This window comes from Kitasatospora humi, from assembly GCF_020907985.1.
GTDB classification, from domain to species: domain Bacteria; phylum Actinomycetota; class Actinomycetes; order Streptomycetales; family Streptomycetaceae; genus Kitasatospora; species Kitasatospora humi.
This window is the reverse complement of record NZ_JAJJPA010000007.1, coordinates 171789-228536: the sequence shown is the minus strand read 5'-3', so window position 1 is coordinate 228536 and position 56748 is coordinate 171789. Positions and strand designations below refer to the sequence as shown.

At 72.4% G+C, this 56748-nt stretch carries 54 protein-coding genes and 1 pseudogene (2 of these 55 running past the window's edge); 35 read left to right on the top strand and 20 right to left on the bottom strand.

Translation table 11 applies throughout. The features are described from left to right. From LN042_RS10480 to LN042_RS10410, 15 genes are all read left to right on the top strand, one after another. Positions 1 to 943, top strand: the 3' portion of a protein-coding gene (locus LN042_RS10480) for an FKBP-type peptidyl-prolyl cis-trans isomerase (RefSeq protein WP_230050747.1). Its footprint begins 62 nt before the window's first position; the window shows 943 of its 1005 coding nt (coding positions 63-1005); its start codon lies off the left edge, out of view; the stop codon is at positions 941 to 943. A 154-nt stretch (positions 944 to 1097) separates the two neighbouring features. Beyond that, complete coding sequence (locus tag LN042_RS10475; protein WP_230050744.1) at positions 1098 to 2423, top strand: FKBP-type peptidyl-prolyl cis-trans isomerase; 1326 nt, start codon at positions 1098 to 1100, stop codon at positions 2421 to 2423. Between the two features lie 169 nt (positions 2424 to 2592). Continuing rightward, a complete protein-coding gene (locus tag LN042_RS10470) occupies positions 2593 to 2967 on the top strand; it encodes an FKBP-type peptidyl-prolyl cis-trans isomerase (protein WP_230050743.1) in 375 nt (124 codons plus the stop codon). 161 nt (positions 2968 to 3128) lie between these two features. Beyond that, positions 3129 to 4124, top strand: coding sequence for a helix-turn-helix transcriptional regulator (locus tag LN042_RS10465; protein WP_230050742.1), 996 nt, complete (start codon positions 3129 to 3131; stop codon positions 4122 to 4124). A gap of 100 nt (positions 4125 to 4224) precedes the next feature. Continuing rightward, positions 4225 to 5178, top strand: a complete 954-nt coding sequence (locus LN042_RS10460) for a helix-turn-helix transcriptional regulator (RefSeq protein WP_230050741.1) — start codon at positions 4225 to 4227, stop codon at positions 5176 to 5178. After that, positions 5175 to 5426, top strand: coding sequence for a hypothetical protein (locus LN042_RS10455; protein WP_230050739.1), 252 nt, complete (start codon positions 5175 to 5177; stop codon positions 5424 to 5426). Before LN042_RS10460 ends, LN042_RS10455 begins: the two co-directional genes overlap by 4 nt. A gap of 6 nt (positions 5427 to 5432) precedes the next feature. Next, complete coding sequence (locus LN042_RS10450; protein ID WP_230050737.1) at positions 5433 to 5609, top strand: hypothetical protein; 177 nt, start codon at positions 5433 to 5435, stop codon at positions 5607 to 5609. A gap of 126 nt (positions 5610 to 5735) precedes the next feature. Then, positions 5736 to 5996 carry a twin-arginine translocase TatA/TatE family subunit gene (locus LN042_RS10445; RefSeq protein ID WP_230050734.1) on the top strand — a complete coding sequence of 87 codons (261 nt, stop codon included), beginning with the start codon at positions 5736 to 5738 and terminating at the stop codon, positions 5994 to 5996. Positions 5997 to 6109: 113 nt separating this feature from the next. Continuing rightward, on the top strand, positions 6110 to 7030 hold the full coding sequence (tatC, locus tag LN042_RS10440; RefSeq protein ID WP_372495707.1) for a twin-arginine translocase subunit TatC: 921 nt from the start codon (positions 6110 to 6112) through the stop codon (positions 7028 to 7030). Between the two features lie 216 nt (positions 7031 to 7246). After that, positions 7247 to 8407 (top strand): NAD(P)/FAD-dependent oxidoreductase, encoded by a 1161-nt coding sequence (locus LN042_RS10435; RefSeq protein ID WP_230050730.1) that lies wholly within the window; start codon positions 7247 to 7249, stop codon positions 8405 to 8407. A 13-nt stretch (positions 8408 to 8420) separates the two neighbouring features. Further along, positions 8421 to 8735 carry a (2Fe-2S)-binding protein gene (locus LN042_RS10430; protein ID WP_230050728.1) on the top strand — a complete coding sequence of 105 codons (315 nt, stop codon included), beginning with the start codon at positions 8421 to 8423 and terminating at the stop codon, positions 8733 to 8735. Further along, a complete protein-coding gene (locus tag LN042_RS10425; RefSeq protein WP_230050726.1) occupies positions 8716 to 10149 on the top strand; it encodes an FAD-dependent oxidoreductase in 1434 nt (477 codons plus the stop codon). Before LN042_RS10430 ends, LN042_RS10425 begins: the two co-directional genes overlap by 20 nt. A gap of 231 nt (positions 10150 to 10380) precedes the next feature. Continuing rightward, positions 10381 to 11244 (top strand): dihydrodipicolinate synthase family protein, encoded by an 864-nt coding sequence (locus LN042_RS10420; RefSeq protein WP_230050805.1) that lies wholly within the window; start codon positions 10381 to 10383, stop codon positions 11242 to 11244. Positions 11245 to 11284: 40 nt separating this feature from the next. After that, entirely contained in the window at positions 11285 to 12289 is a 1005-nt protein-coding gene (locus LN042_RS10415) for a proline racemase family protein (protein WP_230050724.1), read from the top strand. Next, complete coding sequence (locus LN042_RS10410) at positions 12286 to 13644, top strand: aldehyde dehydrogenase family protein (RefSeq protein ID WP_230050722.1); 1359 nt, start codon at positions 12286 to 12288, stop codon at positions 13642 to 13644. Before LN042_RS10415 ends, LN042_RS10410 begins: the two co-directional genes overlap by 4 nt. On the opposite strand, the gene LN042_RS10405 is transcribed toward LN042_RS10410, so the two are convergent. After that, entirely contained in the window at positions 13596 to 13871 is a 276-nt protein-coding gene (locus LN042_RS10405) for a hypothetical protein (protein WP_230050720.1), read from the bottom strand. The genes LN042_RS10410 and LN042_RS10405 overlap by 49 nt on opposite strands. Here LN042_RS10405 and LN042_RS10400 point away from each other — a divergent pair. The 3 genes from LN042_RS10400 to LN042_RS10390 all read left to right on the top strand — a co-directional run bounded on the left by LN042_RS10400 (position 13845) and on the right by LN042_RS10390 (position 16947). Beyond that, positions 13845 to 14852 (top strand): proline racemase family protein, encoded by a 1008-nt coding sequence (locus LN042_RS10400; protein ID WP_230050718.1) that lies wholly within the window; start codon positions 13845 to 13847, stop codon positions 14850 to 14852. The two genes, LN042_RS10405 and LN042_RS10400, sit on opposite strands and share 27 nt — an antisense overlap. A gap of 92 nt (positions 14853 to 14944) precedes the next feature. Next, positions 14945 to 16021 (top strand): ornithine cyclodeaminase family protein, encoded by a 1077-nt coding sequence (locus LN042_RS10395; RefSeq protein ID WP_230050716.1) that lies wholly within the window; start codon positions 14945 to 14947, stop codon positions 16019 to 16021. A gap of 203 nt (positions 16022 to 16224) precedes the next feature. Further along, a complete protein-coding gene (locus LN042_RS10390) occupies positions 16225 to 16947 on the top strand; it encodes a GntR family transcriptional regulator (protein ID WP_230050714.1) in 723 nt (240 codons plus the stop codon). An 894-nt stretch (positions 16948 to 17841) separates the two neighbouring features. Here LN042_RS10390 and LN042_RS10385 read toward each other — a convergent pair. Next, positions 17842 to 18501, bottom strand: a complete 660-nt coding sequence (locus tag LN042_RS10385; protein ID WP_230050803.1) for an ABC transporter ATP-binding protein — start codon at positions 18499 to 18501, stop codon at positions 17842 to 17844. Positions 18502 to 18670: 169 nt separating this feature from the next. Beyond that, positions 18671 to 19744: an ABC transporter permease gene (locus LN042_RS10380; RefSeq protein ID WP_230050712.1), complete on the bottom strand. Its 1074-nt coding sequence runs from the start codon at positions 19742 to 19744 to the stop codon at positions 18671 to 18673. A gap of 184 nt (positions 19745 to 19928) precedes the next feature. Here LN042_RS10380 and LN042_RS10375 point away from each other — a divergent pair, with 184 nt between their 5' ends. Both LN042_RS10375 and LN042_RS10370 read left to right on the top strand, forming a co-directional pair. After that, the gene (locus LN042_RS10375; protein ID WP_230050710.1) at positions 19929 to 21617 is read left to right on the top strand and encodes a sensor histidine kinase; all 1689 of its coding nucleotides are present in this window, start codon (positions 19929 to 19931) and stop codon (positions 21615 to 21617) included. Then, the gene (locus LN042_RS10370; protein WP_230050708.1) at positions 21614 to 22258 is read left to right on the top strand and encodes a response regulator; all 645 of its coding nucleotides are present in this window, start codon (positions 21614 to 21616) and stop codon (positions 22256 to 22258) included. The genes LN042_RS10375 and LN042_RS10370 overlap by 4 nt, the downstream gene beginning before the upstream one ends. Before the next feature lie 705 nt (positions 22259 to 22963). Here the strand turns inward: LN042_RS10370 and LN042_RS10365 are convergent. Continuing rightward, entirely contained in the window at positions 22964 to 23902 is a 939-nt protein-coding gene (locus tag LN042_RS10365) for a hypothetical protein (RefSeq protein WP_230050706.1), read from the bottom strand. Between the two features lie 270 nt (positions 23903 to 24172). After that, the gene (locus LN042_RS10360; protein ID WP_230050704.1) at positions 24173 to 24577 is read right to left on the bottom strand and encodes a hypothetical protein; all 405 of its coding nucleotides are present in this window, start codon (positions 24575 to 24577) and stop codon (positions 24173 to 24175) included. Positions 24578 to 25071: 494 nt separating this feature from the next. Between LN042_RS10360 and LN042_RS10355 the strand changes: the two genes are divergently transcribed. The 3 genes from LN042_RS10355 (at position 25072) to LN042_RS10345 (ending at position 28101) form a co-directional block, all read left to right on the top strand. Beyond that, a complete protein-coding gene (locus LN042_RS10355) occupies positions 25072 to 25716 on the top strand; it encodes a TetR/AcrR family transcriptional regulator (RefSeq protein WP_230050701.1) in 645 nt (214 codons plus the stop codon). A gap of 272 nt (positions 25717 to 25988) precedes the next feature. Next, entirely contained in the window at positions 25989 to 27014 is a 1026-nt protein-coding gene (locus LN042_RS10350) for a nitronate monooxygenase (protein ID WP_230050699.1), read from the top strand. Between the two features lie 466 nt (positions 27015 to 27480). Further along, a complete protein-coding gene (locus LN042_RS10345) occupies positions 27481 to 28101 on the top strand; it encodes a hypothetical protein (protein ID WP_230050697.1) in 621 nt (206 codons plus the stop codon). Between the two features lie 124 nt (positions 28102 to 28225). Here the strand turns inward: LN042_RS10345 and LN042_RS10340 are convergent, their stop codons facing one another. From LN042_RS10340 to LN042_RS10305, 8 genes and pseudogenes are all read right to left on the bottom strand, one after another. Next, the gene (locus LN042_RS10340) at positions 28226 to 29644 is read right to left on the bottom strand and encodes a sensor histidine kinase (protein ID WP_230050695.1); all 1419 of its coding nucleotides are present in this window, start codon (positions 29642 to 29644) and stop codon (positions 28226 to 28228) included. Next, on the bottom strand, positions 29641 to 30417 hold the full coding sequence (locus tag LN042_RS10335) for a response regulator transcription factor (RefSeq protein ID WP_230050693.1): 777 nt from the start codon (positions 30415 to 30417) through the stop codon (positions 29641 to 29643). The genes LN042_RS10340 and LN042_RS10335 overlap by 4 nt, the downstream gene beginning before the upstream one ends. A 288-nt stretch (positions 30418 to 30705) precedes the next feature. Then, on the bottom strand, positions 30706 to 31659 hold the full coding sequence (locus LN042_RS10330) for a MerR family transcriptional regulator (protein ID WP_230050691.1): 954 nt from the start codon (positions 31657 to 31659) through the stop codon (positions 30706 to 30708). A 67-nt stretch (positions 31660 to 31726) separates the two neighbouring features. Then, on the bottom strand, positions 31727 to 32518 hold the full coding sequence (gene lgt / locus LN042_RS10325; RefSeq protein WP_230050689.1) for a prolipoprotein diacylglyceryl transferase: 792 nt from the start codon (positions 32516 to 32518) through the stop codon (positions 31727 to 31729). Between the two features lie 76 nt (positions 32519 to 32594). Further along, positions 32595 to 33083 carry a glutathione peroxidase gene (locus tag LN042_RS10320; RefSeq protein ID WP_230050687.1) on the bottom strand — a complete coding sequence of 163 codons (489 nt, stop codon included), beginning with the start codon at positions 33081 to 33083 and terminating at the stop codon, positions 32595 to 32597. A 160-nt stretch (positions 33084 to 33243) separates the two neighbouring features. Then, on the bottom strand, positions 33244 to 33816 hold the full coding sequence (locus LN042_RS10315; protein WP_230050685.1) for a hypothetical protein: 573 nt from the start codon (positions 33814 to 33816) through the stop codon (positions 33244 to 33246). Positions 33817 to 33871: 55 nt separating this feature from the next. Further along, positions 33872 to 34276 carry a cytidine/deoxycytidylate deaminase family protein gene (locus LN042_RS10310; RefSeq protein WP_230050683.1) on the bottom strand — a complete coding sequence of 135 codons (405 nt, stop codon included), beginning with the start codon at positions 34274 to 34276 and terminating at the stop codon, positions 33872 to 33874. Between the two features lie 177 nt (positions 34277 to 34453). Further along, positions 34454 to 34695, bottom strand: a pseudogene (locus tag LN042_RS10305) (GNAT family N-acetyltransferase); the annotation flags it as partial. A 161-nt stretch (positions 34696 to 34856) separates the two neighbouring features. Here LN042_RS10305 and LN042_RS10300 point away from each other — a divergent pair. The 5 genes from LN042_RS10300 (at position 34857) to LN042_RS10280 (ending at position 38231) form a co-directional block, all read left to right on the top strand. Continuing rightward, a complete protein-coding gene (locus tag LN042_RS10300) occupies positions 34857 to 35840 on the top strand; it encodes a threonine/serine dehydratase (RefSeq protein ID WP_230050681.1) in 984 nt (327 codons plus the stop codon). Between the two features lie 218 nt (positions 35841 to 36058). Further along, positions 36059 to 36445 carry a hypothetical protein gene (locus LN042_RS10295; RefSeq protein ID WP_230050679.1) on the top strand — a complete coding sequence of 129 codons (387 nt, stop codon included), beginning with the start codon at positions 36059 to 36061 and terminating at the stop codon, positions 36443 to 36445. A gap of 284 nt (positions 36446 to 36729) precedes the next feature. After that, complete coding sequence (locus LN042_RS10290; protein ID WP_230050677.1) at positions 36730 to 37296, top strand: hypothetical protein; 567 nt, start codon at positions 36730 to 36732, stop codon at positions 37294 to 37296. Positions 37297 to 37375: 79 nt separating this feature from the next. Further along, positions 37376 to 37804, top strand: coding sequence for a roadblock/LC7 domain-containing protein (locus LN042_RS10285; RefSeq protein WP_308191788.1), 429 nt, complete (start codon positions 37376 to 37378; stop codon positions 37802 to 37804). Positions 37805 to 37859: 55 nt separating this feature from the next. Further along, complete coding sequence (locus tag LN042_RS10280; protein WP_230050673.1) at positions 37860 to 38231, top strand: hypothetical protein; 372 nt, start codon at positions 37860 to 37862, stop codon at positions 38229 to 38231. A 109-nt stretch (positions 38232 to 38340) separates the two neighbouring features. Here LN042_RS10280 and LN042_RS10275 read toward each other — a convergent pair whose 3' ends face one another. From LN042_RS10275 to LN042_RS10265, 3 genes are all read right to left on the bottom strand, one after another. Next, complete coding sequence (locus LN042_RS10275) at positions 38341 to 39288, bottom strand: hypothetical protein (RefSeq protein WP_230050671.1); 948 nt, start codon at positions 39286 to 39288, stop codon at positions 38341 to 38343. A gap of 178 nt (positions 39289 to 39466) precedes the next feature. Next, entirely contained in the window at positions 39467 to 40441 is a 975-nt protein-coding gene (pip, locus tag LN042_RS10270; protein WP_230050669.1) for a prolyl aminopeptidase, read from the bottom strand. A 163-nt stretch (positions 40442 to 40604) separates the two neighbouring features. Beyond that, the gene (locus tag LN042_RS10265; RefSeq protein WP_230050667.1) at positions 40605 to 42050 is read right to left on the bottom strand and encodes an aminopeptidase P family protein; all 1446 of its coding nucleotides are present in this window, start codon (positions 42048 to 42050) and stop codon (positions 40605 to 40607) included. A gap of 240 nt (positions 42051 to 42290) precedes the next feature. On the opposite strand from LN042_RS10265, the gene LN042_RS10260 reads away from it, so the two are divergent. Genes LN042_RS10260 through LN042_RS10240 form a run of 5 tightly spaced genes read left to right on the top strand, consistent with a single transcriptional unit; the run spans position 42291 to position 47928 of the window. Further along, a complete protein-coding gene (locus LN042_RS10260) occupies positions 42291 to 44036 on the top strand; it encodes an ABC transporter substrate-binding protein (RefSeq protein ID WP_230050665.1) in 1746 nt (581 codons plus the stop codon). Between the two features lie 40 nt (positions 44037 to 44076). Beyond that, a complete protein-coding gene (locus LN042_RS10255; RefSeq protein WP_230050663.1) occupies positions 44077 to 45009 on the top strand; it encodes an ABC transporter permease in 933 nt (310 codons plus the stop codon). After that, positions 45006 to 45995 carry an ABC transporter permease gene (locus tag LN042_RS10250; RefSeq protein ID WP_230050661.1) on the top strand — a complete coding sequence of 330 codons (990 nt, stop codon included), beginning with the start codon at positions 45006 to 45008 and terminating at the stop codon, positions 45993 to 45995. Before LN042_RS10255 ends, LN042_RS10250 begins: the two co-directional genes overlap by 4 nt. After that, the gene (locus tag LN042_RS10245) at positions 45992 to 46966 is read left to right on the top strand and encodes an ABC transporter ATP-binding protein (RefSeq protein ID WP_230050659.1); all 975 of its coding nucleotides are present in this window, start codon (positions 45992 to 45994) and stop codon (positions 46964 to 46966) included. Before LN042_RS10250 ends, LN042_RS10245 begins: the two co-directional genes overlap by 4 nt. Further along, positions 46963 to 47928: an ABC transporter ATP-binding protein gene (locus LN042_RS10240; protein WP_230050657.1), complete on the top strand. Its 966-nt coding sequence runs from the start codon at positions 46963 to 46965 to the stop codon at positions 47926 to 47928. Before LN042_RS10245 ends, LN042_RS10240 begins: the two co-directional genes overlap by 4 nt. Positions 47929 to 48123: 195 nt before the next feature. On the opposite strand, the gene LN042_RS10235 is transcribed toward LN042_RS10240, so the two are convergent. Beyond that, positions 48124 to 50196, bottom strand: coding sequence for a S9 family peptidase (locus tag LN042_RS10235; protein WP_230050655.1), 2073 nt, complete (start codon positions 50194 to 50196; stop codon positions 48124 to 48126). A gap of 54 nt (positions 50197 to 50250) precedes the next feature. On the opposite strand from LN042_RS10235, the gene LN042_RS10230 reads away from it, so the two are divergent. Beyond that, positions 50251 to 51399, top strand: coding sequence for an aminotransferase class V-fold PLP-dependent enzyme (locus LN042_RS10230; protein ID WP_230050653.1), 1149 nt, complete (start codon positions 50251 to 50253; stop codon positions 51397 to 51399). Between the two features lie 4 nt (positions 51400 to 51403). On the opposite strand, the gene LN042_RS10225 is transcribed toward LN042_RS10230, so the two are convergent. Continuing rightward, complete coding sequence (locus tag LN042_RS10225; RefSeq protein ID WP_230050651.1) at positions 51404 to 51778, bottom strand: hypothetical protein; 375 nt, start codon at positions 51776 to 51778, stop codon at positions 51404 to 51406. 184 nt (positions 51779 to 51962) lie between these two features. On the opposite strand from LN042_RS10225, the gene LN042_RS10220 reads away from it, so the two are divergent. Next, a complete protein-coding gene (locus LN042_RS10220) occupies positions 51963 to 54830 on the top strand; it encodes a DEAD/DEAH box helicase (protein ID WP_230050650.1) in 2868 nt (955 codons plus the stop codon). Between the two features lie 69 nt (positions 54831 to 54899). Here LN042_RS10220 and LN042_RS10215 read toward each other — a convergent pair whose 3' ends face one another. Together LN042_RS10215 and LN042_RS10210 are read right to left on the bottom strand one after the other, a co-directional pair. Further along, a complete protein-coding gene (locus LN042_RS10215) occupies positions 54900 to 55937 on the bottom strand; it encodes a sphingomyelin phosphodiesterase (protein WP_230050648.1) in 1038 nt (345 codons plus the stop codon). 218 nt (positions 55938 to 56155) lie between these two features. Continuing rightward, positions 56156 to 56748, bottom strand: partial view of a restriction endonuclease gene (locus LN042_RS10210; RefSeq protein WP_230050646.1) — the 3' end only. Its footprint extends 1498 nt past the window's final position; the window shows 593 of its 2091 coding nt (coding positions 1499-2091); the start codon falls outside the window, past its right edge; its stop codon occupies positions 56156 to 56158.

Genomic DNA, 56748 nt, shown 5'->3' with positions numbered 1-56748 from the left:
GCTGCTGGCCGCGTGCAGCAGCAGTTCGCCCGTGAAGAGCGGGCCGTCGCCGGTGCCCACGTCGTCGGCGCCCTCGGTGCCGACTCCGGTGGGGTCGGCGTCCCCGATGCCGACCGTCAGCGGGCCGGTGGGCAGCAAGGCCGCCATCACCCTGCCGTCGGGGAAGCCGACCGGCCAGTTCGTGGTGACCACCGCGGTCGAGGGGGACGGGCCGACGGTGGGCCGGGGCGACTGGGTGACGGTCGGTTACACGGCGAAGGACTGGACGACGGGCAAGGACGTCGCGGGTTCCTATGACGCGGGTGCGAAGCCGCAGCTGTACCAGGCGGGGACCGGGCAGTTGGTGCCGGCGTTCGACGAGACCGTGGTGGGCAAGAAGGTGGGCACCCGGGTGCTGGTGGTGGCGCCGCCGTCGGCGGCGTTCGGCAGCAACACCAACCAGCAGCTGGGGGTGGGCAAGGACGACACCGTGGTGTTCGCGCTGGACATCGTGCAGACGGTGCCGCAGGACTCGGTGGTGACGGGGACGATGACCCAGCCGGCCGCGAACCAGCCGCAGGTGAAGGACAACGGCAAGGCCGCGCCGACGATCACGATCCCGCCGAACACGCCCGCGCCGTCGGACCTGCAGGTCAATGTGCTGATCAAGGGTGACGGCAAGCCGGTGCAGGCCGGTCAGTCGGTGGTGCTGCAGTACACCGGGGTGCTGTGGAGCAACGGCCAGCAGTTCGACTCGTCGTGGAGCCACGGCGGGGCGCAGGTGTTGCAGATCGGCACCGGCAGCGTGATCGCCGGGTGGGACAAGGGGCTGGTGGGTCAGCCGGTGGGCAGCCGGGTGGAGCTGGTGATCCCGCCGTCCCTGGGCTACGGCGGACAGGCACAGAACGGTATCCCTGCGAACTCGACCCTGGTCTTCGTGATCGACATCCTGGAAGCTGTGTAGCCGCGGACGTCCACCGTGGTGCGCGAGCTGTCACGCGGGCGGGTACTCCTGGTGTGTCATGAACACCTGATGAGTGCCCGCCCTCATGGCAAGCTGCCATACTGCTGGCGATTCGCACGGCGTTCAGTGATCCAAATGGCGAGGATGGGGAGAAATGGCTGAGAATCCGTCGGACCCGACCGAGGCCGACAGCCCGAGCGGGCCGCTCGCCGACCCGGTGGTCTCAGGGCCCGGGGCATCGATCGCGGGGCGCGAGTCGATCGTGGTTCCGCCGGCGATTCTCGCCCAACAGGCGGGCTGGTCGGAGCCGGGAACGGACGTGCCGGGCCCGGCCGCCCCGAAGTCGGACGAGCCGCAGGTCTTCGCGTCGACGGTGCGCAAGCAGCAGACGACCTCCGAGGCCGACTACGAGAACGTGGGCAGCGGCGGGAAGCTCGGTGTGGTGCTGGGCGTGGTGCTGGCGGTGCTGCTGGTCGGCAGCGGCATCGGTCTCTACGTGGTGAACAAGGGCAGTGACTCCAAGAGCACGGCCGCGGACTCCGCGACCAGCCAGCCGAGCCAGACCCCGACCAAGGACCCGGTGCCGCCGATCAAGACGGACGCCAAGGTGCTGCCGCAGGTCTCCGGTGACTTCGGCAAGAAGGCGGACATCACGCTGCCCTCGCAGAAGTCGGACGGCTCCTTCGTGGTGAAGCCGTTGAGCCAGGGCGACGGCGCCAAGGTCAACAAGGGCGACTGGATCTCGGCCACCTACACCGCCAAGGACTGGACGACCGGCAAGGACATCCCGGGCACCTACGACCAGGACCAGGGCAAGCCGCAGCTGTTCCAGGCGGGCCTGGGCAACCTGATCCCGGCCCTGGATTCCTCGGTGATGGGCCAGAAGGCGGGCACCAGGCTGCTGGTGGTGGCCCCGCCGGCGGCCGGCTTCGGCGACCAGGGCAACCCGAAGATGGGCCTGGGGCCGAAGGACGACATGGTGATCGTGATCGACATCCAGCGGGTGAACTCGCCGGGCGCCCGGGTGAGCGGCGACGTGACGCCGCCGCCGGCCGACTTCGCGGCGGTCAAGGTGAACGGCGACGGCAAGGCCGACACCATCACCCCGCCGGCGAACGCGGCCGATCCGAGCGACCTGAAGACCGCGGTGCTGATCCAGGGCAAGGGTCCCAAGGTCGAGAACGGCGAGCTGGTGATCGTGCAGTACACCGGCGTGACCCTGAAGGACGGCAAGGAGTTCGACTCCTCGCTGGACAAGAAGACCGCGTTCGGCTTCGTGGTCGGCGGCGGCAACGTGATCCAGGGCTGGGACAAGGGCGTGGCGGGCCAGAACGTCGGCAGCCGGATCGAGCTGGAGATCCCGGCGGCCCAGGCCTACGGCGCGAACCCGCCGCAGGGCAGCAACATTCCGGCCAACGCCTCGCTGACCTTCGTGGTGGACATCCTGGACGCCGGGATCGGCCAGCCGCCCCAGGGATGACAAGATAGGGGCCGACCGGCCGGGCGACCCGCCCCATCCTTCGGAAGGGGGTACCCCAGCCGGGTCTGATCAATGTGGGCGGCGGACGGCCGTACGGTGGTTCCCGAGGGAGCCTTACCGGCGGAGGTCCGCCGTCCTGTTGTTGTAGTGACGATGAGATGAGGCAGTTGTGAGCCAGAAGACCAAGCCGGAGATCGACTTCCCCGAGGGCCCGGCCCCGAAGGAGCTGGAGATCACCGACATCGAGGTCGGCACCGGCGCCGAGGCCAAGGCCGGCGACATGGTCGAGGTGCACTACGCGGGTGTCACCTTCGAGACCGGCGAGGAGTTCGACGCCTCCTGGAACCGCGGCCAGACCTTCAAGTTCCCGCTGGGCAAGGGCCGGGTCATCAAGGGCTGGGACGAGGGCGTCCAGGGCATGAAGGTCGGCGGCCGCCGCAAGCTGGTCATCCCCGCCCACAAGGCCTACGGCAACCAGTCGCCGAGCCCGCTGATCCCGGCGGGTTCGACCCTGATCTTCGTGGTCGACCTGATCAACGTCTGACCGTTCCGGTCTGACGGTCCGACCGGATCCCGACCGGTCGCGGGGCGGCGGTGGCGGGTGCGAGCCCGGTGCCGCCGCCTCGGCTTTCGCCGCGGGTCCCGCTACCGGTACGGTCGAGGCCGCCGGGGTCACCGGTACGGGTCGACTATGAAGGGTCAGCGATGGCGATCGCCAAGGCAGAGCGGCTGATGAATCTCGCCCTGTGCCTGATGAACACCAGACGACCGCTCTCCAAGCGGGAGCTGCGGGAGTCCATCGAGGCCTACCGGGAGGCCTGGGCGCAGGGCAGCGAGGACGCCTTCAACCGCATGTTCGAGCGGGACAAGGACGATCTGCGCGAGCTCGGGCTGGTGATCGACGTCGACGAGAACACCCTGGACGGCGAGGCCGGCTACCTCGCCCGCCCGGACCGCAACCGGCTGCCGGAGATCGCGCTGGACGCCGAGGAGGCGGCCGCGCTGAGCCTGGCTGCCAAGGTCTGGCAGCAGGCCCGGCTGTCCGGCGCGGCCAGTGGCGCGCTGCAGAAGCTGCGGGCCGCCGGGGTGCCCTACACCGAGGCACCGGCGGGCACCGCGCTGGAGCCCTACATCCCGGTGCGGGAGGCCGCGTTCGAGCCGCTGCTGCTGGCGGCGCGGGACCGGCGGCCGGTGAGCTTCGACTACCGCAAGGCGGGTGCCGCGGTGGTGGAGCCGCGGTCGGTGGAGCCCTGGGCGCTGGAGTGCTGGCGCGGCCACTGGTACCTGGCCGGCTGGGACCGGGACCGCGGCGCCTCCCGGGTGTTCCGGCTGAGCCGGATCGCGGGCAAGGTGCGGTCCCGGCAGGGCGCGTTCACCGCGCCGGTGCCCGAGCACGTGGACGTGCGCGCCACGGTGGCCCGGTTCGCCGGGGAGGGGGCGACCGCCACGGCCACCGTGAAGGTGCGCGGCGGTTCCGCCTACCCGTTGCGCGCCAAGGCGCTTGCCCAGCGTCAAGTCGACTGCGAATGGGACGAGTTGGAGATTCCGTACGGGCGCGGCCTGGCCGCGGACCTGTCCGAGTACGGTGCTGACGTGGTGGTGCTGGCGCCGCAGGAACTGCGTGCCGAGCTGATCGAGCGGCTGCGCGCGGTGGCCGGACCCGCCGTGCGGGCAGGCGTTGTCGAGGGGGAGCAGGCATGAGCGGGCGAAGCACGGCGGCGGCCCCGGCCGGAGGCTGGGGAAGGATCACGAGAAGGTGCGCATTGTGCGAAGCGCCTGACGAGCGAAGCGAGGCGGCCGCATGAGCAACGCGATCGACCAGACCCGGCGGATGCTCTCGCTGGTCACCTACCTGCGCGAGCGGCCCGGCGCCGAAGTCGCCGAGGTGGCCCGGGCCTTCGGGATCAGCGAGCGGGAGCTGATCGCCGACCTCAACGTGCTGCCGATGTGCGGCACCAGCTTCCGCGGCGGCGACCTGCTGGACATCGACACCGACGGCGAGCGGATCTGGTGGCACAACGTCGACGACGTGGCCCAGCCGCTGCGGCTGGCCGCCGACGAGGCCACCGCACTGCTGGTCGCCGCCCGCGCCGTGGCCTCGCTGCCCGGGTTGCGGGACCGCGACCGGCAGGCGCTCACCCGCGCGGTCGTCAAGATCGAGAACGCGGCGGGGGAGACCGCCGAGGGCAGTGCCCGGGTCGGGGTGACCTTCGAGGCCGAGGGCCAGGTCTTCGCCGACATCGACCGGGCGCTCAGCGAGGGCCGCCGCATCTGGCTGCGCTACTACTCGCACGGGCGCGGCGGCATGACCGAGCGCGAGGTGGACCCGATCCGGCTGCTCACCGAGGGCCACACCTACCTGGACGGCTGGTGCCGCACCTCGGAGGACCGCCGGCTCTTCCGGCTGGACCGGGTGGCCGAGATCAAGGTGCTGGACGAGCCCGCGGACCCGCCCCGGCTGGAGCCGCGGGACCTCTCCCAGGGGCTGGTGAACCCGGCGGCGGACGACCCCGAGGTGGTGGTGGAGGTCGGCCCCGGCGGGCGCTGGGTGGCCGAGTACTACACCCACGACACGGCGGAGGAACTGCCCGACGGCGGGCTGCGGATCACCCTGCGCAGCTCCGACCCGTCCGGACTGCGCACCCTGGCGCTGCGCCTCGGCGCCGACGGGCGGATCGTCCGGCCCGCGCCGCTGGCCGAGCAGGCGCGCGCGGCGGCCCGGGCGGCGCTGGCGGGCTACGAGGCCGCCGAGTGACCGAGGAGGACGCGGCGGGCGAAGCGGGGACCAGGTTCAAGGTCTACTGCTCGCAGTGCCGGGAGAAGGTGGAGCTGCCGGTGGGGGCGTTCCGGCTGGCGCTGGGCGCCACCAAGGAGCGCACCTTCTACGGCTTCACCTGTCCGGAGTGCGGCGCCGCGGTGCGCAAGCCGGCCGGAGAGAAGATCGTCGAGGCGCTGACCCGCGCCGGAGTGTCAACGATGCGGCTCGTGCCGATCGAGAGGTGACGGGACATGACCTGGGTTCTGCTGGCGGTGGTCGGCCTGGCCACCGTGGGCCTGCTGGTGCTGGGCGTGCTCGCGATGCGGGTGTGGGTGAACGTGCGGGGGCTGGCCCGGCAGGTCGACGCGGCCTCACGGGCGCTGGCGAGCGCGGCCGAGGAGCTCTCGGCGTCCGCCGCCGCCCGGTGAACGGCAGCCGTCGATCCCGCGACTTCACCTGCTGGTGACCACCGGGGGTCTCCTGCCGCCGAGGCGCGCGGGTTAGGCTCTGCTGTGGCCTCGGTGCAGCTCTCGTCCGGAAGTAGGTAGTCGCCCATGGGCAGAGTCCTGGCTTTCCTCATCATCATCGCGATGGCGGCGATCTTCTTCGGCGCCAAGCGGCTGCCCGACCTCGCCCGGTCCGCGGGGCGGTCGATGCGCATCCTCAAGGCCGAGACCGCCGCGCTGCGTGAGGAGTACAACCGGGAGGCCGCCCCCGCGGCGGACGCCGGACCGGCCCGGCTCATCAAGGCCGCGCCCGGTGACAGCACCACTGCCCGGCCGGTCGCCGAGCCATCCGCCGGCCGCGAGCGCTGACCGCGCTCGACCGGATGGTCCCGTGGCCGCCGCCCGGCGGGCCGCGTCGCAACGAGTTCTGAGGATCGGGGTTGAGCAAGTCTCCCAAGCCGCCGAAGACGCCCGACGGACGGATGTCCCTGGGCGATCATCTGCGCGAACTGCGGAACCGGCTGGTCAAGGCGGTGCTTGCGGTGGTGGTCTGCACCATCGTGGCGGCGTTCTTCAAGGACCAGCTGCTGCACTTCCTGATGAACCCGCTGCCCGCCTGCCTGCCGAACGGACAACCCAAGCCCGGGGTCAAGCACTGCGCGCAGATCGCGGTGATCGGTGTCACCCAGCCGTTCAACCTGACCCTGAAGGTCTGCCTGCTGGCGGGTCTGGTGGCGGCGGTGCCGATCTGGCTCTACCAGCTGTGGGCGTTCGTGGCACCGGGTCTGCACAGTCACGAGAAGCGCTACTCGCTGACCTTCCTGACGCTCGGCACGCCGCTCTTCCTCGGCGGCGTCACCTGCGCCTACCTGCTGATGCCGACCACCCTGGAAGTGCTCGGCTCGTTCACCCCGATCGGGGCGCAGCAGATCATGCCGGTGGAGAACTACCTCAACATCGCCACCCGGATGCTGCTGGTCTTCGGCCTGGCCTTCGAGTTCCCGCTGCTGCTGGTGATGCTCAACATGGCCGGGGTGCTCTCCGGCAAGCGGATGCTCGGCTGGTGGCGCGGCATGGTGATGGCCATCACGGTCTTCGCGGCCGTCGCCACGCCCAGCGCCGACCCGGTCAGCATGCTGGCCCTGGCCTCGCCGATCTGGGTGCTGTACTTCGTGGCGGTCGGCTTCTCGCTGCTCAACGACCGGCGCCGGCGCCGCAACAACCCGGATGCCGACCTGTCCGACGAGGAGGCCTCGCACCTGGACCTGTCGGTGGACGCGCTGGCGGGTGCCGAGGTGGTCGGCGCCTCCGCGCCCGAACCGGCCTCGTCGGCCCCGGTCGCCTCGGCGGCGCCCGCGCGTCCCGCGGACGGCTGGGGGCACGTGGACGACGACGTCACCTGACGTGCCCCGGTGCCCCCACGGTGCCCCGGTCGCTGCGGCGGCCGGGGCACCGACGTTTGCGCAGAGACGTTTGTGCGGAGACGTTTGTGCAGGGATGTCTGCGCATAGATGCTTGGGAAGGCCTGCCTGCGTGCAGAAGATTGCAGAAATGCGCTTCCGCAGGGATGTTGCACGGGTCTCTTGGCAGGTCGGTTCGCCATGTGACATATTACTGATGTGCCCACAAGACCAACCCACGACGTCGTGGTGATCGGTGCCGGCGTCGTCGGCGCCGCCTGCGCGTTCTATGCCGCCCGCGCCGGGCTCTCGGTCGCCGTCATCGACCGCGGCCCGGTGGCAGGGGGGACCACCGGTGCGGGAGAGGGCAACCTGCTGCTCTCCGACAAGCAGCCCGGCCCGGAGCTGGAACTCGCCAAGGTCTCCGCGCTGCTCTGGCAGGAGCTCGCCGACGAACTCGGCGCGGTGTTCGAGTACGAGCCCAAGGGCGGCCTGGTGGTGGCCGCCGACCCGGCCGGGCAGCTGGCCCTGGCCGCCTTCGCCGCCAAGCAGCGCGCCGCCGGAGTCACCGCCCACGAGGTCACCGCCGACCGCCTGGCCGAGTACGAGCCGCACCTGGCCCCCGGGCTGGCCGGCGGCTTCCACTACCCCGAGGACGCCCAGGTGCAGCCCGCCCTGGCCGCCGCCCACCTGCTGCGCGCCGCCGTCCGGGCGGGTGCCGCCCTGCACCTGGGCGAGCGGGTCACCGCACTGCTCACCGGGCCAGGTGGCGCGGTGCGCGGGGTGCGCACCGACCGCCGCGAGCTGGCCGCCGGCGCAGTGGTCAACGCGGCCGGCACCTGGGGCGGCCAGATCGCCCGGCTGGCCGGCGTCGAGCTGCCGGTGCTGCCCCGGCGCGGCTTCGTGCTGGTCACCGAGCCGCTGCCCCGGGTGGTGCGGCACAAGGTCTACGCCGCCGACTACGTGGCCGATGTGGCGAGCGGCTCGGCCGCGCTGCAGAGCTCCGGCGTGGTCGAGGGCACTCCGTCCGGCACCGTGCTGATCGGCGCGACCCGGGAGCGGGTCGGCTTCGACCGCACGGTCTCGGCGCCGGCGCTGGGCCGGCTGGCCCGGCAGGCGGCGGCCCTCTTCCCCTTCCTGGCCGACGTCCGGGTGCTGCGCGCCTACCGGGGCTTCCGCCCCTACCTGCCCGACCACCTGCCGGCGATCGGCGCCGACCCCCGGGCACCCGGGCTGCTGCACGCCTGCGGTCACGAGGGCGCCGGCATCGGCCTGGCCCCCGTCACCGGCTTGCTCATCGCCGAGCAGCTCACCGGGCGCCGACTGTCAACCGCCGACCCGGTGGACACCGCCCCCTTCCGTCCCGACCGCTTCGCCTGATCCCGAGGACGTCATGCGCCGAACCCCCGCCAGGCTGGCCGCCGCCGAGCCCGAGCCCGCCCACACCATCGAGTTCGACGGCCGCCCGATCCCCGCCCTGCCCGGGCAGACCATCGCCGCCGCACTCTGGGCCCAGGGCATCGTGGCCTGGCGCCGCACCCGGGGCGCCGGGCGGCCGCGCGGCGCGTTCTGCGGGATCGGCGCCTGCTTCGACTGCCTGGCCACCGTCAACGGCCGTCCCAACCAGCGCACGTGCCTGCTCCCGGCGGAGCCCGGCGACACCGTCACCACCCAGGAGGGCCACGGCCATGCCGACCTCGCCGTCTGACGCGGACCCCTGCGGCCCGTACGACCTGGCCGTGATCGGCGCAGGCCCGGCCGGCCTCGCCGGTGCGGTGGCCGCCGCCGACCAGGGCCTGCGCTGCGCGCTGATCGACGCCGGGGCCCGACCCGGCGGCCAGTACTACCGGCACCCGGCCCCCGGTCTGCGGGCCGCCCGGCCCGACCGGTTGCACCACCACTGGCCGGTCTTCGCCGAGCTCGCCGACCGGCTTGCCGCCCACCGCGCGGCCGGCCGGATCTCCTACCTGCCGCACCACCACGTCCACCTGCTGGAGCGGCGCGAGCCCTGGCGCCTGCACGCCGCCACCGGCGCCGACGGCAGCGGCCGGGCCACCCTGCGGGCCGCCGCCGTGCTGCTGGCCACCGGGGCCTACGAGCGCCAGCTGCCGTTCCCCGGCTGGACGCTGCCCGGCGTGGTCACCGCGGGCGGGGCGCAGGCGATGCTCAAGGCCGGCCTGGTGCTGCCCGGGCGGCGGATCGTGGTGGCGGGCAGCGGCCCGCTGCTGCTGGCCGCCGCCGCCTCGCTCACCGCCGCCGGGGCCGAGGTGCCGGCGATCGTCGAGGCCTCGACCTACCTGGGCTACGCCCGCCGCCCCGGCGTGCTGGCCGCCACGCCCGGCAAGCTGGCGGAAGGCGTGGCGCACGGCGCCGCGCTGGCCCGTCACCGGGTGCGGCTGCACCGGGCCAGTGCCGTCGTGGAGGCGCACGGCGGCAGGGGGGTTGCCCCGGCCGGAGGCTGGGAGAGGGTCGAGGCGGTCACGGTGGCCCGGCTGGACGCCGACTGGCGGCCGGTGCCCGGAACCGAGCGCAGGATCGAGTGCGACGCGCTGGCGATCGGCCACGGCCTGGTGCCGCAGCTGGAGCTCGCCACCGAGCTGGGCGCCGCCACCCGCGTGGTGCCGGACGGCACCGTGGCGCTGCGCGTCGACGCGCGCCAGCTGACCAGCGTGCCCGGGCTCTGGGCGGCCGGCGAGACCTGCGGCGTCGGTGGTGCTGAACTCGCACTGGCTGAAGGCGAGTTGGCTGCGCTCGCGATCGCCGGTCGGGCGCCGGTGGCCGGCCTGCTCTCGCGGCGGCGCCGCTTGCGCGCCTTTGCCGAGCTGATGGCCGCCGCCCACCGGCCGGGTGCCGGCTGGTCCGACTGGCTGCGTCCGGAGACCGAGGTCTGCCGCTGCGAGGAGGTGACCGCCGGGGCCATCGGCGAGGCGGTCGAGCGGCTCGGTGCCACCGACGCCCGGACGGTCAAGCTGCTCACCCGGGCCGGCATGGGCTGGTGCCAGGGGCGGATGTGCTCCTCGGCGGTGGCCTGCCTGGCCGGCATGGCCGAGCCGGTCGCCGACTCCCGTCCGCTCTCCGGCCCGGTCCGGCTCGGCGATCTCGCTGCGCTGCCGGAGGACTGACGGGCCCATCCGGACGCCCGGGAACGGCCTGGGCGTCCGGCTGGGCGTCCGGGGTCCATCCGCAGGTCCGGGCCACAGCTGGGCGTCCGGGCTTGGTCCGAATGTCCGTGCCATGTGTTCAAGTGCCCTCTTGTGCGCATTCCGGGCAGTCTGTAAAATGTCACACCTCATCAAGGAGATGCTCTCGTGACCAACCCCACCCACGACCGCACCCGCCCCTGGCGCGGCATCATGGTCGCCACCGCACTGCCGCTGCGCGAGGACCTGTCCGTCGACTACGACGCCTATGCCGAGCACGTCCGCTGGCTGATCGACAACGGCTGCGACGGCGTCGTCCCCAACGGCTCGCTCGGCGAGTACCAGACCCTCACCGCCGAGGAGCGCGCCCGCGTCGTCACCACCGCCGTCGAGGCCGCCGGTGACGGCGCCAGGGTGATGCCCGGCGTCGCCGCCTACGGCAGCGCCGAGTCCCGCCGCTGGGCCGATCAGGCCGCCGAGGCCGGTGCCGGCTCGGTGCTGCTGCTGCCGCCCAACGCCTACCGGGCCGACGCCGCCGCGGTGCGCGCCCACTACGCCGAAGTGGCCAAGGCCGGTCTGCCGGTGGTGGCCTACAACAACCCGATCGACACCAAGGTCGACCTGGTCCCCGCGCTGCTGGCCGAACTGCACGCGGCAGGCCACATCGTCGCGGTCAAGGAGTTCAGCGGCGACGTCCGCCGGGCGTACGAGATCGCCGAACTCGCCCCCAGCCTCGACCTGCTGATCGGCGCCGACGACGTGCTGCTGGAGCTCGCGGTGGCCGGCGCGGTCGGCTGGATCGCCGGCTACCCGAACGCACTGCCGCAGGCCACCGCCGCGCTCTACCGGGCCGCCGTCGCCAAGGACCTGGACACCGCGGTGCCGCTCTACAAGTCGCTGCACTCGCTGCTGCGCTGGGACTCCAAGACGGAGTTCGTCCAGGCGATCAAGCTCTCGATGGACATCGCCGGCCGCCCCGGCGGTCCGGTCCGGCCCCCGCGTGCGCCGCTGAGCGGTGACATCGAGACGGCCGTCCGCGCGGCCACCGAGAAGGCGCTGGCCGACGGCCTGCGCTGACCGCCTGAGCCATCCGCGTTATCCGACGAAAGGGTCAGCATTGCGTACTCGCCATGTCTTCCACGCCGTTGACTCGCACACCGAGGGCATGCCCACCCGGGTGATCACCGGCGGCTTCGGGGTGATCCCCGGAGCCACCATGGCCGAGCGGCGGATCCACTTCCAGCAGAACCTGGACCAGTTCCGCACCCTGCTGATGTACGAGCCGCGCGGCCACGCCTCGATGAGCGGAGCGATCCTGCAACCGCCGACCCGGCCCGACGCGGACTACGGAGTGCTCTTCATCGAGGTCTCCGGGCTGCTGCCGATGTGCGGCCACGGCACCATCGGGGTGGCCACCGTACTGGTGGAGACCGGCATGGTGCCGGTGGTCGAACCGGTCACCACCGTGCGCCTGGACACCCCCGCCGGGCTGGTCACCGCCGAGGTGCGGGTGGAGAACGGCGCCGCCACCGCGGTCACCATCCGCAACGTGGCCGCGTACTCGGTCGAGCTGGACCGCAAGATCGATGTTCCCGGCTGGGGGAGCGTCAGCTACGACCTGGCGTTCGGCGGCAACTTCTACGCGATCCTGCCGCTGGCCGAGTTCGGGCTGCCGTTCGAGCGGGCCCGCAAGCAGGAGATCCTCCAGGCCGGTCTTGCGCTGATGGACGCGATCAACGCCTCCGAGCAGCGCCCGGTGCACCCGTTGGAACCGTCCTTCCACAGCGTGCACCACGTCTACCTGGCCGCCCCGGGCTCGGACGCGGCGCACTCGCGGCACGCGATGGCCATCCACCCCGGCTGGTTCGACCGCTCGCCGTGCGGCACCGGCACCTCGGCCCGGATGGCCCAACTGCACGCGCGCGGCGAACTCCCGCTGGAGCAGGACTTCGTGAACGAGTCCTTCATCGGTACCCGGTTCATCGGCCGGCTGGTCGAGGAGACCGAGGTGGCCGGCCGGCCCGCAGTGACCCCCACCGTGACCGGGCGGGCCTGGGTCACCGGAACCGCGCAGTACTTCCTCGACCCGACCGACCCGTTCCCCGAAGGGTTCCTGCTGTGACCGCTGGTGCGAGTGTTCTGTCGTACAACCCCGCGGACCCGACCGACCTGGTGGTCGAGGTCCAGGCCGCCGGCGCCGACGGCGTCGCGGCCGCCGTCGAGCGCGCCCGCGCCGCGCAGCCGGGCTGGCTGGCCGCCGGCGCCGCGGCGCGCTCCGCCGCGCTCGACCGGGCCGCCGACGCGGTGGCCGGGCACGCCGGCGAACTGGCCGAGCTGGTGCTCCGCGAGGTCGGCAAGCCGCTCTCCGAGGCACGCGGCGAAGTGGCGAGGACGGTCTCCATCCTGCGCTACTACGCGCAGGCCCCCTACGCCGCCACCGGTGCGGTGCACGAGACGGCGGCCGGCGCCGGGCTGCTCTTCACCAGGCGCCGGCCGCACGGCGTGGCCGGCCTGGTCACGCCGTGGAACTTCCCGCTGGCGATCCCGGTCTGGAAGCTCGCCCCGGCGCTGGCCGTGGGCAACACCGTGGTGCTCAAGCCCGCCCCGGAGGCCACCGCCTGCGCGCTGCGACTGGCCGAACTGCTGGACCTGCCGGCGGACGTCCTCACCGTGGTGCCCGGTGCCGCGGTGGAAGGCGGCGCCCTGGTCGAGGCGGCCGACGTGGTGTCGTTCACCGGCTCCACGGCGGTCGGCGGCTCGGTGGTGCGGGTCAGCGCCGAGCGCGGCGTGCCGGTGCAGGCCGAGATGGGCGGGGTCAACGCGGCCATCGTGCTGCCCGGTGCCGACATCGAGCAGGCCGCCGCGCACCTGGCGTACGCCATCGCCGGTTACGCCGGTCAGAAGTGCACCGCCACCAGCCGGGTGATCGCGGTCGGCGACGCTTACCAGCCGCTGCGCGAGGCCATCGCGAAGGCACTGCCCGCGGTGGAGAAGGGGCCGGTGATCTCCGCCGCCGCGCGGGACCGGCTGGCCGGGGCGATCGGCTCGGCGGTCGCCGGCGGGGCGGCTGTCGTGACGGGCGGCCAGGCGGCGGACGGCGCAGGCTGGTTCATCGAGCCCACACTGCTGGAGGCGGTGCCGCAGGGGCATCCGCTGCTGGGTGAGGAGTTCTTCGGGCCGCTGGCCGTGCTGCTGCCCGCCGCCGACCTGGACGAGGCCGTCGCGCTGGCCAACAGCACCCGGCACAGCCTCTCCGCCTCCGTGCACACCGCCGACCTGGACGTGGCGCTGGCCGCCGCCGACCGGCTGGCGGCCGGCATGGTGCGGATCAACGCGCCGTCCAGCGGGGTCGACTTCCACCTGCCGTTCGGCGGCTCCGGGGCGGCCTCGTACGGGGCCAAGGAGCAGGGGCAGGCGGCGCTGGAGTTCTACACCGCCAGCCGCACCGTCTCGCTGCTGCCGGCGGGGACCGTCTGATGGGCGGTGGCGGCCGGCCGGCCGGTGGTGGGGCGGCTGATGGTGGGCTGGTCGGTGGTGGGGCGGCTGGTGGTGGGCTGGTCGGTGGTGGGGCGGCTGGTGGTGGGCTGGTCGGTGGTGGGGCGGCTGGTGGTGGGCTGGTCGGTGGTGGGCTGGTCGGTGGTGGGGCGGGCCGTGCCGGTGGGGTGGTCGGCGGTGGGTTGGTTGTCGAGACCGTCGACTACCACACCGCCGGGGAGCCCTTTCGGATCGTGCCGGCCGGGCTGCCGCCGATCGCCGGGGACACCGTGGCCGAGCGGCGGGCCATCGCGATCGGCGCCGGCGGGCGACCGACCGAACCGCGGCCCAGCGCGCTGGACACGGTGCGCCGGCTGCTCACCCGGGAACCGCGCGGACACGCCGGGATGTACGGCGGTTTCCTGGTGCCGCCGGACGACGACGAGGCCCACCTCGGGGTGCTCTTCTTCCACAAGGACGGCTACTCCACCGCATGTGGGCACGGCACCATCGCACTCGGTGCCTGGGCGGTGGACAGCGGGCTGGTGGCCGCGCCGGAGGACGGGCGGGCGCTGGTCCGGATCGACGTGCCGTCCGGCCGGGTCGCCGCCGTGGTGCACCGGACCGGCGGGCGGACCACGGCGGTGACCTTCCGCAACGTGCCCACCCGGGTGCTGGAGCGGGGGGTGCGGCTGAACGGTCCGCGGGCAGGGGCGCCCGGAGCGGGCGGGGTCGGGGACGGTCCGGTGACGGTCGACCTGGCCGACGCCGGTGCGGTGTACGCCTCGATGCGGGTGCCGGAGGTGTCGCTGAGGACCCTTCCGGAGCTGACCGCGCTCGGGCGTGAGCTCCGCCGCGAACTGCTCGACCGGTACGAGCTGTACGGGGTGATCTTCCACCAGGAGCTGGATGACGGTCCGGCAGGTCCGGTGCAGCGCAATGTCACCGTCTTCGCGGACGGGCAGATCGACCGCTCGCCCTGCGGTTCGGGCACCTCGGCCCGGCTGGCGCTGCTCGCGGACGAGGGCGCGCTGCGAACCGGGCAGGAGTTGCGGCACGAGTCGGTGATCGGCAGCGTGTTCACCGGGCGGGTGATCGGCGAGCGTGACGGGGCGTACCTGACGGAGGTGACCGGCCTCGCGCACCGCACCGGCGAACACCGGTTCGTGCTCCATGAGCAGGACGAGTTGGGAACGGGGTTCCTGTTGTGACACGGTCCGACCCTGCGGCCCCGGGCGCGGCTACCGGCGGGGGAGCCGCGCCCGGGGCCGCCCCCGGGGGTCAGGCCCCGGGGGCGCTGCCCATGGTGCCGGTGCGCCTGAGTCCGGCCGACGCCGTCGCGGCCCTCACCGAGGTGCTCCAGGGCGGCCTCGATCCGGAGTCCTGCCCGGCCCGTCTCGGAGTGCCGGTGCCGAGCGGGGAACTGCTGCTGATGCCGGCCGCGACCGCCGAGTACGCCGGAGTGAAGATCGCCGGCGTGGCGCCGCGGAACCCCGAGCGGGGCCTGCCCCGGATCACCGGCAGCTACCTCCTGCTGGACGGGGCGACCCTGCTGCCGCTGGCACTGCTGGATGGCGCCGCGCTCACCGCGCTGCGCACCCCGGCCGTGACCGCGCTCGCCCTGGACCGCCTTGCCGCACCGACCGCCAGCCATCTGGTGCTGTTCGGGACGGGCCCGCAGGCCTACGGGCACCTGGACGCGCTGCGCGGGGTGCGCCCGCTGGAGCGGGTCACCGTCGTCGGTCGGCGGTCCGGGCCGGTGGCCGAGCTGGTGGCCCACGCAGAGCGGCTCGGGCTGGCGGCGGCGAGCGGTACGCCGGACGCGGTCGCCGATGCGGACCTGGTGGTCTGCTGCACGACCGCCACCGAGCCGCTCTTCGACGGTGGCCGGGTCCCCGACCACGCTGCCGTGGCTGCCGTCGGCTCGCACTCGCCGACCGGGCGCGAGGTCGACAGTGCGCTGGTACGGCGGTCCGCCTGCTACGTGGAGGCGCGTGCGGTGGCGCTGCGCGAGGCCGGGGACCTCCTGCTGGCGCTGTCGCCCGAGGGCGCCGCCCCGCTGGCGGCGGGGGAGCAGCCCGCGCGGGGGCAGGCGGCGGGGGAACCGGCGGCGCGAGAGCAGGCCGCGTGGGAGCAGGCCGCGAGGGAGGAGGCCGCGTGGGGGGAGGCCGCGAGGGAGTGGACGAACCTCGCCGAGCTGGTCACGGGTGCGGGGGCCGGTGCTGTGGGGGCCGCTGGGGCAGGGGGTTCCGGCGTGGTGTCGGTGCCGCTGGACCGGCCGCGCTTCTTCAAGAGCGTGGGGATGGCCTGGCAGGATCTGGCCGTGGCAGTGGCCGCGTACCGTGCGTGGGGCGGACGGTGGCAGGCGGCCGGAGCCTGACCATGGTGCGGTGCTCGCCTCCGGCAGGGGTTGCTTGGTGCCAGGGCTGAGGGTGGACGGGCGTGTGGAACAGGCGTTCTGCAGCGCCAGGAGCGGCCCCGGCGTTCCCTGATGGCGCGTCAAGCGGCATGATGGATCGACCGAGAGCGCTAGAAGAAACGTGACATTGTACACTGGTGCTCCGCACCATCCGGAGGACCGCAGTGACCGAGTCGAAGCCCCGCCCCCTCATCTCCGTCCAGGAACGGCTGCGCGACCAGGTCGCGCACGCCCTGCGGGCTGCGCTCATTTCGGGCGAGCTGCGCCCCGGCGTGGTCTACTCGGCGCCAGCGCTGGCCGCCGACTTCGGGGTCTCGGCCACCCCTGTGCGTGAGGCGATGCTCGACCTGGCCCGCGAAGGCCTGGTCGAAGCGGTTCGCAACAAGGGTTTCCGGGTCACCGAGATGACCGAGCGCGACCTCGACGACTACACCGAGATCCGCGCGCTGATCGAGGTCCCGACCGTCGGCAGGGTCACAAGCACCGCCAGCAGCGAGCAACTGGAGGCACTGCGCCCGGTGGCTGAGGAGATCGTGGCCGCGGCGCGCAAGCACGATCTGATCGGCTACCTGGAGGCGGACCGCCAGTTCCACCTCACCCTGCTCGGCCTGGCCGGCAACGCCCACCTGGTCGAGGTCGTCGGCGACCTGCGCAAGCGCTCCCGCCTCTACGGCCTCACCCGCCTCGACCAGCGCGGCGACCTGGTCTCTTCCGCCGAGGAGCACCTGGAGCTGCTCGACCTGATGCTCTCCGGCGACGCGGCCGCCGCCGAGGACTGCATGTCCCGCCACCTCGGCCACGTCCGCTCCCTCTGGGCCGACCCGGTGGCCGACCCCGCCACCGGCCCGGAACCGGAGAAGCCGGCGCTGCGCCTCGGGGCGCGGTAGGCCCCGGCCCGGTCGGCCGGCCCGGGTTGTCGCCCCGGCCGGCCGCGGGTGCGGCCCGCGGGGTGCGGCGGTCCCGGGCGGGCGACGCCGGTCGGTCTTGGGGTGATGTCCTTGGGGCGCGTTGTTCCCGGGTGGGCAACGCGGGCTGAGCCTCGGGGGGCTTTCGGGGCGTGATAGCTCTGGCCGGGCGACGCCGGTCGGTCTTGTGGTGATGACCCCGGCGCGATGTTCCCGGGCGGGCAACGCGGGTTGAGTCTCCGGGGAGTGCCCTCGGGGCGCGGTAGCTCTGGCCGGGCGGCGCCGCGGTGACGGGCCTCCGCCGGCGACCGCCACGGTGCGCGGGAGTCGCGCGGAGCGAGCGAGGGGACGGGCGGCGGGCCCCCTGTGGCAGTCTTGCGTCACCCGCCCGTCGCGCCCGTGACCCGCACGGGTTCGCAGTCACGGTTTCGCAGCCGGGGGCGGCGAATTCGCTTACCGGCCATGGGCGGTTGGCTCGTGGCCGGATCCGGGGGGCTCGGTCGCGGCCTACGGCGAGCGCGACCGTTGTCTGAGCCGCTCGCCGTCGGAGCATGAGGAATCCGGGCTCGATCGCGGTGCGAGTCCTGGCGTGGTGCCTGCCGGGCCCCTCGCATCGTGCTGCCGCGACTGGATCGAGTCCGAGTTCGCCGCCCTGCGCGATTTCGCTCTCACCGATACCGACCACCGCAGCCACGGCGAGCAGAACGCCCGCGGCCGGCGGCGTGCAGGGCCAGCGCGGCGACTGCGAACGCTGGCGACAGCGAAGCCTGGTGCCTGGTGCCTGTTGCCCGTTGCCCGTTGCCCGGGCCGGTCGGTTGCCGGGGGCCGGTTGTGGTGGGGCCCGCCGCGACCGGGCCGCTCGGGGGCGTCGGCTGCTCATCGTGTCAGCTTCCCGTCGTGCATCTCCAGGACGCGATCGGTGCAGTCCAGGAGCGCGTGGTCGTGGGTGACCATGATGGTGGCGGTCCGGTGCTGTTCAGTGACGTCGGCCAGGAGCTCCACGATCTGGCGGCCGCGTTCGTGGTCGAGGGCGGAGGTCGGCTCGTCCACCAGGAGCACCGAGGGGCTGCCGAACAGTGCCCGGGCGATGTTCACGCGTTGGCGCTCGCCACCGGACAGCTGGTGAGGGCGGCGCTGCTGCTTCGGTCCGGTGAGACCGACGGAGGCGAGCAGCGATTCCGCGCGGATCCGTGCGGCGGACGGGCGTTCTCCTCGCAGGTGGGCGACGGCCAGCAGCTGTTCAACGGCGGTCAGCGAGGCCAGCAGGTTGGACTGCTGGAAGACGATCCCGAGCCGCTGCCGGCGCAGCGCGGTGCGGGCGGCGGGGCTGAGGGTGCCAGCATCCTGATCGTCGATCAGCACCTGGCCCCGGTCGGGAGTGAGGAGGGTGGCGGCCACCGCCAGCAGGCTGGACTTACCGGAGCCGGACGGGCCGACCACTGCGGCGAACTCACCAGGGGCGACCCGGAGTTCGACGTCGTCCAGCGCGGTCAGGCGCTGCTCGCCGTCGGGATAGGTGAGGGTGACACCGTGCATGGCCAGTCCGGTACGGGTGGCCGCGGCGGCCGGGGCGGTGAGGGAGGTCACGGCTGGACCCTTTCTGTGGCGGCCCCCACGGCGGGGGTGGCGAGGATGGAATTGCTGGGGGCGGGTATTGGAGAGGCGGAGCCGGCAAGGGCGGAGATCGAGAACGCGGGGCGGGCGCTCATCGGCCGGCACCGAGGGCGGTGAGCGGGTCGACAACGGTGATGCGGCGGACGGCCAGAGCGGCGCCGAGCAGGCCGAGCAGCACCATCACGGCCACTGGAACGGCCACGCCGGCCGCGCTCAGGTCGAATGGCACGGAGGCGGTCGCGACGGCCCCGCCGACCGCGCCGGCGGCACCGCCCAGCAGCGCCCCGCCCAACAGGACGGCGGCGGCCTGGGCCAATGCGTCCCGGACGAGGTAGCCGCTGCTGGCTCCGACCGCCTTGAGGATCGCGATGTCCGGTTTGCGCTGGACCGTCCAGACGGTGAAGAACGCCCCCACGACCAGCGCACTGACCGCGAACAGGAACCCCTGGATCAACTGCAGGCTGCCCTGCTCGGCCGAGTATCCGTCGATCCCGGTCACGGCATCGTCCAGCGCGACGGCCTTGGTGTTCTGGGCCCGGTCGACGGCGCCCGGGTCAGCCCCGGGCCCCAGCGAGACCGCCAGGGCGGTGGGCTGGTTCTGGCCGGTCACCGCTTGCCAGGTGGCCAGGGTGGTCCAGACGGTCGGGGCGTGGGCGTAGGAGCGGTCGGCCGTGATCGCGGCCACGGTCAAGCTGCGGGCACCCACCCGGATCTGCTGCCCCACCGTCAGATGGTTCGACGAGGCGGTGTCGGCGCCGACCGCGACCTGCCCGTCGGCGGGGGCGGTGCCCGAAGCGAGCGGGGGAAGCAGGGTCGAAGGTGCGCCGAGCACGCTCACCGAGGTGGCTGAGCCGGTACCGGTGAGGCGCGTCATCGCCAGGCCGATCCCGGCGGCCGAGCGCACTCCGGGGGCTGCTGCCCAGCCGGCCTGTTGGTCAGGGGTCACCGTGCTGGAGCTGAAAGAGACGGCGGGGGCGGCACCCGGAGGCGCGCCGAAGACGATCCGGTCGACCGGGAGCCTGGCGACGGTCGAGGAGGCGGCCGAGGCGAGGCCGCCGGTCAGGCCGTAGAGGAAGACCACCAGGGTGGTGATCATGGCCACCACCGTGCCCATCAGGGCGAACCGGCCCCTGGCGAATCGGATGTCACGCAGGGCGACGAACATGGGTGCTCTCCCCGAGGTCGAGGCGGTCGACTGGACTGCAATCCACTCTTCCGTTCGACCGGCCGGCTCGGTATCGATGAGAAGGTTTGTTCGGCGCCCCATCGTTCGATGGACCCTCGAATCCATCAAACGATTGATGCTGTGGCGGGTGGATCGTCGCTGGCCAGGCCGTACTCTCGGATCCGTGAACCGCTTCGACAGCTCCGCCCTCGCCGCCCCGGCGCCCACCGGGCACGCGGCGAGCACGCCCGCCCTGCGGATGATGAACCTGGCCCTGCACGGGCTGTTCTTCACCCTGCTGGCGGTGCTCGTGGTGCGCGGGCTGATCACCGGCGAGCTCGGGCAGACCAGCCTGCTGACCGCGATCACGCTCGGCTCGCTCTACGGCCTCGGCGGGGTCGGCCAGCGGATCCGTGCCGACCGCCGGTGGGCCGGCGCCTGGCTGGCCGGCGTGCTGGTGCTGTGGTCCGGGCTCACGGTGGTGCATCCGGAGTTCAGCTACCTCGCCTTTCCGCTCTACTTCCTGTTGCTGCACCTGCTGTCCGTGCTGCCGGCGATCCCGGCGGTGCTGGGGGTCACCGGGATAGTGGTGGCGGCCCAGGCGCAGACCGCCGGTGGGCTGACCACGGCCAAGGTGGTCGGCCCGCTGGCCGGGCTGGCGGTCGCGGTGCTCACCGCCGCCGGCTACGCCGCGCTCTACCGGGAGAGCCGTGCCCGGGCCCGCGCGGTCGACGTCGCGATGCGCATGGTTCACGAGCTGACCGAGGCTCGCAATGAGCTCGCCAGGAGCCAGCGTGCGGCCGGCCGCCTGGCCGAGCGCCAGCGCCTGGCGGCCGAGATCCACGACACGTTGGCCCAGGGGCTGTCCAGTATCGTGCTGCTGGCCCGCTCGGCTGAGTCGGCGCTCCCGTCGGATCCGTCCGCCGCCGCGGAGCGGATCGGTGAGCTGGGGCGTACGGCTGCGGAGAACCTCGCGGAGGCCCGCCGGTTCGTCCGGGAGCTCACTCCGCCGGCCTTGGAGGAGGCCAGCCTGAGTGAGGCGCTGCGGCGCTTGGCCGAACGTCGCGGCGCCGACTTCCACCTGGAGGGCGAGCCCTGTCCACTGCCGGTGGAGGGGGAGGTGGCGCTGTTGCGGCTGACTCAGCAAGCGCTGGCCAACGCGGTGCAACACGCCCAAGCCACTCGGATCGCGGTCACTCTGGGTTACTTGGACCACGAGGTCACGCTGGACGTGTTCGACGACGGCGTGGGCTTCGACCCACACACACACCGCTCCGGGGAGCAGAGCGGCTTTGGCCTGCACGGCATGCGTGAACGAATGGCGGCGCTCGGCGGCGTGCTGACCGTCGAGTCGGCCCCGGGGGAGGGCACGGCCGTGGCGGCCGCCATTCCGATCCCCGCAGTCGACGTGTCACCCGGCGAGCAGGGCGGCGATGATGGTGCGCTGGCGGCACGGCGCGGCGGCAGGGGCGGCGACAAGGAGTCGACGCTCCACGGAGAGCGGTCCGGCAAGCAGGAGCCGGCGGGCGGTCGGGCGCCGGCCTACGGGGAGGTGGCGGCCACCGGCGATGAGCCGCTGACCGCCGGTGTGCGGACTGGTGGCGATCCCGCCACCAGTCAGCCCAAGGCACTCGGCGGTGAGGAAGACCTGGATGATGCGGTCGAGGACCTGCGGACGTGGTCGCACGTCGGAGGGGAGCTCGCGGTCGGCGGCTTCGAAACGAGCGCACGACATCAGGGCGACGACCGCCACCACCGTGCCGCCGGGCGCCTCAAACCCACCCCGCCCATCGTCACCAGGCTCATGACTGGTCGCTTCGTCCCGCGCCGACGAGTTCGAGGTGCGCTGATCGGCGAGCGGAGTCACTCGTGATCCGTGTCCTACTGGTGGACGACCACCCGGTGGTCCGTCGAGGCTTGCGCGCGATGGTGGATGAGCTGCCCGAGCTGTCCGCCGTCGGTGAGGCGGCAGACGGTGCCGAGGCGTTGAGCCTGCTGGCGGAGCTGGCGGAGAGGGGCCAACCGCGGCCCGACGTGGTGCTGATGGACCTCCAGATGACGGGCGGCATGCACGGCGTCGAGGCCACCAGGCGGATCACCGCGCTGCCGGACCCACCGGCGGTGCTGATCCTGACGACCTACAGCACCGACGCCGACATCCTCACCGCGGTCGAGGCGGGTGCCACCGGCTACCTCCTGAAGGACACCCCGCCGGAGGAACTGGTGGCAGCCGTGGAGGCGGCGGCTCGAGGGGAGACCGTGCTGGCGCCACCGGTTGCGGCCCGCCTGCTCGGCCGGGTCCGCGACGGAAGGCCAACGCTGTCGCCACGGGAGGCGGAGATCCTGCAACTGGTCGCCGAGGGTCTGCCGAACCGGCAGATCTCCAAGCGGCTCTTCATCAGCGAGGCCACGGTGAAGACACACCTGGTGCACATATTCGAGAAGCTCGATGTGGACAGCCGCACGGCAGCCATCGCCGCAGGCTTGGCCGCAGGGTTGATCCGGCCGACCTGACCTGACCTGGCCTGACGCCAAGCGAGCCCGGCCGGACGCTGGCGGGCCCGACGGCTGGCGGGTGGTGCGCGGGTGCTTCCGGCGGGCTGCGGCGGCTGGGTGGCTGGCAGCCTTGGCAGGCTGCGGCGGACCCTCGCTGCACGGCCAGTGGGCAGCGGAACCGGCGCCGCGCGGGGGCAGCGGTCGGCAGTACCGGGAGGCGTGGGTGGCGCGGCCGAGGCGTGGCCGCTCGGTGCGTTTGGCCGAGGCTCGGTGCGCTCGGCGGTGGCTCACCCCGGCGGTCGCACGGTGGTGGCTCGGCGCGCTCGGCGATGGCAGGGTGCGCCTGGTGGTGGCATGGCGCGCTGCACGGGACCGGCGTTGTGCTGCCTGCAGTCAGTCGGCCGTGAGGGCTCGCCGGCGGTGCTCAGCGGTTCACGTTGCCCCGCTCGCCCGTGGCCGGGTCGCCGGCCACCGCCGGTTGCCAGTCGCAAGGTGCTTCTTCGCCAAACGCGGGCTGTGGTGCCCGTGTCACCGAGGCGCCATGGAGGGAGACTCAGGAGTTCGCTCGCCGGCGCTCGGTGCGAGGCCGGACGCAGCACGGCTTCGCTCGCGGCGTCAGCTGTGAGGCGTCTGCCTCACGCTGCGTCAGCCGCGAGCGAAGTGGTGTGCGGGTCATCGGGAGAGACCAGCGGTTGGTGGCCCCGAGGGGCCGTCGATCAGGCGTCAGCCCTTGGTCACGCAGCTGTTCGCCGAGTTGGACCACAGGCCCTGGAGGTCGAAGCTGCCGGTGGAGAGCTTGACGAAGGAGTCCATGTTCTCGCAGGCGTCGCCGATCTCACCGTTGCCGCCGTTCCAGCCGATGCTGGGCCAGAAGTCGGTGACCGTCTCCGCGTACTCGTGGGTCTCGGTGGATTCGATGCCAGAGAGAGCGCGGCCGTCGCTCAGCGTGGTGCAGCCGTCGATGCCGGTGTCGGGGACGTACGGCAGGTTGGTGTAGGCCAGCGTGCCGTAGGACGAGCTGGTCTTGTCGTGCCAGGCGCAGAAGCCGCTGTTCGGGAAGCCGTCGGGGTGGGTGCCGGTGGCGGAGAGCACCACGTACTGGGCGTTCAGGTTGGGAGCCTGGGTCGTGTTGCCGAAGTGCCCGGCGGCCTTGGCCGCCTCGGCCCCGATCTGCGACGCGGTGGCGCTGCTCGGTGCGGCGGCGGCGTTGTCGAACCAGACGCCGGCGAGCGGGGAGCTGGCGGGGTGCTGGACATGGGTGCCGCTGCTGCCGCAGGTCACGGTGCCCTTGGCGACGCCTTCGCAGTACTGGTCGAGGATGGTGCCCCAGGTGTCCTGGGAGCCGTAGAGGCCCTTGAAGAGGTTCTGCATGTCGGGGGCGACGCCGGCCGGGTCGTTCTTCCACTGGGAGCCCCAGAAGACCAGGTAGACCTTGGGGGTGGGAGACACCACGCCCTGGCTGGCGCTGGAGCCCACGCTCAGGGTGCTGCTGCTCGTCTTGGCAGCCGGCGCGGCGTGCGTGCCGCCGTGCAGTGGCTTGACCCCGAAGTGGGTCGGGCTTGCCGAAGCAGGGCTGCTGCCCGCGAAGCCGGCGACGGCGAGGGCGGCTGTGCCGAGGACGGCGAGCGCGCGGCTGGCGGAGGCAAGGGGGCGGATGGGCATGGGGGAGTCCTCCCGGAGTGAGGGCGCGGTGCAGGACACGCGAAGAGGTGGGGGTGCGTGTGGTGCAGCGGCTACCCAACCAGTTGGCCCCGGAAGGCGTCTATACCTAAGACATGACAACACGACAGATTTTACTGACACGACACAAGAGGGCGGAACTTTGTGCTGACAAAGCGGGCTTCATCAGCAGAATCTGATGAAGCCCGCCAGGTGGGGGAGTTGGGTGTGGTGGGAACCGGGTTCAGCAGACGGGGATCATCACCGTCAGCGTCAACCGGTGCGGCGCCGGGTTGGAAGTCGGGGTGCGCTCAGCCACTTGGAGCCGGCCGGCAGTGTTGCGGTCAGGCTCCCACGGCAGGGGTAGTCGGTGGACGGCAGGAGGTCGCGCTCCACGATCTCGAAGTCGGCGGGTCTGCCTGGCGCGGTCGGCAGGGGCGGCCGCCACAGTTCAACTGCTGCGTTGGTGGCGGGAGCTGAGGTGTTGAAGCGCCAAGACGCGGAGCTGTCGCCCGGGTTCTGCGTCGCGTCCCCGGTGACCACGGCGGTGCCGCCCGGGTAGCTGCGCGGGCCGGGCGTGGGGCTGATCGTCTTGGCGAAGATCTGCGAGGTCTCGCAGTTGCCGGGGGAGAGGTTCCTGGCGGCCGGGAAGCGGATCCAGTTCCAGCCGCCGTCCACCGGTCCGCCGTGGTCGGTGACCAGGGTAAGGCCTGGGTCGCCGGGGCGTCGGTCCAGCTCACCCCGTCGGGTCGGTGGGCCTGACCGCCGTCGGCCGCCGGACTGACTGGGTCGGTTCGACCGCCCTGAGCCGTTTGGTCGGACTGCCCCGCCTCATCTGGTTGGCCGGCGTCGTCGGCAGACTGCTCCGACTGCTCCGACTGCGTCGCCTGTTCAGAGTGGGTGGCCTGCCCCGATCGCGTGGCCGGCGTCGACTGGCTTCGTGCGGTAGGTGATGCGGCCGTCTGCGCGGCCGGGGCAAGCGGGAGCGGTAGCAGCACGACTGCCGCGAGCAGAGCCGGGATTCCGCATGAGGGTACTCCGAGGGGATGAACTCCGAGGCGATGTCGAAATGAACGTCGTCGTTGGCTGGCGAAACCACGCAGTGGCAGGGCGGCTCGCTCAGCGCGGTTACTCCGCCCGGTGGCCCTGAGCAGGTATGGGAGGATCGCGCAATGCCCTCACACGACCTCTCGCCCCCTGCCGTCGCCCGTGGCGGCCGAGCCCAGGTGCTCGCCGCGGCGGCCGAGTTGTTCACCCGAGACGGCTACGCCGCCACCACCACTCGGGCCATCGCCGAGCGGGCGGGCATCCGGCAGTCGACGCTCTACCACCACTTCGCCAACAAGGACGACATCCTGGCGACGCTGCTCGAAGGCACCGTCGCCCCCACCGCGTCGTATGCGGAACGGCTGCTGACAACCGCCGAACGGGTGCCCGGAGTGCGCCTGTGGGCGCTGGTCCGCTTCAACGCGGAGCTACTGCTCGGCGGCCTGTCCAATCTCGGGGCGCTGTACCAGCTGCCGGAGGTGCGCGGCGAACGGTTCACCGAGTTCCGCCAGACCCGCTGCCGCCTCGCCGCCTGCTACCGCGAGCTGATCCGCCCGCTTCAGCCGTTGCCCGAGGCGGAGCTGCGGCTGCGCGGCGAACTGGTGCTGGGCCTGGTCGAGGGGGCGGTCGCGGTGGCACGCGGGTGCAGCGACCAGGACGCCGCCCAGGTTGCCACCGCAGCGGCGGACGCCGCCGTGCGGCTCGCATCCGACCACGGCTGCCCGACCGAGCAGCTGGCCCTGCTGCGGGTGGCCGCGCTCTCCCTCTGATCGAAGCTCCTGTGCAAGCGAGCTTCCTGTGCAAGCGAGCCTCGTGAGCAACCCAGGTCCTGTGCAAGCGAGCTTCTGAGTGAGCGAGCCGCTGAGCAGGCGGGCGTCGGGCACGTCGTGCTGCTCACGCACCTTGAGAACGCTCCCTGCATTCCCGTGCGCGGCGGACCCACCCTGGGCACGCGCCCTGGGCGCGCACCTTGAGTACGAACCCCAGGCGGGCGAAGTCCGATTGCCCGGGCACGGCCGTTGACGGCCCGTAGAGTACGTACATGTTCACCCTTCAGGACGTTGCGCTCCCCATCCTCGCCGCGCCCATGGCAGGCGGCGCCTCGACCCCGGAGCTGGTCGCAGCCGTCACCGAGGCGGGCGGCTTCGGCAGTCTCGCCGCGGGCTACCGGACCGCGGCGGCGATGAGTGAACAGATCGCCGCAGTCCGCAAGCTGACCGCCCGCCCGTTCGGCGTCAACCTCTTCGTCCCGGCTCCCACGGACCCGGTCGCGCTGGCGGGACTGCCCGCCTACCGGGAGGAGCTGCGGTCGGACGCCGAACGGCTGGGCGCCCGGCTGCCCGAGGAGATCCCGGCCGACGACGAGGACTGGGCCGCCAAGATCGCCGCCCTGGTCGTCGACCCGGTGCCGGTGGTCTCGTACACATTCGGGCTGCCGACCCCCGCTGAGGCCGAGGCGCTGACCGCGGCCGGCACGGCCCAGGTCGCCACCGTCACCAGCGTGGCCGAGGCCAGGGCCGCGGCGGAGCTGGGCATGTCCGCGCTCGCCGTCCAGGGGCCGGAGGCCGGTGGCCACCGTGGCACCCACAGCGTGGCGGCCGAGCCCGGCAGGGAGCCGCTGCTCGCGCTGCTCGCCGGTGTGCGGTCCGCCGTCGGCCTGCCGATCGTCGCGGCCGGTGGGATCGGTGACGGGCCCGCGATCGCCGCCGCGCTGGCCGCCGGCGCCACGGCCGTCCAGCTCGGCACCGCCTACCTGCTCGCCGACGAGGCCGGCACCTCCGCCGGGCACCGAACGGCGCTGCGGTCACCGGAGTTCACGGAGACCGCCATCACCAGGGCGTTCACCGGACGGGCAGCGCGCGGGCTGCGGAACTCGTTCATCGACCGGCACGCCGACCGGGCGCCACGCGCCTACCCGGAGGTGCACCACCTCACCGCCCCGCTGCGCCAAGCCGCCGCCCGGGCCGGGGATCTGCAGTCCATGCACCTGTGGGCGGGTACGGCGTTCCGCAGTGCCCGTCCGGGGCCGGCCGGTGAGATCACGGCTGATCTGTGGCGCGCGGTCTGATCCTGCCCGGGCTCGACCGTGCGCGTCCGAGCGCAGGACGGTGGGGGAACGGGACTGGACGGGCCCAGGGTGAGCCGACTCTCCCGCACCAAGGATGGGGTCGACCACCGGTGAGCCCCGGTTCGACTTCGGCCGGCCAGGGCGCAGCTGGCTGCCGCCGGTTGCCGCCGCGGATCCGCGCGCAGCACGACCAAGGCCGCAGCGGCAGCGCAGCCCGACCAAGGCAGTACCGGCAGCGCAGCACCCCTTGCACGGCACCAGCAGCGCGGCACCCCATGCACGGCACCAGCAGCGCAGACTGCGTGACGCAGCACCAGCACCAGCAGCGCGGCACCCGTAGTGGGGGCCGGCCCGGCAGCTGAACCAGTTCTTAACCAGCGCTGAGGCACACTGCTGACGGCTCGGCAGCGCGCCGGCTCGCGGCGCGGTCGGCGAGGCGCGCCCGGAAATGTATGAGGACGGTTTGGTGACCCTCACGAGCGATGCTCCGCAGGTGGACGGCGTCGGCGCCGATGACGGGAGCGGTCCCGGGGGCAATGCCCGGCTGACCAGGGTCACGGGTGTGCTGCTGCTGCCGCTGCTCGCGGTCCAGGGCTGGACCATCCTGTCCATCAGCCGCCTGGTGACAGTCCACGTGTTCGTCGGACTGCTGCTGCTCGGCCCGGCCTGCCTGAAGATCGCGACCACCGGCTACCGGTTCGTCCGCTATTACACGGGCGCCCGGGCCTACCGCCGCCAGGGCCCGCCGCCACTCCTGCGGCGGCTGCTCGGCCCGCTGGTGGCGGCCAGCACGGTCGGCGTGTTCGCCACCGGGTTGACGCTGGCGCTGGTCGGGCACGACACCGGGCCCGTCCCGGTCCTGCTGCTGCACAAGCTCATGTTCCTCAGCTGGATCGGCGTCACCTCGCTGCATGTCCTGCTGCACCTGCCCCGGCTGTTCGCCGTCACCCGGAGGCGTCTCGCCGGCCAGGCGTTCCCGGTTCCGGGGGCCGCCGGCCGCTGGGCGGTGGTGGCGTTGGCCCTGGCCGTCGGCACGGCCCTCGCCTTCGCGGGTGTCCACCTCGCGAACGCCTGGCGGGTGGGTTGACCGGGTCGGGTTGTGCGGTCAGCTGGTCCAGCGTCAGGGCGGGCGGTGGAAGTGGCGGCCGGCCCGACGCTCAGCCCACGGGACCGGTCGAGGCTGGCGTCAGCTCCTGGCACCGGGTGACCGCTCAGACGCGGGGAGCCTCTCGGCGTCGTCCGGCCGGTGCGGGCCGCGGTGCCCGCCGTTCGCGGCGTGAGCCACGGGCGGCCGCCGGGCCGGCCGGCAGGTGGAGCCTGGCGGTGAGCCCGCCGCCCGGGGTGGGCTCCAGCGCGACCCGCCCCCCGTTGGCCGTGATCAGCCGGTGGACGATGGCCAGCCCCAGGCCGGTCCCGCTGGGGCGCCCGGTGTCGAAGCGGCGGAAGGCGCGCTCCCGGGCGGCCTCGTCCATCCCGGGACCGTTGTCCACGACGGACAGCAGCACCCCGCGGTGCTCCGGGTCCCCGTCGGTCTCGATGGTGACCAGTCCGCCGTCCGCCAGGGCTTCCAGTGCGTTGGCGAGCAGGTTGTCCAGCACCTGCTCCAGGTCCCCGGCCGCCAGCAGCGCCGTCAGCCCGGACGAACCGCGCGCCGCGAGCCGCACACCGCGCTCCTCGGCCACCGGTTGCCACGCGCCGAGGCGGTCGGCGACGACCTCCTCGACGGCGACCGGGCTCGGCCGCGGGACCGAGTTCTCCGCCCGGGCGACCGCGAGCAGGCCGTCCACCAGCCGGGACAGCCGGGCCACCTCGTGCTGGGCTCCGGCCAGTTCCTGGGCGGTGTCGCCCTCCGCGTCCGCCGACAGCAGGTCGAGGCGCAGCCGCAGCGCGGTCAGCGGTGTGCGCAACTGGTGCGAGACGTCGGCGATGACCGCGCGGTGGCCGTGCACCAGGTTCTCGGTGCGGGCGGCCATGGCGTTGAAGGTGGCCGCCAGGCGGCGCACTTCCGGCGGGCCCTGCGGCACCGTCGCGCGGGCTTCCAGATCGCCCTCGCCCAGTCGGCCGGCGGCCCCGTCCAGGTCGGCCAGTGGGCGCCCGACCCAGCGGGCCAGCCGGACGGCGACCAGCACCGACGCGCCGAGGGCTCCCGAACCGCACAGGCCCAGCCAGGCCCAGATCGTGATCAACCGCTCGTTCAGACCGTCGGTGGACCGGGAGAACGCCAGCGCACCGGAGGCCGGCAGGGTGTCCCCGACGGGCACGACGAGGGTCAGCCTGCCGGCCCGTTGCACGGACTGCTGCCGACCCGTGGCCAGTACCCGGATCAGCGCCCCCGGGGGTAGGACTGCTCGGCACGGAGTGGACAGCACTTCGGCACCATGCGCATCGAACACCTGGGCGCACTCGCCGCGAGCGGCAGCTGACGAGATCTGCTCGGCGGCGTCGGAGTCGGGGCGGTTGTCGGACAGGTGCTCCTCGGCCGCCGCGGCGATGGTGCGGGCCGTGGCCGCCGTCTGACCCCGGAACGAGTCGCTCTCCCGGTCGGTCATCGAGATGCCGAGCGGCACCACGGCCAACACCAGCAACGCGGTCACCAGGGCCAGCACGCTCAGCGCGATGCGCTTGGTCACCGCATGGACTCCGGCCCGGGCACGGTGCCCGGGCCGCCGGGCGCAGCGGTGTCGCCGGGCACAGCGGTGTCGCCGAGGGCAGCGGTGTCGCCGAGCCGGAATCCCCGGCCGTAGACCGTCTCGATCAGTCCGTCGACGGCCAGTTTGCGGCGCAGCGCCGCCATGTGGACGTCCAGCACCTTGGTCGGTCCGTACCAGTGCTCGTCCCAGGCCCGTTCCAGGATCTCCTGCCGGGTCACCACCCGGCCCGGATCGACCGCCAGGCAGTGCAGGATGTCGAACTCCTTCGGTGTCAGCGCGACCTCCTGGCCGTGCACGCCGACCCGGCGGCTACGCGGGTCCACGGTCAGCGGGCCGTGCACCAGCAGTTCGCTGCCGGTCGGGCGGGTCCGCCGCAGCACCGCGCGCAGCCGGGCCAGCAGCTCCGCCAGCCCGAACGGCTTGACCAGGTAGTCGTCCGCGCCCTGGTCCAGCGCCGCGACCCGGTCGGCCTCCTCCCCGCGGGCGGTCACCACGATGATCGCGGCATCCGACTCCTGGCGCAGGCGGCGGCAGACCTCCACCCCGTCCAGGTCGGGCAGCCCCAGGTCGAGCAGCACCACGTCGGGCACCGGCCGCGTCCGGAGCGCCTCCGTCCCCGTCGCGGCGTGCCGGACCGCGTACCCCTCCCGGCTGAGCCCACGCCCGAGCGAGGCGGCGATTCCCTGGTCGTCCTCGACGACGAGGACGGACAGCGGTGCGGGGTGTGCCGCGCCTTCGGTGACCTGTGCCATTGCCTCAGCCTAGAACGCCCCGGACTGGCGGGCGGCGTGCGGGGCGCGGGATGCGGGGAGCGGGGCGCGGGGCCGGGTCCTCGCCGGGTTTCCCGGCTCGCGGGCGGCCGGCGCCGTGACCGCAGCCACGCCGACCACCGGGGCGTCCCTACCTTCCCGCCCGTTGCCCGTTGCCCGTTGCCCGTTGCCCTGTTGGCCGGGGTTGGCCCGTTGGCCGCGGTGGGGCGGCGGTGCCCGCTCGAGCCGGGCAGGTGTCCGCTCGAGCCGGGCGGGCCGATCGGTGCAGCGTCAGCCGGCCCGCAGCGCCTGGATCAGCCAGGCCGCGGCCTCCGCCGTACCGGTTGGTGAAGCGTCAGCCGTCGGCCAGTCGTTGATGGTGCCGAGCAGCTGCCAGTAGCGCTCGTAGCGCGCGTCGGTGGACGCCTCCAAGCAGGTCAGGAGCCAGCGGCGGAACTCGGGTCCGTCGGTGCGGCCGATCAACTCGGCGTACGCCCCGACCAGCTCGTCCAGCACCGGGCGGGCGTCCGGCGAGCCGGGGGTGATGCCGGAGGCCACAGCGGCGGCGACCCGGTCGGTCAGCAGTGCCGCCACGGCCCGGGAGGCGTCGCCCGGCGGGGTGCCCACCTCCGCCGCCGAGCGCGCCTGGGCGGCGGCGGCCCGCCGGAGGCCGGCGCGGAAACCCTGGTCCTGTACCAGCTCGGCCAGCTCCACCCAGGCTTCGATCTGCTGCCGGCTCGGCTCGGCAGGCAGTTCGGGCATCGCGCCCCGCAGCATCGGCAGGAAGTCGGGGCCGGGGTCGAGACCGCGGAAGGTGTCGTCGATGAAGTCGTTGATCAGGGTGCGTCGTTCGGTGTCGGAGAGCCGGGCGAGCTTGTGCATGAGTTCGATCTCCTCGGGTGTGGTGGTGCCCCGCCTGGCCACCATCCGCAGCACGGCCCGGTGCGACTGCATCGCGCGGATCCGGGTGCCAAGGGCGGCCGCGTGCGCCTCGGCGACCTCGGCGAGGGTCAACTCGCTCGCCAGTACCCGGTGCACGGTCGCGAGGTCCACGTCGAGGTCGCGCAGCGTACGGACCAGGCCCAGGCGCAGCAGCGCGTCGGGACCGTAGAGCCGGTAGCCGGCGGGGGTTCGGTCAGCCGGCGGCACCAGCCCTTCGTCGGACCAGTACCGGATCGTCTTGACCGTCAGACCGGTCAGCCGGGCCAGTTCGCCGATGGTGAGGAGGGTGGTGTCGTCGGGCATGTCCGCCACTGTCCGGTCTCCTGCCGCTGGAGGGTCAAACCCGTTCACCCGTGGAGGGCGTGGCAGGTCAGTCCCGCCTGCGTCGCTGGAGGACGATGAACCAGACCAGCCCGAACAGCGCCAGGCCCGACGCCACGTAGAAGTTCAGCCGCAGACCGAGGAAGTACTGCGAGGGGTCGACGCGCAGCGACTCCTCGAAGATGCGGAACGCCGAGTAGCCCATCACGTAGAGGGCCATCAGGCTGCCCGGTTGGAGCCGCTTGCGGTTGCCGAGCCAGATCAGGACCGCGGCCAGCGCCAGGTCCCAGATGAGCTCGTAGAGGAAGGTGGGGTGGAAGGTCCGGTCCTGGAGGTAACCGGGCGGACGGTAGCCGGGGTCGATCTCCAGGCCCCAGGGGAGGTCGGTCGGTCCGCCGAAGAGTTCCTGGTTGAAGTAGTTGCCGATCCGGCCGATCGCCTGGGCGATCAGCAGGCACGGTGCCAGTGCGTCCATCATGCCGAGCACATCGGCTCCGGCCCGGCGCACCCGCCAGATGCCGACGGCGGTGGCCAGCGCGACGCCGCCCCAGATGCCGAGCCCGCCCTCCCAGACGGCGAACGGGCCCCACCAGTGCGGCGGGATGTACTTGGGCGTGGTCAGGTCGAAGTAGATCCGCCCGCCGATGATCCCGGCCGGCACGCACCACAGGGCGACGTCGTCCACCAGCACCGGGTCGCCGCCCGCCGCTCGCCAGCGGTGCCGGCCGAGCGCCACGGCGAGGCCGATGCCCACGATGTACGACAGCGCGTAGAAGTGGATGAAGAGCGGCCCGATGTGGAACCCGTTGGTGGGCGGGGACGGGATGGCGGCTAGCAGCATGGGGTTGAGGGTATCGGCGGCGCCCAAGTCGACCGGCCCACCCCGGAGGGTCCAGGGTGGGCCGGTCGATCAGCGGTCAGGCGGGGAGCTGCGCCTCGATGGCGGCGACGACGGCGGCGTCCTCGGGCTCGGTGCGGGGACGGAACCGGCCGACCACGGCGCCCTCGGCGGAGACCAGGAACTTCTCGAAGTTCCAGGTCACGTCACCGGCGTTGCCCTCGGCATCGGCGAACCCGGTGAGCTCCGCGTAGAGCGGGTGGCGCTGGTCGCCGTTGACGTCGACCTTCTCCAGCAGCGGGAAGGTGACGCCGTAGGTGGTGGAGCAGAAGGTCTGGATCTCCTCGGCGCTGCCCGGCTCCTGCCCGGCGAACTGGTTGCACGGCACGCCGAGCACCGTGAAGCCGCGGCTGCCGTACTGCTCCTGCAGCCGCTCCAGCCCGGCGTACTGCGGGGTGAGGCCGCACTTGGAGGCGACGTTGACGACGAGGACGGCCTTCCCCTTGTAGGCGGCCAGCGAGGTGGGCTCGCCGGACAGGGTGCGCAGGGGGATGTCGTACAGGCTCATTCGCAGGCCCTTTCGATATCGGGACGCCAGTTGGGCGGAACACGGCCAACGGTAGTCGTACGGCACGGCACGGCGTGGCGCGGATCGGCTCGGCTGAGGGCCTCTGGCGGAACGGGTGCTCTCGGGGTGACCGGGCGAGGTCCTGCCACCCTCACCGACCCTAGCCCGTGGTGGCGGCGACGATCACGAAGACGGCGATCACGATGACGACGCCCAGGATCAGCCCGACCACTCCAGGGCTCAGCCGGTCGCGGAGTTGCGCCGACGGCCGGGACCGTGTTGCCGGCTCCGTGCTGAGTTCCCACCAGGTGACGATCCGCTGGAAGTCCGCCGCGAAGCCGGGGTAGGGGCAGACGGTGTTGTGGGCGAGGCCGGGCAGGATGCGGCGGCGCCCGTCGTGGAGGAAGATCCGAGGGGCGAACGCCGTTCCGGCCTGGGTCCCGGTCTCGCGTACGTCGATCCAGCGGATCTCCTGCCAGGGGTGGGTCTTGGCCGGCCCGATGCCCCAGCAAATGGTTATGCCGGCGGCTCCGACCGTGGTCCAGCTCCGGGAGGAGACGTAGAAACCGGCAACGATGAGCGCGACCGTGACGCCGAGCACCCAGAAGAAGCCCGCCACGCCGAGCCGTGAAGCGACGAGGAGTTCTTGGACGCCGACCAGCCCGCCCCACAGGGCAAGGCGCGACCAGGAGGGGCGGAGACGGTCCCTGCCTCGAAAGCTCAGCTCGTTCACGGCCGAACACTACGTCATGTCGAGGCCGGGCAGGACGGCGCTGGATGGGGGCTGCTCACTCGGCGTCGAGCTGGTGGTCGGCCCAGACGTAGCTTTCGGGCAGCAGGTCGGCGATGGGGACGGTGCGGGGGCGGTCGGGTGCACCGACGATGACCTCGATGGTGGGGAAGTAGTCGAGTAGCACCTGGCGGCAGCGGCCGCACGGGGGGACGACCCCGCGCCCGCGGTCGCCCACGGCGACGATCGTGTCCAACTCGTAGGCGCCCTGGGTGGCCGCGGTGCCGATGAGGACCAGTTCCGCGCAGGGGCCTCCGGTGAAGTGGTAGGCGTTCACCGCCGTGATGATCCGGCCGTCCCGGGCGCGGGCCGCGGCCGCCACGGTGTGGTTGTCGCCCCGGCAGCGGGTGCGGGCGACGTGCGTTGCGGCCTCGATGAGTTCCTGGTCAAAGCGGTCGGTCATGGCCTTCTCCGAGTGTGGTCGGGCGGGAGTGGTGCTCAGGTGGGTAGCTTGCCACTGTGTTGTCAGGCAGGCGGCGTGGGACATCAGGCACCCGAACGTGACCAGCGGCAACACCATCGACGCCGACGACCCACCCGGCGCCTTTGCGCTCTTGCGTCGGGGGCAGCCGCCCGGGGATCAACCGACCGGGCTGCGGCCCATCAGGACGTCGTCGACGTACTGTCCGTCGAGCAGGAACTCCTCCGGCGGACTTCCTCGACGGTGAAGCCGCAGCGCTCGTACAGGCGGCGGGCCGGCAGGTCGCGGCCGAGCACGTGGAGCGTCATCCGGCGCGCGCCCTGGTCGCGGGCGGACTCACAGGCTGCTCCGACCAGGGCGCGTCCGATGCCGTGGGCGCGGGCCGCCGAGTTGACCGCGAGTCAGCCAGAGCCGACCTCGGCCATCCACTGCCGGCCACCGCCCGCCCTGCCGGCTACCGCCCGCCGCTGCCGCCGGCGGTGATCAGCTGATGGCGCCGGCCGTTGGACCAGTGGTCAACTGGGGGCTGATCAACCCTCAGCCTCACGGTAGGAGCAGCGACGTGCACCAGCTCGGCTATGGCGACATCAAGGCCGCCGGGGCCCGGATCACCGGACGCATCCGCCCCGTCAGCGTGGTCCAGGCGGACCTCGTCGGTGAGCCCCACGAGACGTGGCTGGCGCTGGAGTTCATGCAGTACACCGGCTCGTTCAAGGCGCGGGGAGCGCAGAACTTCATCCAGGCGCACCGCGAGGCGGGCACCCTCCCCGAGGTCGGGGTGACCATCGCCTCGGGCGGCAATGCCGGGCTGGCGTGTGCGTGGGCCGCGCGGCAGCAAGGCGTGCGGGCCACCGTCTTCGTGCCCGAGACCGCGCCGGTGGTGAAGGTGGCCCGGCTCCGCGGCTACGGCGCCGAAGTGCGGTCGGTCGGCGCGGAGTACGCCGAAGCCCTGGCCGCCTGCGAGGAGTTCGCCTCCGCCACCGGGGCGTTGGCCTCGCACGCCTACGATCACCCGCTGATCGCGGCCGGGGCCGGCACGCTGCTGGAGGAAATCCACCAGCGGATCCCGGGGCTGGACACCGTACTGGTCGCGACCGGCGGTGGCGGCCTGTTCGCCGGAGTGGCCACGGCCGCCCGGCAGCACGGCATCCGCACGGTTGCCGTCGAACCCGAGAACTGCCGTGCACTGAACGCCGCGATCGAGGCGGGTCGTCCGGTCGACGTCCCCGTGGACTCGGTCGCTGCGGACTCCCTCGGGGCCCGCCGGGTCTCTGCCATGGCTCTGCATGCCGCCCAGCAGCACGACGTGCGGTCGGTGCTGGTGACGGACGGCGAGATCGCCCGGGCCCGCCAAACGCTGTGGGAGGAGCGGCGGTTGGCGGTCGAGCACGCCGCCGCCACCGCCCTGGCGGCGCTGACCGGCCGGGCCGCCGCGCCGGACCTCGGCTACCGGCCGGGCGGGGGCGAGAAGGTCTGCGTGGTGCTGTGCGGAGCCAACACCGACGCGGGGAGCCTCGTGCGGCCCGAGGGCCGAGCCGCGGCGTGACGCCCGACCATCAATGACGGTGACACCGTCTGCAGTTCACCATGGACTCAGCGGAGCGGGTGCGCTGCAGGGCGACCGTGTAGCTGGTTGTCATATGCCAAGTGATCGTGCCGAAAGCCCGTGCGCTCCTTCGAACGGTAGTAACGTAGCGCCCCGACGCGGTCACTCGATGAAGCGGTGGCCATGGCATGTCGTGCTGTCCAGTGAAGGGATGAGCGGTGCCGGAGATCGACGGGATGCTGGTCGACGTCATGGCCATATCCGGCGCGCGCGGCGCCAGTCTGGTGGACTGGACGAGCGGGCTGGCCCTCGCCGTGGCGGGGGAGGGGCCCGGGGGTGACCACGCCCGCGGGGCCGCCGACGTCGCGGAGTTGGCGCGGGTGGTCATGCTGCAGCCCTCGTTCGCCGACCCCCTCGCCGACGACCCGGGCGCCGAGGACCTGATCCTCACCACGCCGGACCGGTACCACCTGATCCGGTTCCTGACGGCCGGGTTCGACGCACGGCTGCTGCTGCACCTCCAACTGGACCGCGATGCCGCCAATCTGGCTCTGGCGAGGCGCCAACTGGCGGCGGCGGCGACGGGATCGGCGGTCGATCGATGACCGCGGTGACGGCGATCGCCTCCGCGGCGCGGAGTTCGCCGGCCGGGCGACCGCTGCCCCGGCGGCGGTGGTCGCGCCACCGGTATCCGGTCAGCGCCTTCGAGGCTGCGCTGGCGGATCTCGGGGTGCGAGGTGCCACGGGGGCGCTGCAAGGGCCGACCGGGACCATCTGGCTCTCCCGCGGCACAGTGGTGGGAGCGCACAGCCCGCTGGTCTTGGAACTCCCGTGCCCCGCCCCGGGCGACCGTCGCCTTGCAAGCGAACTCGCTTGGCAGGAACGGTCATTGGATGCGGTGTATTTCGTACTCGGCCAAGCCGGCCGGGAGTTCGAGTTCCATGCCGGCCCGCCACCGGACGGCTCGGTGCGCAGCCTTCCCCTGGAGGCACTGCGCCAGGCGATCGGGCGCCGCCGGGCGCTGCTCGACCAGGTGATGCCCCGGCCCGAGCTGGACACCGCTGCCGTCACCGTGGCCGAGACCCGCCCGGGGGTGCCACCCGGTCGTCGGCTGCGCGCCGTACTGGCCGCCGCCGACGGGCAGTTGGCGCCGTCGCAGCTGGCGGCCCGACTCGGCCGCTCCGTTTTCGGACTGCTGCTGGACGTCCGGCTGCTCGCTGCGGCCGGTCATCTGGTCCTGCCGCACCGGCCGCTGTCCGAACCGCCTCCGGCGCCGTCCGAACCGCTCGGGCCAGTGTCCGACCCGCACCGGCCGCCGCCTGAACCGCACCGGGCGCCGTCCGAACCGCCCCCGCCCAGCGCGGCCGCTCCGTCCGATCGTTCACCCGCCGTCCCGTCAGATCCGGAGGTCACCATGCTGCTTCGGATTCGAGCCGCCCTGGAGGCTCGGCTGTGAGGCTCCCGCCCACCCCCGTCGACCGCCGAAGCCCGTCATGAAGCGCGCCCTTCGGCAGCTATCAGGAAGGAGGCAGGCCATGTCACCCGTCTTCGACCCGGCCGCCCTGCCGGACATCATCGGCGAGCTCAAGGAGGTGCGGGCCAGGATGCCGCAACTCACCGGCGTGCTGCTGGCGACCGTCGACGGCCTGGTCCTCGCGCATGACGCCGACGGTGTCGAGCCCGAAGGCGTCGCAGCGTTGACCGCAGCCGCGCTGGGAGTCGGCGCGCGAGTGGCCGAAGCCACCGGCCAGGGCTCGTTGCTGGAACTCCTCACCCGCGGCGAGCGCGGCTACACCGCCACCTACGCCGCCGGTGCCTTCCTCGTGCTCACCCTGTTCACCGGGCCCGACGTCAACGTCGGCCTACTGCACTTCGAAGCCCGCCGGGCCGGCGGCCGGATCGCCGCGCTCGCCGACGCCCAGCTGCGCCGGATGCCTGTCCCCGGCTCGCCGGTGGATGCCTGAGACATCCGCTGAAGCCACTGTCCGCACCACCTTGCCCACAACCCGAAGGAATCCCATGACCACCACAGACCTCGCCCTCAAGGACGCGATGAGCAGCATCGAGGGTGCGATCGGCGTCGCCCTCGTCGACTACAACAGCGGCATGGCCCTTGGCACCCTTGGCGGTGGCGAGCTCGACCTCACGGTGGCCGCCGCCGCCAACACCGATGTGGTCCGGGCGAAGGTGCGCGCGATAGAGATGCTGAACCTCAACTCCGCCATCGACGACATCCTGATCACGCTCACCGACCAGTACCACCTGATCCGCCCGCTCACCAGCCGCTCCGGCAAGGGACTCTTCCTCTACCTGGCGCTGGACCGCAACCGGTCCAACCTGGCGATGGCCCGCCACCAGCTGCGCCGGATCGAGGGCGATCTGGAGGTCTGAGCCCGCCCCGCTGCACCGGTCGCCGCCGCCGAGCCCGTCCGCTCGGCCGCGGCGACCCCGCGATCGCGCTGCTGCGGCGATCCCGTCGGGGCGCTGCTGCGGGATCGGGTCATGGCGCGGCAGCGCCCGCCGCCGGCCTGCGCGCGCGGACCAGTGCCGTCACCATGACCGTGCCCGCCGCCACCGCGGCGGCGTGCAACAGGGCCGCGACCGCCAGGTCCTCCGGCCACTGCGCACCGCTCGGGTGCGCCACCGCCAGGTACACCGTGATCGGCAGCTTCCAACCGCTCCACGCGAACAGCGAGCCCGTCCCCAACCAGCCGACCGTCAAGGGCACCCAACGGGCCGGCAGGGCCGGCCGCCCACGGCCGACCGCCCAGGTGGCAGCGGCGGCCGCGAGCGCCCAGAGCCCGCACACCCCGTTCAGCAGTCGCCAGTTGACGTCCCGGTCCGCCGGGTGCGCCAGGCCGGCCGGCCCACCGAGTGCCCAATACAGCCAGACCAGGCCGATCGCCGCGCTGACGCCCGCCGCGTACCACGCCCGGCTCGGGCCGCCCGCGCGGCCGTCGCCGATCCGACCCGCGAACGCCTCCGGCCAGCGCCGCCGGCAGTACGCGGGCAGCGCGATCACCAGCCCCAGCCCCATCCCCACGAAGCTGCTCTGGATCAGCACGGACTCCCAACCGGGCATCGACGGTCCGTGGCTGGCGGATGCCCGGCCTGTGCCCGCATCGCCCAGCAGCGAACCCAGGGCGACGTAGGGCAGCATGGCGACCAGGAACCCCGACCCGACCCAGGCGACGAAGGCCACCAGCGGCCCGCTGATCCGCATCCCCCAGGGACGTACGAGCGCGAGGGCCATGGTGATCCCCAGGGCCGCCATGCCGATCGTGGCGGTGTTGAGCACCACCCAGCCGGCCAGGTTGAAGCCCGCGCCGATCGGCAGCAGCCCGGCGAGCGAACCGACCACCCAGGAGACCTTGATCAGTGCATAGGGCGCCATCACCAGTGCGGCGCCGTACGCGGCCAGGCGACCTGCCCTGTCGAACCGATCCATCCGGGGTTCCCCTCTCTCGGCTGTGGGAACCCAGCTTCACCGCCCGCCGCACGCGACCGCGTCGTGCCGGGGTCGTACCTCCATCCCCCGCCAGGGTGAGCCGTGGCCCTCGGCCGTGCGGCCGTGCGGCGGCGAACCGAGCGAGCCGCCGGCCGGCGCCACGGCGACTCGCCCCGGCTCAGCGTCCGTTCCCGCTGAACCGAGCCAGTGCGTCCATCACGGTGTTCCGCATGGTGGGGCTGCCCGTGTGCCCCGCCTCGTCGATCACCTTCAACTCGGCGTCGGGCCAGACCTTGGCCAAGTCCCACGGGCCCTTGAGCGGGCAGCCCAGGTCGAGCCGGCCCTGCACGATCACGCCCGGGATGCCGGCCAGCCGATGGGCGTCGCGGATCAGTTGGCCGTCCTCCAGCCAGGCGTTGTTGGCGAAGTAGTGGGCGCAGATCCGCACGAAGGCCAGCAGCGCGTCGTCCGGCCGGTTGCTGTACGCGCCGGGGTGGCCGAGTGCCTCATGGGCGATCACCGCGTCCTCCCAGGCACACCAGTCGCGGGCCGCCTGCATGAGCACCGCAGGATCCGGATCCGGGTTGTTCAGCAGCCGGTTGTAGGCGGCCACGACGTCGCCGTCCCGCTCGGCGGCCGGCAGCGCGTCCCGGAACGCCTCCCAAGCGCCGGGGAGCAGCGGGCGCAGGCCGTTGTAGAGCCAGTCGATGTCCTCCTGCCGGCCCAGGAAGCTGCTGACGACGACGATTTCGGACACCCGCTCCGGATGGCGCTGGGCGTAGGCGAGGATCAGTGCCGAGCCCCAGGACCCGCCGAACAGCAACCAGCGCTCGACGCTGAGGTGTTCGCGCAGGCGCTCCATGTCGGCGATCAGGTGCGCGGTGGTGTTGTGTTCGAGGCTCACCGACGGATCGGAGGCGTGCGGCAGGCTGTCACCGCAGTTGCGCTGGTCGAACCGGATGATGCGGTAGGCCTCGGGATTCAGACCCGAGGTCCGGCTGCGCCGTCCGCCGCCGCCGGGGCCACCGTGGACGCACAGCACGGGTTTCCCTCCGGGGTTGCCGAGGACCTCCCAGTAGATCCGGTTGCCGTCGCCGACATCGAGCAGGCCGTGCTCGTGCGGTTCGGACAGCTCGTACAGCGGTCGGTCCATGGCAGTCTCCTCCAGAATCACGAATCCGAGGTCATGAAGGGCGAACTTGCCAGGCTAGCCGGTGATTTGGCCGGTGTCCCGGGGTTTTGGGCGTGGCCGCGCCAGGGCACGACGCGACGGTAGGCGGATCCCCACACGAACCGCCTACCGCCGCGGGTCTCGCTCAGCCCAGCAGTTCCCCCATCCACTGCTCGATCCCGGCCACCGTCCTGGGCAGCGCTCCGGACATCAGCCGGGCGCCGTCCTCGGTGATCACCAGGTCGTCCTCGATCCGCACCCCGATGCCGCGCAGCTCGGGCGGCAGCGTCTCGTCGTCCGGCTGCAGGTAGAGGCCGGGTTCGACGGTGAGCACCTGCCCGGCCGCCAAGACGCCGTCGAGGTAGGCCTCGCTGCGGGCCTTGGCGCAGTCGTGCAGGTCCAAGCCGAGCATGTGGCCGCTGCTGCAGAGGGTGTAGCGGCGGTAGAGGCCGCTGTCCTCGCGCAGCGCCTCCTCGGCCGAGATCTTCAACACGCCCCAGTCGTGCAGGCCTTCGGCGATCACCCGCATCGCGGCCCGGTGGAAGTCGCGGAACGCGGCACCCGGGCGCAGTGCGGCGATGCCGGCGTCCTGGGCGGCCAGGACCAGTTCGTAGACCTGGCGCTGCACGGGGGTGAAGGTGCCGCTGAGCGGCAGGGTGCGGGTGATGTCGGCGGTGTAGAGGGTGTCGGTCTCCACGCCGGCGTCGAGCAGCAGCAACTGCCGGCTGTCCAGGGGCCCGTCGTTGCGGATCCAGTGCAGCACGCCGGCGTGGGCTCCGGAGGCCACGATGGTCTCGTAGCCGGTGCCGTTGCCCTCGGCCCGGGCCCGCAGGTCGAAGACGCCCTCCAGCCAGCGCTCGCCGCGGTGGTGCCGCAGCGCGGTCGGCAGCGCCCGGACCACGTCCTCGAAGCCCAGAGTGGTGTGGTCGACGGCGAGTTGCAGTTGGTCGATCTCCCACGCGTCCTTGACCAGGCGCAATTCGGAGAGCACGGTGGCCAGTCCGTCGGTGAGCGCGAGCTGTGCGTCCACCACCGGGTCGACGCCGGCGAGCAGCCGCACCCCGCCGCTCGGCGCCGGCCCGGCGAGCAGCTTCTCCAACTCGTCGAGGTGCGCGGTGCGCAGGCCGGTGAGCTGGGCGGCCTCGCCCAGGTCGGGGCGGCGGCCGACCCAGAACTCACCGTAGCGGCGGTCGCGGTAGAACTCGTCGGAGGAGCCGTCGCGCGGCGAGCGGGGGCGCAGGTAGAGAACGGGCTCGTGGCCCTCGGGTCCGCTGGGCTCCAGCACCAGCACATGGCCGGCCTGGTCCTCGCCGGTGAGACCGGTGAGCCACGCGTAGCCGCTGTGCGGGCGGAACCGGTAGTCGCAGTCGTTGCTCCGCACCTTCAACTGCCCGGCCGGGACCACCAGTCGGGCGCCGGGGAAGCGGGCGGAGAGCTTGGCCCGGCGGGCCGGCAGCACATCGTGGCCGGGCACCCTGGCATCGGCGGACAGCGGGGTGGCGGCCCAGTTGCCCGCCATGAAGTCGGCGAGGGCCGGGGAAATGGGGAGGTCATGGCTGCCGACATTGGGCGGGGTGGGCTGCGATGTCACGGGGACGTCTCCTCCAGGTGCGGCTTTTGTCCGGGGTGGTGGCCCTGATCTGCTTCTTTCAATGTGCACAGCAAGGGAGTTGACGGGCCATCCGGATACAGCTGGATAACAGAACCGCCCACCTCTTGATAGTGCAATTTCACATTACTATGTTACTGGTCACACCTCGGCCGCGGCTACCCCATGGGGCGGACCGCCCGAGTTCGCGGCCGAACTCGGCCCCCCATCGCGGAGTTGCACATGACCAGGCGTACCCACGCCGCCCTCGCGGCGGCGATCGCGGCGACACTCACCCTCGGCCTCGGGGCGTGTTCCAAGAACAAGAACGACGACGGCAGCGACCAGGCCTCCAACGGCGCCGGGATCACCACCGGCGGCAACGGCATCATCGGTGGGACGCCGGTCAAGGGCGGCACTCTGCACATCCTGTCCAACCAGGACCTCTCCCAGCTCGACCCGGCCCGCAACTGGACCGAGCCCGAGATGGACTTCGGCATCCGGCTGCTCTACCGCACCCTGACCACGTTCAAGGCGGCGCCGGGCAAGGACGGCCTGCAGATCACCGGCGACCTGGCCACCGACACGGGTGAACCCAGCGACGGCGACAAGACCTGGACGTTCCACCTCAAGGACGGCGTCAAGTACGAGGACGGCACTCCGATCACCACCGCCGACATCAAGTACAACGTCGAGCGGTCCTTCGACCCGGACCTCTCCGGCGGACCGGACTACGCCAAGAAGTACCTGGTCGCCCCGGCCGACTACAAGGGTCCGCTGAAGGGCCAGGAGCTCGGCAACGACTCGATCGAGACGCCGGACGCGAAGACCATCGTCTTCCACCTCAAGCGCCCGGTCGCCGAGTTCGGCTACACCGCCACGCTGCCGACCTTCGCCCCGGTGCCCAAGGCGCACGAGGGCGGCACCACCTACGGCAACCACGTCTTCTCCTCCGGCCCGTACAAGGTGGAGAGCTACGACCGCGGCAAGCAGCTGACCCTGGTCCGCAACACCTACTGGGACCAGTCCACCGACTCGGTCCGCAAGGCCTACCCGGACAAGATCGTGATGGACCAGTCCGGCAGCCCCGAGGGGATCGCCGACCGGCTGATCGCCGACCAGGGCGATGACCAGAGCGCCATCATGTACGCCGACATGTCCGCGGCCAAGGTCGCCGACGTGCTCACCAACCCGGACGTCAAGGCCCGCCTGGTGAGCGAGAACGAGAACTGCACGGCGATGGTGACGATGGACACCGCCAAGGCGCCGTTCGACAACCAGAACGCCCGGCTGGCGGTCGAGTACGGGATCGACAAGGAGGCCTACCAGTCGGCCGTCGGCGGCCCGGCCCTGTCCGACATCGCCACCACCTACCTGCCGCCCTCGCTCACCGGCGGCACCGCGGTCGACCACTTCAAGATCCCGACCGGCGGCGACCCGGACAAGGCCAAGCAGTACCTCGCCCAGGCCGGCATGAGCGGCGGCTTCTCCACCGAGCTCACCGCCGACAACGCCCAGAAGCCCCAGGCCGAGGCCGTCCAGGCGGCACTGAAGAAGATCAACATCAATGTCACCCTCAACATCGTCGACGCCAGCGTGGCCAACTCGACCATCGGTGACAAGGACCGGCAGACCGGGCTGTCGCTCAACGGCTGGTGCCCGGACTACCCGTCCGGCGCCACCTTCCTGCCGATGATGTTCGACAGCCGGATCGTCTCGGACACCGGAAACCTCGGGAACACCAGCCGGTTCAAGGACCCGTCGGTGGACGCCGAGATCGACCGGATCCAGGGCCTGACCGACACCAACGCGGCCAACCAGGCCTGGAACGCGCTGGATGCCAAGATCATGGACGAGGCCCCCTCGGTCCCGGTCACCTGGCAGAAGAAACCGCTGCTGGTCGGCGGCAACATCGCCGGTGCCTTCGGCAGCCCGATCTGGTCGGCGGAGATCGACTACGCCACCATCGGCCTGAAGTCCGCCAAGTAGCACGAGGGACTGCGAAAAGGTGACCACCACCGTTCCTCCAGTGCAGGAGCCGACCGAGCGTCAGGACCAGGCCCCGGCCTCGCCCTGGCGCTCGGCCTGGCGCCGCCTGCGCCGCCGCCCGATCGCCATGACCGGCCTCGGCATCATCGTCTTCTTCGTGCTCGCCGCGCTGCTCGCCCCGGTGCTGACCGGGATCTCCGGGTGGGGGCCGACCGACATCGACAAGCACGCCGTCAACCCCTACCTGGCCGGCCTGCCGCGCGGCAGCTTCGGCGGGGTGGGCGTCAACGGCCACTGGCTGGGCGTGGAGCCCGGGCTCGGCCACGACATCTTCGCCCGGCTGCTCTACGGCGCCCAGGTCTCCCTGCTGGTGGCCTTCAGCGCGGCCCTGCTGATCACCCTGGTCGGGGTCACCCTGGGTGTGGTCGCCGGCTACTTCGGGGGCAAGACGGACATGGTGATCAGCCGGTTCATGGACATCATGATGTCCTTCCCGAGCCTGATCTTCATGATCGCGCTGCTCTCGGTGGCCAAGGACGTCAACCGGATCCTGCTGCTGATCATCGTGATGAGCCTCTTCACCTGGCCCTACATCGCCCGGGTGATCCGTGGCCAGACCATCTCGCTGAAGCACCGCGAGTACGTCGAGGCGGCCCGGGCCAGCGGCACCGGCAGCGCCCGGATCGTGCTGACCGAGATCCTGCCCAACCTCACCAGCACGATCATCGTCTACATCACCCTGGCGATCCCCACCCTGATCGGCTCCGAGGCGGGTCTGACCTACCTGGGCGTCGGTGTCCAGCCGCCGACCCCGTCCTGGGGCCAGATGATCGCCGACTCCGAGCTCTACTACAAGCTCGACCCGATGTTCTTCATCCTGCCCTGCGCCTGCCTCTTCCTGGTGGTGCTCGGCTTCACCCTGCTCGGCGACGCACTGCGCGACGTCCTCGACCCGAAGGGCGGTAACGGATGACCACCTTCCTGCTCCGCCGGCTCGCCGGAATCGCGCTCACCCTGCTGGTGATCTGCGCGGTCACCTTCACCATCTTCTACCTCCTGCCGAACGACCCGGCCCAGGCGTTCTGCGGCAAGGACTGCACCCCGGACCACGTGGCGCAGGTGCGTCAGCAGATGGGCCTCAACCGGCCGCTGATCGTGCAGTTCGGCAACTACGTCTGGGCGATCTTCGCCGGCCGCACCATGGGCTCCGGCAGCTTCGCCGTGCACTGCGGCTTCCCCTGCTTCGGCTACTCCTTCCAGACCGGCATGCCCGTCTGGAGCATGATCACGGACCGGCTCCCGATCAGCGTCTCGCTGGCCATCGGCTCCGCCGTGCTCTGGCTGGCCATGGGCCTGCTGGCCGGCGTGGTCTCCGCGCTGCGCAGGAACAGCTGGGTGGACCGCGTCCTGATGATCGGCACCATCGGTGCCGCCGCCATGCCGGTCTACTTCACCGCGATGCTGCTGCTCTACTTCTTCTGCTCGCAGCTCGGCCTGATCCCCTATCCGCGGTACGTCAACTTCACCGACGACCCGGTCGGTTGGGCGCAGAACATGCTGCTGCCCTGGATCACCCTGGCCCTGGCCACCGCGGCCATGTACGCCCGGATGACCCGCAGCTCGGTCCTCGAGACGCTGAGCGAGCCGTTCGTCCGCACCGCCCGGGCCAAGGGCCTGCGCGAGCGGCGGGTGGTCAACAAGCACGGGCTGCGCCCGGCGCTGACCCCGGTGGTCACCATGCTCGGCATGGACCTCGGCGGTCTGCTGGCCGGCGCGGTGATCACCGAGCAGCTGTACGGCCTGCCCGGAGTCGGCAAACTCTTCGCCGACGCCCTCCACAAGTCCGACCAGCCGGTGATCATGGGTGTCACGCTGGTGGCCTCGTTCTTCATCGTCACCTCCAACCTGGTCGTGGACGTCCTCTACGCCTGGATCGACCCGCGAGCGAGGCTGTCATGACGCTGCTCGAAGTCCGCGATCTCGCGGTCGAGTTCAACACCCCCGACGGCGTGGTCAAGGCCGTCAAGGGAGTCGACTTCTCGGTGGACCGGGGGCAGGTGCTCGGCCTGGTCGGCGAGTCGGGCTCCGGCAAGTCCGTCACCTCGCTGGCCGTCATGGGCCTGCACCGCGGTGCGAAGGTGACCGGCTCGGTCAAGTTCGACGGCACCGAGCTGATCGGTGCCGCCCCGGAGGCGGTGCGCAAGCTGCGCGGCCGCCGGATGGCGATGGTCTTCCAGGACGCGCTGACCTCGCTGCACCCCTACTTCACCGTCGGCGACCAGATCGCCGAGGCGCACCGCGAGCACTTCGGCTCCAGCCGCAAGACTGCCTGGGCCCGCGCGGTGGAGGTGCTCGGCGATGTCGGCATCCCCGAACCGGCCCGCCGTGCGGGGGAGTACCCGCACCAGTTCTCCGGTGGCATGCGCCAGCGCGCCATGATCGCACTGGCCCTGGCCTGCGAGCCCGACCTGGTGATCGCCGACGAGCCGACCACCGCGCTCGATGTCACCGTCCAGGCCCAAGTGCTCGACCTGCTGGTCAAATTGAAGGACGACCGCGGTCTCGGCATCATCATGATCACCCACGATCTCGGGGTGATCGCCCGGATCGCCGACGAGGTCCTGGTGATGTACGGCGGATCGGCCGTCGAACAGGCCGGTGCCGACACGCTGTTCACCGCCCCCCGGCACCCGTACACCCGCGGCCTGCTGGACTCGCTGCCCCGGCTGGACAGCGCGGGCGAGGAGCTCCACGCGATCCCCGGCAGCCCGCCCTCGCTGCTCGCCCCGCCGCCCGGCTGCGCGTTCCACCCGCGCTGCGCGGTCTACGCCACCACCCCCCACCAGGGCTGCACCGCGCAGCGCCCGCCGCTGGTCGCGGTGGCCACGGCCCACCGCAGCGCCTGCAGCCACCCCGAGGTGACCGGATGACAACCCCTCTGATGCAGGTCAGCGGCCTCGGCATGACCTACCCCGCGCGCCGCCGGGGCGCCGGGATCAAGGCGGTGGACGGACTGGACTTCGAGGTCCGGGCCGGCGAGACGCTCGGGCTGGTCGGCGAGTCCGGCTGCGGCAAGTCCACCACCGGGCGGATGCTGGTCCGGCTGCTCGACCCGACGGCGGGCCAGGTGCGGTTCCAGGGGCAGGACATCAGCACCCTGAGCCAGCGGGAGCTGCGCCCGCTGCGGGCCAAGCTGCAGATCATCTTCCAGGACCCGTTCGCCTCGCTGAACCCCCGGCAGACCGTGCAGCAGATCATCAGCGCCCCGCTGCGCGCCCAGGGCCTGCCGAAGGAGCAACAGGTCAAGGAGGTTCGGGAGTTGATCCAGCTGGTCGGGCTGGCGCCCGAGCACCTGGAGCGCTACCCGCACCAGTTCTCCGGCGGACAGGCCCAACGCATCGGCATCGCACGGGCGTTGGCCACCCGGCCGGCGCTGGTGGTGGCCGACGAGCCGGTCTCGGCGCTGGACGTCTCCATCCAGGCGCAGATCGTCGGCCTGCTGGAGCGGCTGCAGCGCGAGCTGGGGGTCGCCTACGTCTTCATCGCGCACGATCTGGCGGTGGTGAAACACATCAGCCACCGGGTCGCGGTGATGTACCTGGGCCGGATCGTCGAGATCGGCGACAAGGAGCAGGTGTACGCCAACCCGGCGCACCCCTACACCAAGGCCCTGCTCTCCGCCGTGCCGCTGCCGGATCCGGCGGCGGAGCGGCAGCGGGAGCGGATCGTGCTGCTCGGCGACCCGCCGAGCCCCGCGAACCCGCCGAGCGGCTGCACCTTCCATCCCAGGTGCCCCAAGGCGCGGGAGATCTGCCGCAGCGAGCCACCGCTGCTGCGGCTGGGCTCCGGCTCCGGGGAGCGGCAGGTCGCCTGCCACTTCCCGGAGGACTGAACCCGGTGCCCGGCCCGAGCCCCCCCGGGCCGGGCACCGCACCAGGCACCGTCCGGTGCCGGCAACCCATGAACTCCCGGTCGGGCGTGGCGGGGAACCCGATGAGGGCCGCGCCCGACCGGGTTCCACCGCCTCCACGGGCCTTCCAGCGACGTGGTGGGGTCCGGCCCGCACGGGCCGGACCCACCACGTCGTTCAGCTCAGACCCAACGAGGAGCACAGGAAGGCCAGTTCGGCGGCGACCATGCGCTCGTTGGCGCCCTCGGGGGTCAGGTGGCTGATCCCCGGCAGCGGCAGCACGCTGTGCGGGCGCCCGGCCCGGTGCAGCGCCGCCGACAGCCGCAGGGTGTGCGAGGGGTGCACGTTGTCGTCCGCCAGGCCGTGGATCAGCAGCAGTGGTCGAGTGAGTGACGGGGCGTCAGCGATGAGGCAATCGGCCGCGTAGCCCGCCTCGTTCTGCTCCGGGAGCCCCAAGTAGCGCTCGGTGTAGGCGGTGTCGTAGCAGCGGAAGTCGGTCGGACCGGCACCGGCGCTGGCCGCGTGGAAGACGTCCGGACGGCGCAGCACCGCCATCGCCGCCAAGTAGCCGCCGTAGGACCAGCCGCGCACGGCGACCCGGCTCAGGTCGAGGTCCGGCTCCAGCTCGGCCAGCGCCCGCAGCGCGGCCACCTGGTCGTCCAGGGTCACCTGGGAGAACCGGCGGAAGACCGCCTTGGTGAACGCCGGCGAGACGTACGGGGTGCCGCGGTTGTCGATGGTGACCACCGCGAAGCCCTGGTCGGCCCACCACTGGCGCAGCTGCCAGCGGCGGGGCTCGTTGACCACCGCCTGGAAGCCGGGGCCGCCGTAGACGTCCAGCAGCACCGGCAGCGGCTCGCCGGCGCGGTGGCCGCGCGGGTAGACCACCGCGGTGGGCAGGTCGAGTTCGGTGACCCGGGTGAGCTTCGGGGTCACCCGGTACGGCAACGGCTCGGACAGATCGGTCAGTTCGATCTCCCGGCCGGCCCGCACCACCCGGCGCCGGACGCCGTCGGGGCCGGCCGAGGAGAGCAGCAGGCTGTCGCCGGCGGCCTGCACCGAGTGCGACCCGGGCCCTTCGCTGAGCCGCTCCAGCGCGCCGTCGGCCGGGTCCAGGGCGTAGACGTGCTGGTCGGCGGGGTCGCCGTCGGTGACCTCCAGCAGCAGCCGGCCACCGAGCCGGCCGACCACCCGGCGCACCTGGAGGCGCTCGGGGGTCGCGATCCGGCCGTCCAGGGCCACCGCGCGGGCCCGGCCATCGGAGGTGTCGGCCGAGGTCAGCAGCGCGCCGCCGGGCAGCCTGGCCGGCGTGCCGGGCAGCTCGTCCACCCAGAACTCGTCCTCGGTGCGGGAGAGTTCGGTGGTGCGGCCGGTGGCCGGGTCGGCGGAGAGCAGCAGCACCCGCTGCTGCAGCCGGTCGGCCACGGTCAGCAGGATCTCGGTGTCGGACGCCCATTCGGCCGCGCAGACGTACGGGTGGCGCGCGGCGTCCCAGTCGAGCCGGACCCGGCCCCCGTCCAGGGCCAGCACCCAGAGCTGGACATCGGCGTTGGGTCCGCCGGCCTGCGGGTAGGCGAACGACTCGGCAGGGCGGTCCGGTTCGGCCGGATCGGCGAAGTACCGTCGGGGCAGCGCGGATTCGTCGACCCGGGCGGCCAGCACGGCACCACCGCCGGGGGCCCACCAGTGGCCGCGGTGCCGGCCGAGTTCCTCGGCGGCGGCGAACTCGGCGACACCCCAGCGGGCGCCGTCCGCCGGGCTGAGCGGCTCGCTGCGGTCGGTCAGGTGGAGCACGTCGTCGACGACATAGGCGATCCGGCTGCCGTCGGCGTTCGGCCGCGGGTCGAAGACCGGTCCGGCGGCCGGGAGCTGCGTCGCACCCTGGCGGTCCACCCGGATCAGCCGGCCGTCCAGCGCGAAGACCGCCACCGCCGCGTCCGGGGTGGCGGCGAAGGTGCCGATGCCGCGGGTGGCCAGCCGGGTCCGCTCGCGCAGTCGGCGTTCCAGGAGCGGCAGGTCGGCCGGATCGCCGGTGCGGCCGGGCAGCAGCGCCGCCGGGTCGGCCAGCAGCTCCTCCCGGGCCGTCGTCAGGTCGAGGCTCCAGAGCCGGTCATGGGGGTCGCGCGGGCCGGCCGAGCGCAGGAACAGCAGCCTGTTGCCGTCGTCGGAAAAGGTGAACGCGCGCGGTGCGCCGTAGCTGAAGCGGCCGGTGGCCGCACTCAGACCGAGAAAGTCATTGTCAGGTGTCACGGGCCGATGGTTGCCTCGGAGGAGGTTACTCGGCTAGAAATGTGAGGTGTGAAATTGCACACGCCAGCGCCTGCTCCCATCGAGGACGCCGCCGCACTCTTCGCCCTGGACCCGACCGTTGCCCACCTCAACCACGGGTCCTACGGCGCCGTGCCCATCGAGGTGAGCCGCGCGCAGGCCGCCTTCCGGGCCGAGCAGGAGGCCGACCCGGACGGCTTCTTCTGGGAGCTGCCCGGTCGGATCGCCGCCGCCCGCACCGCGCTCGCCCGGCTGCTCGACGCCGACCCGGCCGGCCTGGCGCTGCTCAGCAATGTCACCGAAGCGGTCGCGGTGGCACTCGACAGCATCCCGTTCGAGCCCGGTGACGAGATCCTGGTGACCGACCACGGCTACGGCGTGGTCAACCTGGCCGCCGAACGGCGCGCCGCCGAGTGCGGCGCGACCGTGCGCACCGTGCCGGTGCCGCTGGACGCCGCCGACCCGGCCGAGGTGGTGCTGGCCGCGCTCACCCCGCGCACCAGGGCGGCCATCCTCGACAAGATCACCTCACCCACCGCCCGTGAGTTCGTCACGCCGACGCTGCTGCGCGCCCTGGCCGACCGCGGCGTGGTCACCCTGGTGGACGCCGCCCACGCGCCCGGCATGCTCCCGGTGGCACCGGACGTCGAGCGGGCCGACTTCTGGTTCGGCAACCTGCACAAGTGGGCGTTCGCGCCGCGCCCGACCGCCGTCCTCGCCGTCGCCGCACCCTGGCGCTCCCAGGTGCGGCCGCTCACCTATTCCTGGGAGCACGCCAGCGGATTCCCCGGGAACGTCGAGTGGCGCGGTACGGCCGACTACACCGGCTGGCTGGCGGCGCCCACCGCGCTGGCGCTGCTGGAGCGGCTGGGGGTCGACCTGGTCCGCGAGCACAACGCGGGGCTGGCCGCCTACGGCCGGCGGCAGCTGGTGGAGCGGGCGGGCCTGGCCGAGTTGCCGCTCAGCCCCGGGGTGGCGATGGCCGCCGTGCGACTGCCCGCCGGGGTGGCCGAGGTCGAGGGCCAGGTGCGCCCGTTGATGGAGGCCGTGCGGGACCGGCTGGGCGCCCGGGTCGCCGTGCGCCCCTGGCCGGGCGGCGGAGTGCTGCGGGTAAGCGCCCAGGTCTACAACCGGCCCGAGGAGTACCGGCGGCTCGCCGACGGGCTGGCCGAACTGCTGAAGTGACCGGTCAGATCTCCAGGGCGGCCTCCAGCAGCCGCAGCTGGTGGCGGGCCATCGCCAGGTTGGAGCGGTTGCGGTCCAGCGCCAGGTAGAGGAACAGCCCGCGGCCGTTCTGCTTGGTCAGCGGCCGGATCAGGTGGTACTGCCTGGTCAGCGTGATCAGGATGTCCTCGATCTCGTTGTCGTGCAGGTTCAGCAGCTCCATGGTGCGCATCTTGGCCCGCACCACGTCGGTGTTCCCGGCGGCGGCGACGTCCAGGTTCAGCTCGCCGCCGTCCCCGAGGGTGCCCAGGGCCATTCCGCTGCTGTAATCGACCAGGGCGACGCCGATCGCGCCGTCGATGGTCATCGCTTCCTTGAGCGCGGTCTCCACATTCGCCATGGCCGGTCCCCTTTTCTCCCCATTTCCACTGATCGGTGCCCTCGACTGTAGGGAGCGTGGCAACGGTCCGTTGACCGTTGAATACAGCTGAGCGAATTCGATCAAACGCATATCAAAGGCGACCGTGGCTGGCAGGCAAAACGGTGTCATCGATGTCAGTCCAGGCGGGTAACCTCAAGCTCAGATGGACCAGCAGCACGACACCCGTGACCCCAGGAGCAGCGCCCTGTCCGCCGAACAGATGAGCCCCGCCGAGGCCTACTCGGCCGCCCGCCGCCGCGCACGGGAGCAGGCCACTGCGCTGTACGGCTTCCAGGAGCTCTACGACTTCCCGCTCGATCCCTTCCAGATAGAAGCCTGCGAGGCCCTGGAAGCGGGGTCGGGCGTGCTGGTCGCGGCCCCCACCGGGTCCGGCAAGACCATCGTCGGCGAGTTCGCCGTCCACCTGGCCCTGCAGGCCGGTCGCAAGTGCTTCTACACCACGCCGATCAAGGCGTTGTCCAACCAGAAGTACGCCGACCTGGTCAAGCGCTACGGCGCGGCCAAGGTCGGCCTGCTCACCGGTGACAACAGCGTCAACGGCGACGCGCCCGTGGTGGTGATGACCACCGAGGTGCTGCGCAACATGCTCTACGCCGGCTCGCAGGCCCTGGACGGCCTCGGCTACGTGGTGATGGACGAGGTCCACTACCTCGCCGACCGGTTCCGCGGTGCCGTCTGGGAGGAGGTGATCATCCACCTGCCCGAGTCCGTCACGCTGGTCTCGCTCTCCGCCACCGTCTCCAACGCCGAGGAGTTCGGCGACTGGCTGGACACCGTGCGCGGCGGCACCAAGGTGATCGTCTCCGAGCACCGCCCGGTGCCGCTCTGGCAGCACGTGATGGCCGGCAACCGGATGTACGACCTCTTCTCCAACCCGGACGCCGACGGCCGCCCCAAGGGCAACCAGAAGAACCCGGCCAAGGCCGTCAACCCCGAGCTGGTCCGGCTGGCCCGCTCCGAGGGCGACCGCAACCCCCGGTTCGCCGGGCGCGGCCGCGGCCGCTCGATGCCCAACGGGCGCCCCAACCGGATCTGGACCCCGAGCCGGGTGGACGTGATCGACCGGTTGGACGCCGAAGGCCTGCTGCCCGCCATCACCTTCATCTTCAGCCGGGCCGCCTGCGAGGCCGCCGTGCAGCAGGTGCTCGGCTCCGGCCTGCGGCTCAACAGCGAGCAGGAGCGGCGCCAGGTGCGCGCCATCGTCGAGGAGCGGACCGCCGCGATCCCCGACGAGGACCTGCACGTGCTCGGCTACTACGAGTGGCTGGACGCACTGGAGCGCGGCGTCGCCGCCCACCACGCCGGCATGCTGCCCAGGTTCAAGGAGGTCGTCGAGGAGCTCTTCCTCAAGGGCCTGGTCAAGGCGGTCTTCGCCACCGAGACGCTGGCGCTCGGCATCAACATGCCGGCCCGCTCGGTGGTGCTGGAGAAGCTGGTCAAGTGGAACGGCGAGAGCCACGCCGACATCACCCCCGGCGAGTACACCCAGCTCACCGGCCGGGCCGGGCGGCGCGGCATCGACGTCGAGGGCCACGCCGTGGTGCTCTGGCAGCGCGGCATCAATCCGGAGGCCCTGGCCGGACTGGCCGGCACCCGCACCTACCCGCTGCGCTCCTCCTTCAAGCCGTCCTACAACATGGCGGTCAACCTGGTCTCGCAGTTCGGCCGGCACCGCTCCCGGGAGCTGCTGGAGACTTCGTTCGCCCAGTTCCAGGCGGACCGTTCGGTGGTCGGCATCGCCCGCCAGGTGCAGCGCAACGAGGAGGGCCTGACCGGCTACCAGGAGGCGATGACCTGCCACCTGGGCGACTTCGACGAGTACATGAGGCTGCGCCGGCAGCTCAAGGACCGGGAGAACGAGCTGGCCCGCGAGGGCGCCGGCCAGCGCCGGGCCGCCGCCATCGAGTCGATCGAGGCGCTCAAGCCGGGCGACGTGATCCATGTGCCGACCGGCCGGTTCGCCGGCCTGGCGCTGGTCCTCGACCCGGGCCTGCCGCCGGTCGGCCGCACCCGCGGCGGCCTGCGCCACCCGGACTACCAGGACGGGCCGCGACCGGTGGTGCTCACGGCCGAGCGCCAGGTCAAGCGGCTTGCCATGATCGACTTCCCGCACCCGGTGGCACCCGTCGAGCGGCTGCGGATCCCCAAGTCCTTCAACCCGCGCAGCCCGCAGTCCCGTCGCGACCTGGCCTCCACCCTGCGCACCAAGGCCGGCCACCTGGAGCCCGAGCGGTTCCGCAAGGGCCGGGCCGCCGCCGCCGACGACCCCGAAATCTCCCGGCTGCGCGCCGAGTTGCGGGCCCACCCGTGCCACGGCTGCAACGAGCGCGAGGACCACGCCCGTTGGGCCGAGCGCTACCACCGGCTGCACCGCGACACCGAGGTGCTGGAGCGCAAGATGCGGTCCCGCACCCACACCATCGCGCGCACCTTCGACCGGGTCTGCGCGCTGCTCACCGACCTCGGCTACCTGTCCGGTGACACCGTCACCGCCGACGGCAAGCGCCTCGGCCGGCTCTACGGCGAGCTCGACCTGCTGGCCTCCGAGTGCATCCGCGAGGGTGTCTGGAAGGGTCTGGCCGCCGCCGAACTCGCCGCCTGCGCCTCGGCGTTGGTCTACGAGGCCCGGCAGGCCGACGACGCCGGCGCGCCCCGGGTGCCGGAGGGCAAGGCCAAGGAGGCGCTCGGCCGGATGGTCCGGATCTGGGGCCACCTGGACGCGTTGGAGGAGCAGCACCGGATCAACACCGCCGAGGGCGTCGGTCAGCGCGAGCCCGACCTGGGCTTCGCCTGGGCCGCCTACCGCTGGGCGCTCGGCCACAGCCTGGACCAGGTGCTGCGCGACGCCGAGATGCCGGCCGGCGACTTCGTGCGCTGGACCAAGCAGTTGATCGACGTGCTCGGCCAGATCCAGGACGCGGCCGGCGAGGACGCCGAGCTGCGCGGCACCGCCCGCAAGGCGGTCGACGGGCTGCGGCGCGGCATCATCGCCTACTCCTCGGTGGGGTGAACGAGTTGAGCGGGCGGCAGGTGTCCTGCCGCCCGCTCAACCTCTTTCCACCCCTCGCCCGAGAAGTCCTCAGCCGAGCTGGAAGGTCGCCTCGACCGGGTAGTGGTCACTGGGCGCATTGGTGTCCAACTGACCGGCGGTCCAGCCGGCCTGCGGGTCGAAGTCGGTCTTGACCTGCGGCAGCGCCACCGGGGTCGGACGACCTGCGGCGTTCAGGTAGCCGAGGTAGTCCAGGTCGTCCTGGTAGTCGGTCGGGAAGGTCTCGACGCCCGCCATGTACTGGCACCAGGCCGAGACGACGCAGTCCATGGTGGTCAGCTGGGCGTTCGGGTTGGTGGCGGGGGTGCCGAGCACGCCGCCCACCGCGTTCTGGGCGTTGGCGTAGTCACCGCGCGACTGGCCGTTGTAGTACTCCACGTTCAGGTCGCCGCCGAACAGCACCGGGGCGCTGCTGCCCGCGATCCCGTTCACCCAGGACCGGATCTCGCCCAGCTGGGCGAGCCGGGTGGCCTGGGTGGTGTCGGTGGACGTGTCCGACTCGTCGGCCTGCAGGTGGGTGCCGGCCACCCAGGTCTTCGCTCCGCCCTTGTCGATCTGGACCAGCGCGGCGCCCTTGTCGGCGTGGTAGTCCCAGGTGCCGTAGGTCGAGTTCGAGAAGACGTGCTGGTACTGGGCGGTGATCGGGTACTTCGAGAGGATCATCGTCCCGCCGTTGATCACGAACGGGGAGCTGGAGCAGTTGCCACTCGTCCCGTTCCAGCCACCGCCGGAGCAGGTGCCGCCGACCACCGGGGTCCGGTACGGGTAGAGGTCGGCCAGCTTGCTGTTGATGTCGCTGATCGAGGAGTTGTTGAACAGCTCGTCCAGGATCACCACGTCGGCACTGTGCTGACGGACGATCGACTCGATCACCGGGGTGCGGGCGGCGGCCTGCTCGTTCTGGCTCCAGTCGACCACGGAGGTGCCCAGGTCGACGTTCCAGGCGAAGACGGAGAGGGTGTTCGTCCCGGCCGTGGTCGCGGCGGAGGCGGACTGGGCCGTGCCACCGAGCAGGGCGGTCATGGCGGCGGTGGCGGCGAGCGCGGCGGCGGTGCGGCGCAGGGTCATGGGTTTCGGCTCCGTGGGGAAGGAGGGTGAGCGGTGCATGACGCCCGGAACCGTAGCTACTCACCGGTACATCGGGGCGAACGAGAATCGACGAGCTGCCGGCGTAGAGGTGTCCGTCCAACCCAGGTGTCTGTACAACGGTGGTTCACCGGGATGGCAGCTGTCTGGCCAACCTTGAGCGGCGCCCGGATGCGCTCCGGCCGACCGGGCGGCGGCTGTCAGCTGACGTCGACGCCGTGGGTGCGGGCGAGGCCCGCCAGTCCGTCGGACCAGCCCTGACCGACCGAGCGGATCTTCCACTGCTCCTGGGCGGTGCCGGCGTGCCGACGGTAGAACTCGATGACCACGACGGCGGAGAGCCCGGGGTCGGCGGGGAGGGAGAACGACCAGACCGAGCCGTCAGACGCGGTCACCGTCAGCGAACCGTCGCTCAACGCGGCGAGGGTCGCGGTGGAGTCGACGTCCATGGCGACGGCGACCGCGATGCACCGCACGTCCGCGGGGAGCTCCGACAGCAGCACGGTGGCGCTCTGTCGTATGCGGCCGCCGACCTGCTCCGTGGGGCCCAACACCACAGTGCCGTCCGGTGTGTTGGGCTGGTGGTAGAAGACGAAGTCCTGGTCGCCGCGGACCTTGCCGGCCGCGCCGAGGAGGAGCACGGACAGGTCGGCGGGCGCGGCGACCGAGTCGAACACCAGCCGGAGGGGGCCGCCGGGCAGCACGGCGTTCGCCCCCAGCGCCAGGGTGAGCGCAGCCGAGCGGGGCGACGGGCCGCCGCCCAGACGACCGCGCAAGCCGTGCTCCTTGAGCA

Excerpts from the sequence above, each read along its gene's own strand:
- LN042_RS10350 (WP_230050699.1), top strand. The coding sequence starts at position 25,989 with ATGTTCACCCTTCAGGACGTTGCGCTCCCCATCCTCGCCGCGCCCATG.
- LN042_RS10245 (WP_230050659.1), top strand. The coding sequence starts at position 45,992 with ATGACGCTGCTCGAAGTCCGCGATCTCGCGGTCGAGTTCAACACCCCC.
- tatC (WP_372495707.1), top strand. The coding sequence starts at position 6,110 with ATGTCCCTGGGCGATCATCTGCGCGAACTGCGGAACCGGCTGGTCAAG.
- LN042_RS10395 (WP_230050716.1), top strand. The coding sequence starts at position 14,945 with ATGGTGCCGGTGCGCCTGAGTCCGGCCGACGCCGTCGCGGCCCTCACC.
- LN042_RS10260 (WP_230050665.1), top strand. The coding sequence starts at position 42,291 with ATGACCAGGCGTACCCACGCCGCCCTCGCGGCGGCGATCGCGGCGACA.
- LN042_RS10465 (WP_230050742.1), top strand. The coding sequence starts at position 3,129 with ATGGCGATCGCCAAGGCAGAGCGGCTGATGAATCTCGCCCTGTGCCTG.
- LN042_RS10220 (WP_230050650.1), top strand. The coding sequence starts at position 51,963 with ATGGACCAGCAGCACGACACCCGTGACCCCAGGAGCAGCGCCCTGTCC.
- LN042_RS10285 (WP_308191788.1), top strand. The coding sequence starts at position 37,376 with ATGTCACCCGTCTTCGACCCGGCCGCCCTGCCGGACATCATCGGCGAG.
- LN042_RS10240 (WP_230050657.1), top strand. The coding sequence starts at position 46,963 with ATGACAACCCCTCTGATGCAGGTCAGCGGCCTCGGCATGACCTACCCC.
- LN042_RS10320 (WP_230050687.1), bottom strand. The coding sequence starts at position 33,083 with ATGAGCCTGTACGACATCCCCCTGCGCACCCTGTCCGGCGAGCCCACC.
- LN042_RS10425 (WP_230050726.1), top strand. The coding sequence starts at position 8,716 with ATGCCGACCTCGCCGTCTGACGCGGACCCCTGCGGCCCGTACGACCTG.
- pip (WP_230050669.1), bottom strand. The coding sequence starts at position 40,441 with ATGGACCGACCGCTGTACGAGCTGTCCGAACCGCACGAGCACGGCCTG.
- LN042_RS10215 (WP_230050648.1), bottom strand. The coding sequence starts at position 55,937 with ATGACCCTGCGCCGCACCGCCGCCGCGCTCGCCGCCACCGCCGCCATG.
- LN042_RS10380 (WP_230050712.1), bottom strand. The coding sequence starts at position 19,744 with ATGTTCGTCGCCCTGCGTGACATCCGATTCGCCAGGGGCCGGTTCGCC.
- LN042_RS10430 (WP_230050728.1), top strand. The coding sequence starts at position 8,421 with ATGCGCCGAACCCCCGCCAGGCTGGCCGCCGCCGAGCCCGAGCCCGCC.
- LN042_RS10330 (WP_230050691.1), bottom strand. The coding sequence starts at position 31,659 with ATGCCCGACGACACCACCCTCCTCACCATCGGCGAACTGGCCCGGCTG.
- LN042_RS10335 (WP_230050693.1), bottom strand. The coding sequence starts at position 30,417 with ATGGCACAGGTCACCGAAGGCGCGGCACACCCCGCACCGCTGTCCGTC.
- LN042_RS10355 (WP_230050701.1), top strand. The coding sequence starts at position 25,072 with ATGCCCTCACACGACCTCTCGCCCCCTGCCGTCGCCCGTGGCGGCCGA.
- LN042_RS10310 (WP_230050683.1), bottom strand. The coding sequence starts at position 34,276 with ATGACCGACCGCTTTGACCAGGAACTCATCGAGGCCGCAACGCACGTC.
- LN042_RS10385 (WP_230050803.1), bottom strand. The coding sequence starts at position 18,501 with ATGCACGGTGTCACCCTCACCTATCCCGACGGCGAGCAGCGCCTGACC.
- LN042_RS10420 (WP_230050805.1), top strand. The coding sequence starts at position 10,381 with ATGGTCGCCACCGCACTGCCGCTGCGCGAGGACCTGTCCGTCGACTAC.
- LN042_RS10225 (WP_230050651.1), bottom strand. The coding sequence starts at position 51,778 with ATGGCGAATGTGGAGACCGCGCTCAAGGAAGCGATGACCATCGACGGC.
- LN042_RS10280 (WP_230050673.1), top strand. The coding sequence starts at position 37,860 with ATGACCACCACAGACCTCGCCCTCAAGGACGCGATGAGCAGCATCGAG.
- LN042_RS10450 (WP_230050737.1), top strand. The coding sequence starts at position 5,433 with ATGACCTGGGTTCTGCTGGCGGTGGTCGGCCTGGCCACCGTGGGCCTG.
- LN042_RS10365 (WP_230050706.1), bottom strand. The coding sequence starts at position 23,902 with ATGCCCATCCGCCCCCTTGCCTCCGCCAGCCGCGCGCTCGCCGTCCTC.
- LN042_RS10475 (WP_230050744.1), top strand. The coding sequence starts at position 1,098 with ATGGCTGAGAATCCGTCGGACCCGACCGAGGCCGACAGCCCGAGCGGG.
- LN042_RS10445 (WP_230050734.1), top strand. The coding sequence starts at position 5,736 with ATGGGCAGAGTCCTGGCTTTCCTCATCATCATCGCGATGGCGGCGATC.
- LN042_RS10250 (WP_230050661.1), top strand. The coding sequence starts at position 45,006 with ATGACCACCTTCCTGCTCCGCCGGCTCGCCGGAATCGCGCTCACCCTG.
- lgt (WP_230050689.1), bottom strand. The coding sequence starts at position 32,518 with ATGCTGCTAGCCGCCATCCCGTCCCCGCCCACCAACGGGTTCCACATC.
- LN042_RS10275 (WP_230050671.1), bottom strand. The coding sequence starts at position 39,288 with ATGGATCGGTTCGACAGGGCAGGTCGCCTGGCCGCGTACGGCGCCGCA.
- LN042_RS10460 (WP_230050741.1), top strand. The coding sequence starts at position 4,225 with ATGAGCAACGCGATCGACCAGACCCGGCGGATGCTCTCGCTGGTCACC.